The sequence below is a fragment of the Nonomuraea basaltis genome (assembly GCF_005893125.1).
Lineage (GTDB): Bacteria > Actinomycetota > Actinomycetes > Streptosporangiales > Streptosporangiaceae > Nonomuraea > Nonomuraea basaltis.
Genome location: NZ_VCJS01000061.1, coordinates 1 through 54,820, shown reverse-complemented (window position 1 = coordinate 54,820; position 54,820 = coordinate 1). Strand labels below are relative to the sequence as shown.

At 69.1% G+C, this 54,820-nt stretch carries 58 protein-coding genes and 1 pseudogene (1 of these 59 cut by a window edge); 31 read left to right on the top strand and 28 right to left on the bottom strand.

The features are described 5' to 3' along the window. The 6 genes from EJK15_RS27365 to EJK15_RS27340 form a co-directional block, all read right to left on the bottom strand. Positions 1-696, bottom strand: partial view of an iron-sulfur cluster assembly protein gene (locus EJK15_RS27365; RefSeq protein WP_138713336.1) — the 5' portion only. 30 nt of this gene lie to the left of the window's left edge; the window shows 696 of its 726 coding nt (coding positions 1-696); the start codon lies at positions 694-696; its stop codon lies beyond the left edge, outside the window. Further along, the gene (locus EJK15_RS27360; RefSeq protein ID WP_138713335.1) at positions 693-1,721 is read right to left on the bottom strand and encodes an amidohydrolase family protein; all 1,029 of its coding nucleotides are present in this window, start codon (positions 1,719-1,721) and stop codon (positions 693-695) included. The genes EJK15_RS27365 and EJK15_RS27360 overlap by 4 nt, the downstream gene beginning before the upstream one ends. Before the next feature lie 15 nt (positions 1,722-1,736). After that, positions 1,737-2,087, bottom strand: coding sequence for a propane 2-monooxygenase effector subunit MimD (gene mimD, locus EJK15_RS27355; protein WP_206061129.1), 351 nt, complete (start codon positions 2,085-2,087; stop codon positions 1,737-1,739). A 1-nt stretch (position 2,088) separates the two neighbouring features. Next, complete coding sequence (locus tag EJK15_RS27350) at positions 2,089-3,204, bottom strand: aromatic/alkene monooxygenase hydroxylase subunit beta (protein ID WP_138713334.1); 1,116 nt, start codon at positions 3,202-3,204, stop codon at positions 2,089-2,091. A gap of 34 nt (positions 3,205-3,238) precedes the next feature. After that, a complete protein-coding gene (locus EJK15_RS27345) occupies positions 3,239-4,279 on the bottom strand; it encodes an FAD-binding oxidoreductase (protein WP_138713333.1) in 1,041 nt (346 codons plus the stop codon). Between the two features lie 91 nt (positions 4,280-4,370). After that, positions 4,371-6,014, bottom strand: coding sequence for a ferritin family protein (locus EJK15_RS27340; protein ID WP_138713332.1), 1,644 nt, complete (start codon positions 6,012-6,014; stop codon positions 4,371-4,373). A gap of 202 nt (positions 6,015-6,216) precedes the next feature. On the opposite strand from EJK15_RS27340, the gene EJK15_RS27335 reads away from it, so the two are divergent. The 5 genes from EJK15_RS27335 to EJK15_RS27310 all read left to right on the top strand — a co-directional run bounded on the left by EJK15_RS27335 (position 6,217) and on the right by EJK15_RS27310 (position 11,343). After that, entirely contained in the window at positions 6,217-8,016 is a 1,800-nt protein-coding gene (locus tag EJK15_RS27335) for a sigma-54-dependent Fis family transcriptional regulator (protein ID WP_171074561.1), read from the top strand. Continuing rightward, positions 8,013-8,279, top strand: coding sequence for a hypothetical protein (locus tag EJK15_RS78455; protein ID WP_476739197.1), 267 nt, complete (start codon positions 8,013-8,015; stop codon positions 8,277-8,279). The genes EJK15_RS27335 and EJK15_RS78455 overlap by 4 nt, the downstream gene beginning before the upstream one ends. Positions 8,280-8,601: 322 nt before the next feature. Then, positions 8,602-10,221: a peptidoglycan-binding protein gene (locus tag EJK15_RS27325; protein ID WP_138713330.1), complete on the top strand. Its 1,620-nt coding sequence runs from the start codon at positions 8,602-8,604 to the stop codon at positions 10,219-10,221. Between the two features lie 418 nt (positions 10,222-10,639). Further along, positions 10,640-10,951: a hypothetical protein gene (locus EJK15_RS27315; protein ID WP_206061128.1), complete on the top strand. Its 312-nt coding sequence runs from the start codon at positions 10,640-10,642 to the stop codon at positions 10,949-10,951. Next, positions 10,927-11,343: a type II toxin-antitoxin system VapC family toxin gene (locus EJK15_RS27310; protein WP_138713329.1), complete on the top strand. Its 417-nt coding sequence runs from the start codon at positions 10,927-10,929 to the stop codon at positions 11,341-11,343. Before EJK15_RS27315 ends, EJK15_RS27310 begins: the two co-directional genes overlap by 25 nt. A gap of 89 nt (positions 11,344-11,432) precedes the next feature. On the opposite strand, the gene EJK15_RS72980 is transcribed toward EJK15_RS27310, so the two are convergent. Beyond that, positions 11,433-11,624 (bottom strand): hypothetical protein, encoded by a 192-nt coding sequence (locus EJK15_RS72980; protein ID WP_206061127.1) that lies wholly within the window; start codon positions 11,622-11,624, stop codon positions 11,433-11,435. A 107-nt stretch (positions 11,625-11,731) separates the two neighbouring features. Between EJK15_RS72980 and EJK15_RS27300 the strand changes: the two genes are divergently transcribed. Continuing rightward, positions 11,732-12,316 (top strand): TetR/AcrR family transcriptional regulator, encoded by a 585-nt coding sequence (locus tag EJK15_RS27300; protein ID WP_138713328.1) that lies wholly within the window; start codon positions 11,732-11,734, stop codon positions 12,314-12,316. A 252-nt stretch (positions 12,317-12,568) separates the two neighbouring features. On the opposite strand, the pseudogene EJK15_RS77705 reads toward EJK15_RS27300, so the two are convergent. Further along, a pseudogene (locus tag EJK15_RS77705) lies at positions 12,569-12,832 on the bottom strand (VOC family protein); the annotation flags it as partial. Between the two features lie 59 nt (positions 12,833-12,891). Next, entirely contained in the window at positions 12,892-13,359 is a 468-nt protein-coding gene (locus EJK15_RS74845; RefSeq protein ID WP_138713327.1) for a tautomerase family protein, read from the bottom strand. 164 nt (positions 13,360-13,523) lie between these two features. Between EJK15_RS74845 and EJK15_RS27285 the strand changes: the two genes are divergently transcribed. Together EJK15_RS27285 and EJK15_RS27280 are read left to right on the top strand one after the other, a co-directional pair. Then, positions 13,524-14,783, top strand: a complete 1,260-nt coding sequence (locus EJK15_RS27285; protein ID WP_240777247.1) for a cytochrome P450 — start codon at positions 13,524-13,526, stop codon at positions 14,781-14,783. 93 nt (positions 14,784-14,876) lie between these two features. Then, positions 14,877-15,491, top strand: coding sequence for a TetR/AcrR family transcriptional regulator (locus EJK15_RS27280; protein ID WP_138713326.1), 615 nt, complete (start codon positions 14,877-14,879; stop codon positions 15,489-15,491). Here EJK15_RS27280 and EJK15_RS27275 read toward each other — a convergent pair. Further along, on the bottom strand, positions 15,436-15,630 hold the full coding sequence (locus EJK15_RS27275; RefSeq protein WP_138713325.1) for a hypothetical protein: 195 nt from the start codon (positions 15,628-15,630) through the stop codon (positions 15,436-15,438). The genes EJK15_RS27280 and EJK15_RS27275 overlap by 56 nt on opposite strands. Positions 15,631-15,654: 24 nt before the next feature. Here EJK15_RS27275 and EJK15_RS70880 point away from each other — a divergent pair, with 24 nt between their 5' ends. After that, complete coding sequence (locus EJK15_RS70880; RefSeq protein ID WP_171074560.1) at positions 15,655-15,978, top strand: hypothetical protein; 324 nt, start codon at positions 15,655-15,657, stop codon at positions 15,976-15,978. Positions 15,979-16,388: 410 nt separating this feature from the next. On the opposite strand, the gene EJK15_RS27265 is transcribed toward EJK15_RS70880, so the two are convergent. After that, positions 16,389-16,832 carry a hypothetical protein gene (locus tag EJK15_RS27265; protein ID WP_138713324.1) on the bottom strand — a complete coding sequence of 148 codons (444 nt, stop codon included), beginning with the start codon at positions 16,830-16,832 and terminating at the stop codon, positions 16,389-16,391. A gap of 202 nt (positions 16,833-17,034) precedes the next feature. Between EJK15_RS27265 and EJK15_RS27260 the strand changes: the two genes are divergently transcribed. From EJK15_RS27260 to EJK15_RS27230, 7 genes are all read left to right on the top strand, one after another. Next, positions 17,035-17,910, top strand: a complete 876-nt coding sequence (locus tag EJK15_RS27260) for an nSTAND1 domain-containing NTPase (RefSeq protein ID WP_206061126.1) — start codon at positions 17,035-17,037, stop codon at positions 17,908-17,910. A gap of 284 nt (positions 17,911-18,194) precedes the next feature. Continuing rightward, positions 18,195-18,746 (top strand): nucleotidyltransferase domain-containing protein, encoded by a 552-nt coding sequence (locus EJK15_RS27255; RefSeq protein WP_138713322.1) that lies wholly within the window; start codon positions 18,195-18,197, stop codon positions 18,744-18,746. A gap of 601 nt (positions 18,747-19,347) precedes the next feature. Next, positions 19,348-19,842 carry an amidohydrolase family protein gene (locus EJK15_RS77700; RefSeq protein WP_206061125.1) on the top strand — a complete coding sequence of 165 codons (495 nt, stop codon included), beginning with the start codon at positions 19,348-19,350 and terminating at the stop codon, positions 19,840-19,842. Continuing rightward, a complete protein-coding gene (locus EJK15_RS27245; RefSeq protein WP_171074559.1) occupies positions 19,730-20,155 on the top strand; it encodes a twin-arginine translocation signal domain-containing protein in 426 nt (141 codons plus the stop codon). The genes EJK15_RS77700 and EJK15_RS27245 overlap by 113 nt, the downstream gene beginning before the upstream one ends. Before the next feature lie 116 nt (positions 20,156-20,271). After that, positions 20,272-20,502 (top strand): hypothetical protein, encoded by a 231-nt coding sequence (locus tag EJK15_RS27240; RefSeq protein WP_138713320.1) that lies wholly within the window; start codon positions 20,272-20,274, stop codon positions 20,500-20,502. 521 nt (positions 20,503-21,023) lie between these two features. Beyond that, a complete protein-coding gene (locus EJK15_RS27235; protein WP_138713319.1) occupies positions 21,024-21,335 on the top strand; it encodes a hypothetical protein in 312 nt (103 codons plus the stop codon). Positions 21,336-21,803: 468 nt separating this feature from the next. After that, on the top strand, positions 21,804-21,986 hold the full coding sequence (locus EJK15_RS27230; protein ID WP_206061123.1) for a hypothetical protein: 183 nt from the start codon (positions 21,804-21,806) through the stop codon (positions 21,984-21,986). A gap of 132 nt (positions 21,987-22,118) precedes the next feature. Here the strand turns inward: EJK15_RS27230 and EJK15_RS27225 are convergent, their stop codons facing one another. The 3 genes from EJK15_RS27225 to EJK15_RS27215 form a co-directional block, all read right to left on the bottom strand. Then, entirely contained in the window at positions 22,119-23,252 is a 1,134-nt protein-coding gene (locus EJK15_RS27225) for an NAD(P)/FAD-dependent oxidoreductase (RefSeq protein ID WP_138713318.1), read from the bottom strand. Between the two features lie 66 nt (positions 23,253-23,318). Beyond that, on the bottom strand, positions 23,319-24,197 hold the full coding sequence (gene sigJ / locus EJK15_RS27220; RefSeq protein WP_138713317.1) for an RNA polymerase sigma factor SigJ: 879 nt from the start codon (positions 24,195-24,197) through the stop codon (positions 23,319-23,321). A 269-nt stretch (positions 24,198-24,466) separates the two neighbouring features. Beyond that, entirely contained in the window at positions 24,467-25,072 is a 606-nt protein-coding gene (locus EJK15_RS27215) for a TetR/AcrR family transcriptional regulator (RefSeq protein ID WP_138713316.1), read from the bottom strand. 74 nt (positions 25,073-25,146) lie between these two features. Between EJK15_RS27215 and EJK15_RS27210 the strand changes: the two genes are divergently transcribed. Beyond that, positions 25,147-25,554: a RidA family protein gene (locus tag EJK15_RS27210; RefSeq protein ID WP_138713315.1), complete on the top strand. Its 408-nt coding sequence runs from the start codon at positions 25,147-25,149 to the stop codon at positions 25,552-25,554. 280 nt (positions 25,555-25,834) lie between these two features. Continuing rightward, positions 25,835-26,554, top strand: coding sequence for a dienelactone hydrolase family protein (locus EJK15_RS27205; RefSeq protein WP_138713314.1), 720 nt, complete (start codon positions 25,835-25,837; stop codon positions 26,552-26,554). Between the two features lie 33 nt (positions 26,555-26,587). Here EJK15_RS27205 and EJK15_RS27200 read toward each other — a convergent pair whose 3' ends face one another. From EJK15_RS27200 to EJK15_RS27190, 3 genes are read right to left on the bottom strand one after another with little or no spacing between them, the layout of a single operon-like run. Then, positions 26,588-27,328 carry an ABC transporter ATP-binding protein gene (locus EJK15_RS27200; protein ID WP_138713313.1) on the bottom strand — a complete coding sequence of 247 codons (741 nt, stop codon included), beginning with the start codon at positions 27,326-27,328 and terminating at the stop codon, positions 26,588-26,590. A 2-nt stretch (positions 27,329-27,330) separates the two neighbouring features. Then, on the bottom strand, positions 27,331-29,925 hold the full coding sequence (locus EJK15_RS27195; protein ID WP_138713312.1) for an ABC transporter permease subunit: 2,595 nt from the start codon (positions 29,923-29,925) through the stop codon (positions 27,331-27,333). Further along, positions 29,922-31,172 (bottom strand): ABC transporter substrate-binding protein, encoded by a 1,251-nt coding sequence (locus EJK15_RS27190; RefSeq protein WP_138713311.1) that lies wholly within the window; start codon positions 31,170-31,172, stop codon positions 29,922-29,924. The genes EJK15_RS27195 and EJK15_RS27190 overlap by 4 nt, the downstream gene beginning before the upstream one ends. Before the next feature lie 128 nt (positions 31,173-31,300). Between EJK15_RS27190 and EJK15_RS27185 the strand changes: the two genes are divergently transcribed. Genes EJK15_RS27185 through EJK15_RS27175 form a run of 3 tightly spaced genes read left to right on the top strand, consistent with a single transcriptional unit; the run spans position 31,301 to position 33,581 of the window. Continuing rightward, positions 31,301-32,389, top strand: a complete 1,089-nt coding sequence (locus tag EJK15_RS27185; RefSeq protein WP_138713310.1) for an alcohol dehydrogenase catalytic domain-containing protein — start codon at positions 31,301-31,303, stop codon at positions 32,387-32,389. A 47-nt stretch (positions 32,390-32,436) separates the two neighbouring features. After that, complete coding sequence (locus EJK15_RS27180; protein ID WP_138713309.1) at positions 32,437-32,928, top strand: cupin domain-containing protein; 492 nt, start codon at positions 32,437-32,439, stop codon at positions 32,926-32,928. Next, on the top strand, positions 32,928-33,581 hold the full coding sequence (locus tag EJK15_RS27175; RefSeq protein WP_138713308.1) for an ArsR/SmtB family transcription factor: 654 nt from the start codon (positions 32,928-32,930) through the stop codon (positions 33,579-33,581). The genes EJK15_RS27180 and EJK15_RS27175 overlap by 1 nt, the downstream gene beginning before the upstream one ends. On the opposite strand, the gene EJK15_RS27170 is transcribed toward EJK15_RS27175, so the two are convergent. Beyond that, positions 33,578-35,794 carry an MMPL family transporter gene (locus tag EJK15_RS27170; RefSeq protein ID WP_138713307.1) on the bottom strand — a complete coding sequence of 739 codons (2,217 nt, stop codon included), beginning with the start codon at positions 35,792-35,794 and terminating at the stop codon, positions 33,578-33,580. The two genes, EJK15_RS27175 and EJK15_RS27170, sit on opposite strands and share 4 nt — an antisense overlap. 98 nt (positions 35,795-35,892) lie before the next feature. Between EJK15_RS27170 and EJK15_RS27165 the strand changes: the two genes are divergently transcribed. Then, entirely contained in the window at positions 35,893-36,420 is a 528-nt protein-coding gene (locus tag EJK15_RS27165; RefSeq protein ID WP_138713306.1) for a TetR/AcrR family transcriptional regulator, read from the top strand. A 27-nt stretch (positions 36,421-36,447) separates the two neighbouring features. Here EJK15_RS27165 and EJK15_RS27160 read toward each other — a convergent pair whose 3' ends face one another. The 3 genes from EJK15_RS27160 to EJK15_RS27150 all read right to left on the bottom strand — a co-directional run bounded on the left by EJK15_RS27160 (position 36,448) and on the right by EJK15_RS27150 (position 40,844). After that, positions 36,448-38,475, bottom strand: a complete 2,028-nt coding sequence (locus EJK15_RS27160; RefSeq protein WP_171074558.1) for a serine/threonine-protein kinase — start codon at positions 38,473-38,475, stop codon at positions 36,448-36,450. Between the two features lie 108 nt (positions 38,476-38,583). Beyond that, positions 38,584-40,011, bottom strand: a complete 1,428-nt coding sequence (locus EJK15_RS27155) for a serine/threonine-protein kinase (RefSeq protein ID WP_138713304.1) — start codon at positions 40,009-40,011, stop codon at positions 38,584-38,586. Positions 40,012-40,037: 26 nt separating this feature from the next. Beyond that, a complete protein-coding gene (locus tag EJK15_RS27150) occupies positions 40,038-40,844 on the bottom strand; it encodes a TIGR03619 family F420-dependent LLM class oxidoreductase (RefSeq protein ID WP_138713303.1) in 807 nt (268 codons plus the stop codon). 89 nt (positions 40,845-40,933) lie between these two features. Between EJK15_RS27150 and EJK15_RS27145 the strand changes: the two genes are divergently transcribed. Further along, entirely contained in the window at positions 40,934-42,181 is a 1,248-nt protein-coding gene (locus tag EJK15_RS27145; RefSeq protein WP_138713302.1) for an LLM class flavin-dependent oxidoreductase, read from the top strand. Further along, positions 42,178-43,050, top strand: a complete 873-nt coding sequence (locus EJK15_RS27140; RefSeq protein ID WP_138713301.1) for a TIGR03619 family F420-dependent LLM class oxidoreductase — start codon at positions 42,178-42,180, stop codon at positions 43,048-43,050. Before EJK15_RS27145 ends, EJK15_RS27140 begins: the two co-directional genes overlap by 4 nt. Before the next feature lie 83 nt (positions 43,051-43,133). Here the strand turns inward: EJK15_RS27140 and EJK15_RS76420 are convergent, their stop codons facing one another. Then, positions 43,134-43,265 carry a hypothetical protein gene (locus tag EJK15_RS76420; RefSeq protein WP_276615432.1) on the bottom strand — a complete coding sequence of 44 codons (132 nt, stop codon included), beginning with the start codon at positions 43,263-43,265 and terminating at the stop codon, positions 43,134-43,136. A 66-nt stretch (positions 43,266-43,331) separates the two neighbouring features. On the opposite strand from EJK15_RS76420, the gene EJK15_RS27135 reads away from it, so the two are divergent. The 5 genes from EJK15_RS27135 to EJK15_RS27115 all read left to right on the top strand — a co-directional run bounded on the left by EJK15_RS27135 (position 43,332) and on the right by EJK15_RS27115 (position 47,118). After that, entirely contained in the window at positions 43,332-44,141 is an 810-nt protein-coding gene (locus EJK15_RS27135) for a HipA family kinase (protein ID WP_138713300.1), read from the top strand. Further along, positions 44,138-44,515, top strand: a complete 378-nt coding sequence (locus tag EJK15_RS27130; RefSeq protein WP_171074557.1) for a DUF3037 domain-containing protein — start codon at positions 44,138-44,140, stop codon at positions 44,513-44,515. Before EJK15_RS27135 ends, EJK15_RS27130 begins: the two co-directional genes overlap by 4 nt. Before the next feature lie 248 nt (positions 44,516-44,763). Continuing rightward, positions 44,764-45,054: a UBP-type zinc finger domain-containing protein gene (locus tag EJK15_RS27125; protein ID WP_138713299.1), complete on the top strand. Its 291-nt coding sequence runs from the start codon at positions 44,764-44,766 to the stop codon at positions 45,052-45,054. 9 nt (positions 45,055-45,063) lie between these two features. After that, complete coding sequence (locus EJK15_RS27120; protein WP_138713298.1) at positions 45,064-46,068, top strand: acyl-CoA desaturase; 1,005 nt, start codon at positions 45,064-45,066, stop codon at positions 46,066-46,068. 111 nt (positions 46,069-46,179) lie between these two features. Further along, a complete protein-coding gene (locus EJK15_RS27115) occupies positions 46,180-47,118 on the top strand; it encodes a LysR family transcriptional regulator (protein WP_138713297.1) in 939 nt (312 codons plus the stop codon). Positions 47,119-47,178: 60 nt separating this feature from the next. Here EJK15_RS27115 and EJK15_RS27110 read toward each other — a convergent pair whose 3' ends face one another. Then, positions 47,179-47,529, bottom strand: coding sequence for a hypothetical protein (locus tag EJK15_RS27110; protein ID WP_138713296.1), 351 nt, complete (start codon positions 47,527-47,529; stop codon positions 47,179-47,181). Between the two features lie 700 nt (positions 47,530-48,229). On the opposite strand from EJK15_RS27110, the gene EJK15_RS27105 reads away from it, so the two are divergent. Together EJK15_RS27105 and EJK15_RS27100 are read left to right on the top strand one after the other, a co-directional pair. Then, complete coding sequence (locus EJK15_RS27105) at positions 48,230-48,718, top strand: DUF5994 family protein (RefSeq protein WP_138713295.1); 489 nt, start codon at positions 48,230-48,232, stop codon at positions 48,716-48,718. Between the two features lie 121 nt (positions 48,719-48,839). Next, positions 48,840-49,154 carry an STAS domain-containing protein gene (locus EJK15_RS27100; protein WP_240777245.1) on the top strand — a complete coding sequence of 105 codons (315 nt, stop codon included), beginning with the start codon at positions 48,840-48,842 and terminating at the stop codon, positions 49,152-49,154. 39 nt (positions 49,155-49,193) lie between these two features. On the opposite strand, the gene EJK15_RS27095 is transcribed toward EJK15_RS27100, so the two are convergent. The 5 genes from EJK15_RS27095 to EJK15_RS27075 form a co-directional block, all read right to left on the bottom strand. Further along, on the bottom strand, positions 49,194-50,012 hold the full coding sequence (locus EJK15_RS27095) for an NmrA family NAD(P)-binding protein (protein WP_138713293.1): 819 nt from the start codon (positions 50,010-50,012) through the stop codon (positions 49,194-49,196). A 10-nt stretch (positions 50,013-50,022) separates the two neighbouring features. Continuing rightward, a complete protein-coding gene (locus EJK15_RS27090; RefSeq protein WP_138713345.1) occupies positions 50,023-50,865 on the bottom strand; it encodes a GNAT family N-acetyltransferase in 843 nt (280 codons plus the stop codon). 72 nt (positions 50,866-50,937) lie between these two features. After that, a complete protein-coding gene (locus EJK15_RS27085) occupies positions 50,938-52,545 on the bottom strand; it encodes an alpha/beta hydrolase (RefSeq protein WP_240777244.1) in 1,608 nt (535 codons plus the stop codon). 642 nt (positions 52,546-53,187) lie between these two features. After that, the gene (locus EJK15_RS27080; protein WP_138713292.1) at positions 53,188-53,946 is read right to left on the bottom strand and encodes a DUF6081 family protein; all 759 of its coding nucleotides are present in this window, start codon (positions 53,944-53,946) and stop codon (positions 53,188-53,190) included. Between the two features lie 104 nt (positions 53,947-54,050). After that, positions 54,051-54,626, bottom strand: a complete 576-nt coding sequence (locus tag EJK15_RS27075) for a hypothetical protein (RefSeq protein WP_138713291.1) — start codon at positions 54,624-54,626, stop codon at positions 54,051-54,053. Positions 54,627-54,820: the final 194 nt, after the last annotated feature.

Here is a 54,820-nt window from a genome sequence, read left to right as displayed (position 1 = left end):
GGGTCGCTGGTCGGCGGCCGCGTGCGGGTAGCGGGTGGTGAGCAGGCCGCGGCAGAAGTGCGCGTTGCCTTCGATGCTCACGCGGACGGTGCGGGCGAACCGGAGCCGGAGCGGGATCTGCTCCGCCGGCACCGGTTCGCCGCCTTCGTCGACGAACACCGGCGAGTCGGCTGCCACCGGCAGGCCGATGTCGGCGCGTCGACGCAGCAGGCTGGCGCGTTCGGGGCTGTCCGGCAGATCTCCCAGGTGCGCCTGGGACAACCCCTCGACCGTCCAGCCGTCCTTGATGAGCCGCCGGCAGGCGCGTTCCAGGCACGCGGTGTGCGCCTTGCGCTGGAAGTTGCGCCGCAGGTCGTGCAGTTCGGCCACGGCCTCCCCGGGGAACGACCCGACGAAGCCCGACCCGGCAGCGACGCCTGCGTTGATCTCGGCGGCGGCGAAGTGCTCCTCCAGCACGACGGACACGTGATCGACGCCCTCGACGGCCATCGCGGCGTCGTATGCGTCGGCCACCATGAGGTAGGCGAAGTTCGGCGCGCAGAAGTACGTCGGCAGCCGGAGCCGCACTTCCGCGCGGCCGCCCACGACGGTGGTCTCCGTGACGAATCCGAGGTCGACGATCGACTCGTCCAGCTCCGGATCCCGAACGGTGCTCAACGCGGTGACCACCGCACCGCGCGGGTCCTGGGCGATCATGCCGACGCACCCACCGCGACCTCGGCCGCGGGCTCCACCGGGATCTTCGACGCGAGCCCTTCCGGTACAGCCAGATCGTAGAGCCGGGCGGCGGTGAGGCCGAGGATCTTCCGCTTCACATCGGTCGTGAGCGGCGAGTATTCGTCCAGGTCCGCCGGGATCTGGAAGTCCACGAACTTCTCGATCAGCCACTTCGGCGTCCAGAGCGCGTAGTCGCTGGAGAACATGATCCGGTCCTCCCCGATCCAGTAGAGGAGCTCGCCGATGATCTGGGCGAAGTACCGCGGTCTGGTGTGGATGAACGGCATCGCGACGGCCAGTCCGCCGTAGACGTTGGGCTCCTGAGTGGCGATCCAGCAGAAGTCCTCCAGGCGCGGCAGTCCGACGTGCTCCACGATGAAGTTGAGGCCGGTGAAGTCCGTCGCCACGGCGTCGATGTCGGCGACGTCGAAGGAGTCCCGGTCGAGCGGGCGGATCGTCGGTCCCTTGTGCACGTGGATGTTGGTGATGCCCAGCTCCTGGCAGGCTTCCAGGTACCGGTACGACCACGGGTCGGTGAGCTTGTAGCCGCGGGAGTCGCCGTGCCACTCGGCGGTGTAGAGCTTGACTCCCTTGAGCCCGAACCGTTCGGCGTCCGAGCGCAGCCGGTCGAGCCCGGCCTGCTCGTTGCGCGGGTCGAAGTTGTGGTTGTACGTGAGCTTGCCGGGATGCTGCTGGGTCAGCGCCCACGCCTCTTCGGTCTGCCCGAACCCGTTGCGGTAGAAGTCGCCGAGGTAGGCCGGCTGGAAGATCGCGTGGTCGACGTAGCCGTCGGTGAAGAGGTCCTTCATCAGGCGTTCACCGCCGTAGTAGGTGTACTCGTCGTACGGCCACACGGCGTCTTCGGGGCTCAGGTTCTTGTGGTAGTCGTAGAAGCAGTCGATGAACTGCTTGCCGTGGATGTTGCGGCAGTTCTGCTCGCGGCCGTCCCACAGGGCGATGTGCGAATCGACGATGAAGTAGTCCTCGCCGTCCTTGGTGTACATCTGTTCGGATCTCCTCTACTCCACGGGCGTGAGATCGAAGCCGATGTACTCGGCGGCGTCCTCGGGATTGGCGAACATGATCGTCTTGTCGTCGAGGTGGACCATGCGGCCGTAGTGGGTCGACATGATCTCCTCGAAGTCCGACCCGTCGAACTCCGTGCCCAGGGCCTCGGAGATCTCCTGGTAGTCGAAGACGATCTTGTTCTGACCGTCCACGCGGATCATCGACGGGTACTCGGAGATCACGATGCCGTCCTTGGCGCCCATGACCTCCGCGACGACGTAGCCGTTCTGGTTGTTCATGAGCGTGACGCCGCACATGTTGGACGACGTCCGGTTGACGTCGAAACTCGCAGAAGAGGTCACTTCACTGCTCCTTCGCCGCGACGAGGCCGAGGTCGGTGATCAGGGTCTGGAAATCGGCGGTCGCGGCGGAGTACGAGTCCGCGAAGGTGACCACCCGGTCCGCCGGCTGCGACCAGATGGGCTGCAGCTCGTACGCGGCGCGCCGGCTGACCGGCACCCACTTGTCGAGCCAGCCCTGCATGACGGACCTGTTCTGCTCGCCGTGCTCGGCGTCGCCGGCCAGCAACGAGAACAGCGCGCGGGTGTAGCGCAGGTCGCGGGTGTAGTCGTTCTCGCCCGCGCCGATCAGCGTCGGGGTGATGTAGTCGCCGTTGCGCGCCGCGATCTGCATGACGAGGTCGCTGCGGAACAGCACACCCACGAGCGGCTCGAACACGACGTTGGTCGCGAACACCGCCTCGGCCCAGTCCTCGACCGCGGTCAGCAGTTCCACGTTCTCCCGAACCCCTTGCCACGACGGGTTGTCCTTCCATGTGGCGCGGTGCGCGCCGCCGTCGAAGGCCTCGAGGGACTGGCTCAGATCCAGGTTGTACAGCGCGATGTCCTGCGCGAAGCGCAGCCGGTGGACGCTGTTCACGGCGATCGCATTGTTGATCATGTTGGTCGGCGCGGACCGCTGAGCGGACACGAAGACGTGCATGCCCAGGCCCTGCTCGGCGTGCATCCAGGCGCCGACGTTCTCGGCGACGAACCGGGTCCAGGTCGGCGACCAGTGCGCGTAGGCGCCGGCCTCCTTGGCGTTCTGGAGGTTGAGTTCGATCTGCCGCACCACGTTGGCGTTGTTGCGGTAGATCGTCTGCTCCCACTCCTCGTTGGGGTCGAGGAAGGCGTGCCAGTTGCCGCTCTTGAGCGCGGTCCAGTCGAGCGGGTAGCCGCCTTCGCCGTCCGCGAACCCGTAGATCCAGCCCTGGGTGAGGTGCCGCTCCGGGTCCGGCTGGACGTCGGTGGTGACGTCCTCGTAAACGGTGGCGCGCATCTTCTTCGGTTTGAAGTAGTTGTAGGACCTGCTGTTGGAGCTCGGGAATTCCAGCATCCCCGCCTCTGCGCCGGTGAACTCGGGCTTCGGGAAGCTGACGGGAGCCTGGTGCTGCCGCTTCTCCTTGGCTGGCGTGCTCATGAACAGCCTTCTTTCCTGATGGTGTGGCGGGCGGTCAGTCGTTGCCGGATTGGGCGGTGATGGTGAACTTGTCGAAGTGGATCTGCTCCTGCGGGACGCCCACCTCGCTCAGCAGTCCCAGTGCGGCGTCGATCATCGGGGGCGGCCCGCACAGGTAGACGTCGCACGACGACAGCGAATCCTCGTGCCGGCCGACGACGTCGTGGACGAAGCCGGTGGTGGCCTCGTTCCAGTCCTCGGGCCAGGACTCCGACAGGCACGGCACGAACGTCAGTTGTGGCAACCGTTCCCGCAGTTCCGCGATGTCCTCGAGCGAGATCAGGTCCGCTTCGGTGCGCGCCCCGTAGTAGAAGACGACCTCGCGCTCGTTTCGGCTCTCGGCCATCTGCCGCAGCAGGGCCAGCATCGGCGCCATCCCGGCGCCACCGGCCGCGAACACGAGCCTGCGTTCCGAGGAGGCCTTGAGGGTGAACGTCCCGTACGGGCCGGTCACGTCGAGCTTGTCGCCGACGTCCAGATGCCCTTCCAGGAGGCCGGAGAAGTGACCGCCGGGGTAGCGCTTGATGATGAACTCGAGCGTCCCGTCCGGGGACGCCGGCGCCGCCATCGAGAACGACCGGTGCTCGTCGTGGTCCGGGATCCGGATGTCGACGTACTGGCCGGGGTAGAAGCGCAGCTCCCCCTCCACGATCCGCAGCACCAGCCGGGTGATGTCGCGGCTCAGGTCGGTCATCGACACGATCTCGGTGCTCACCGTCACCACCGGCAGCCCGGAGTGGATCATCTCCTCGTCGAAGTTGATCAGCTCGACCTGCAGGTCGGAGTAGGCGTGCGACCGGCAGAGCAGGACATATCCCTCGTCGCTCTCGTAGTCGGCGAGCGCGAACGTCGAGTAGCGGTCCATCTGGACGTCGCCGTCGAGCAGGAACGACTTGCACGCCGAACACTGGCCTTCTTTACACCCGTGCATGAGCATCACGCCCTGCCGGAACGCCGCGTCGAGAACGGTCTCGTCCTCGGACACCTCGATCTCGATGCCCACGGGCTCGAAACGCACCTTGTGCTGATCGTCCATCGCCTTGCCGCCCTTTCGACGCGGGTTCGGGACCGTGCAGCGCGAGGTGGGTGGTGTGCACTGCCCACCCCGCCCTGGTCCACGGCGTCGGTCACACGCCCGACGGCGTCCGGTTCGGGTTGGCCCGGTAGGAGGCGGCCCACGCCTCGCGCTCGGCGTCGGTCATCTCGTTGAGGGTCACATTCGGGCTGCCGAACGGGATGCCGCGCACGTCGTCGAGCGTCCACAGCTTCTTGGGGTCGCTGAGGTCGAGGTGCGGTTGCGGGATGAGGGTCTTGCCGTCGTCTCGGACGTAACCGAGGTCGGAGATGATGTCGGCGAGGTCCTGGCCGTGGTACAGCGTTTCCCACTCCCGCTTGCCGGTGAGCCGCCCCATGTTCGGGGTGTCCCTGCCCTCGTACTCGGGCCGGAACGCCACCGCGTCGGTCCAGTGGCAGGTCTCCGAGCAGTAGGTGCGCCACTGGCCGTCGACCTTCTCGACGACCAGGTCCTCGCGGATCAGCGCGGGCACCATGCACGCCCAGCAGCGGTGCGGGTACTCGTAGCCGACGTTCTCGAAGGCGATCGGCTTGTTCCTGCCGGGGTAGGCGAGCCGGTTGTAGGCCTCCCACCAGTTGCCGAACTGGTCGTACCAGCCGGGATACTTGTGCTCGAACCACTCGAAGTCGGCGTCGGTCATGGCGTCGATCCGCCAGTAGTTGACCGGCCAGCCGGTCGCGAAGAACTGCGCGACGCGGTGCACGTAGTGCTGGTTGTAGATCCGGTCCCACGCCTTCTCGACCAGGTCGTGCGGGATGACCAGGCCGTACTTCTCCAGCGGGATCAGGTAGCTGCGGTAGTAGTCGTCGTAGATCCACCGCCGCCACATCTCGGCGTAGGAGTCCCGGTCCTTGCGGCGGTCCTTGGTGCCGTACTCGATGAACGTGCCGATCGCCGCGTCCACGACGCAGTGGTTGTTCCACCAGGCGTAGCGCAGGTCCCGTTCCAGCAGCTGGCGGTTGTCCTCGTCCGCCAGCGCCATCAGCAGGATCGAGTAGCCGTTGCTGATGTGCCGCGACTCGTCGGACTGCACCGAGTGGAACACCGTCGGAAGCAGGTAGTCGCCGTTGGCGGCCGCCTCGGACGGCATCGCCACGAACAGCGTGTTCGTGAACGCGGTCTCCGCGACCAGCGTCAGGTACACGTTCGCCGCGGTGATGGCGTCGCCGGTGATGAAGCCCTCGCCGAACTGGCGGCCGATGGTGCCGCAGTAGCTGTTGGCGAACGCCTTCTCGGTGATGTCGAACCCGGCCGGGTCGATGTAGTGGTTCATGTACAGGCGCTTGAGGTTCATCTGGATCGTCGAGTGCCGGACCTCGTCGATCATCTGCACCGCGAGGCCGTTGTGGATCTGCGGGTTGGGCACGGCGTCGATCGCCAGCGGCATCGCCCGCGCCGCCGAGATCTCCGGGAACGGGATGATGGACAGGAACAGCTTCTGCCACTCCATCCAGCGCTCCTGGACCTGCCGGAACATGTTTCCGCGAATCGCGCCGTCCATTGCGCCGAATACCCGGTTGTCCTTCTCCTCCTCCATCGGGAAGTAGGAGCGCAGGATCTGCTTCAGCGGGTCCTTCTTCGGCGACTTGTCGAACTTGTAGTCGGTGCCGAACTTCTTCGCCGGGGTGGCGAACGTCGGTTCCCACGACAATTCCGTGATCTTCTCGTGCGCCTTGCTCAGACTCTGTCTGCTCACTGCGTGGTCCTCTCTCGACACGGGATTCGGCGCCGCCGGCCGATGACCGTGGCGAAAACGCCGTCATCCACGAGCGGGGATGTTGACGCGGGGTTGCTGACTCATGACACCCCGGCTACGGGAGTGTTACCGTCTCAATCTGAGATCCCGGTCACACGCCCGGCGCCTACTCTTGGGAAGACGGCAATCCAGGGAGGCTCCCGTGGCGAAGGCGCTGAGCAGCGGATCCGCCGAGCCCGCACCCGCGGCGACCATCGACGCCGAGATCAGCCACGCCCGCGACAGCTTCCTCAGCGGCACGGGTGAGCGCGGTCCCAACGTCAGGCGGACGATCCTGGCGTCCTGGGAGCGGTCGCGGGACAACAACGTCGAGGCGGATCGGATCCTCGCCCCGTTCATCCGCGATCCCGATCTCGAAACGCCGTTGGCGCGCGGCGCGGCCCCCATCCTCGACATGCTGCACGAACAGTTGCGCGGTGAAGCGGTCAGCACGATCCTCACCGATCAAACCGGGCTGGTGCTCGATCGGCGGGTTTCCAGTTTCCAGATCAGCGAAGCCCTCGACGCGGTCCAGTTGGCGCCCGGTTTCAGCTACGCCGAGAAATTCGTCGGCACGAACGGAATCGGCACCGCCATCTCCAGCGGATCGTCCGCGTTCGTCGACGGGAGCGAGCACTACGCGGGTCAACTGGGACAGTTCGCCTGCGCGGGTATGCCCATCCGGCACCCGGTCCGCGGCAAGGTGATCGGCATCCTGGACATCACGACGTGGCGGCATACGCCCGGACCGCTGCTGATCGCGCTGGCGGCGTCCACCGCCCGGCAGATCGAGGCGGAACTGCACGCCCAGACCGGCATGCGCGAACTCGCGCTGGTGCACGAATACATGAAGATCTGCCAACGGTCGCCGGGGCCGGTGCTCGCGCTGAACAACGACGTGGTGATGATGAACGACGCACTCCGGCACCTGGTCGACCCCGCCGAGCAGCAGACGTTGATCGGCTACGCGGTCGACACGATGCGCGCGGACAATCGGCACGCGTTGCGGACGGTCGAGCTGCCCAGCGGACGCACGGCCCACCTGCGCTACTCCCCCGCGTCGACGGGTTCCGGGCTCGCGGGTGGCGTGTTCCGCATCCGGGTCGAACGACTTCCGGCACCACTGGCGGGCGGCGTCTCGCTGCACCGCACCCACCGGATGAACCCACCCGGTTTGGCGGGCACCGGCCCGGCGTGGACGCGGTCGGTCCAGCAGGCCGCCGCGTGCTTCGCTACAGGTGACTGGTTCGCGATCGAGGGTGAAGTGGGTGCCGGCAAGCTCGCCCTGCTACGCGCGGTGCACCAGCAGCGCGAGCCGGGCAGGCACTTCCGCGTCACCCAGCCGCCCGCCGCGGGCGAGTTCGACAGCTGGCTCGAAACCCTGACCGAGGACCTGACCACACCCGGCGCCACGGTCGTGCTCCGGCACGCCGAGCGGCTGTCCGATCAGCAGGCGTCGGCGACGGCAGACCTGCTCACCGACCGCACGTGGGACGCGGCGCGGGTCGTCATCGCGCTGCGGACGCCCGACGCCGTGGCGCCCTTGCGGTCCATCTTCCCCCGCACCGTCGAAGTCCCCGCGTTGCGCCACCACATCGACGACCTGCCCGACCTCGTGCAGCACCTGCTCCGGCAGCTGACCAAGGACGACCAGCTGATGTGCTCGCCCCAGGCGCTGGCACAGCTGGCCCGGCTCGACTGGCCGGGCAACGTGAGCCAACTGCGCGGGGTGCTCGCCACCACGATCAAGCATCGTCCCAAAGGCGTCGTCGACGTCGCCGACCTGCCGCCGGAATGCCGGTCCGCGAGCCATCGGCTGCTCACGCCGATCGAGGCGCTCGAACGCGACGCCATCGTCAACGCGTTGCGGGACAACCAGGAAAACCCAACCAAAGCCGCGAAGGCGATCGGCATGTCACGAGCCACGATCTACCGGAAGATCCGCCAGTACGGCATCTCGTGACCACGCAGGAGGACCAGGACACGATCTTCCTCGTCGCCGAAGTCCCCGTACGCGGGCCCGCTCCGCCGTCGTGCACGACACCATCCGCGATGGCGAGCACGGCGCCCGTTGACGCGGCCATCGCCATGGTTCCCGATTTCGAGGACACCTCGTTCGAGCAGTGGAAGCACCAGCAATATCTTTTTAAAGTGCCGAACGGCTACTGCGGCATCGGCGGGACGGGTGTCGCCTGCCCGGTCGGTCTGACCTCAGGCGAGGCGTAGACCTGCGGAGATAAGAGAGAGTTTGATGAGGGCGACTCGGCCGTTGCGTAGGAAGGCCGCAATGATGCCGTGCAGACCGAGCAAGAAAGGGGCGCTGGCGCAAGTTTGCGACGGCGTCGATCATGTTGGTGATCGACCGGACCCGGACCCAGGCTCGCGATCGGCGAGGTGCACAGCTTCGGGATGACCCCGGCGATATAGGGGAAACATACCGGCCTCCTCTACCCTCCGTATGTCTTTCCCTGGCTCAACGGACAAGCTCAGACCCTGCCTCGGTGGTCGGAGAGTTGGGTCCGGGGCCCCTTCGGAGGAGAAACATACGATGCCCGGATCTCTATCGCGCCGCAGCCTGCTCAGGATCGGTGGCGGGGCCGTGGTCGCGGGGGCGGCCGCGTCCCTGACCCGTGACGTGCTTGCCCCCGACGCGGCGCAGGCGGCTACATGGCATTCCCAGCTCGTCTACCCGGGCGCCGACGGCCGGCTGGTCTACAAGCCGGATTCACGGGGGAAGGTGATCCCGGACTTCAGCTGGGCCGGGTACCGCAATGGCCAGACGCCGATCCCGTCCGTCCCAGTCGTCAAGGAGATCGGCCCTGTCGCGGGTGACAACACCGCGCACATTCAGGCCGCGCTCGACGAGGTGGGCGGGATGCCGCTCGGCGCCAACGGGTTCAGAGGGGCGCTGCTCCTCAAGGCCGGTCACTACATCGTCGACGGCACGCTCCGGATGAAGCACGACGGTGTCGTGTTGCGCGGGGTTGGCAAGGAAGCCGACACGTCGGTCAACACGGTCATCACCGGTAAGGGCGACGGAAGCAGGAGCGCGGTTCTCTTCGTCGGTGGTACGTCCGGCGACTGGGAATCGCAGGTGCCCGGCACCAAGACCGGCATCACCTCCAGCCTGGTCACGACCGGACAGCGCCGGATCACCCTGGCATCGACGGCCAACCTCAAGGTCGGCGACAACATCATCATCTACCACCCGCACACCCAGGAGTGGATCGAGGCGATCAACGGCGGGGGGGTGGTGAACGACGCTCCCTGGACCCCCGGCAAACCACCGGAGCTGCCCATCATGTACAACAGGTACATCCGGGAGATCGTCGGCAACGACATCATCATCTGTGCCCCCGTCTTCAACGATCTGCGACGGTCCCTGTCCCAGTCCTACGTATACGTCTGGGACCGGGTCGGGCTCGTCCGCAATGTCGGTGTGGAGGACCTCCGCATCGACATGGACGATCCGTCGAGCACTAGCGAAGACCACCCGCAGAGCTGCATCTTCGTCAGCAGGGTCGAGGACGCGTGGGTCATGAACGCCGCGCTCCTGCACTTCTCGGTCTCCGGCGTCTGGGTGCAGCGCAGCACGCGGGTTACCGTGCAGCGGGTTCGGGCCGTCCAACCTCGTTCCGAGATCATCGGAGGGAGGCGGTACAGCTTCTGCGCCGGTGGCATGTCCCAGCAGGTCCTCTTCAACGACCTGATAGCGTTCTACGCGCGGCACGCCTTCATCGGCACGGGGATGAGCACCTGCTCTGGCAATGTGTGGCTGAACGGGTACAGCAAGTTTGGCTACAACGAGACCGGCGGCCATCACCGGTGGAGTCAGGGGCTCCTGTACGACAACATCCAGGAACTGTCCAGCCAGAGCGAGAACGATTGGGTCCTGGCCCTGCACAATCGCGGAGACAGGGGAAATGGGCATGGCTGGTCCTCGGTGAACAGCGTGGCGTGGAACTGCACCGTCGACAACGGAAAGAAGTTGTGCGTGCAGACCCCACCCACCGCCCAGAACTTCGCCATCGGCACTACCGGCATCGTCACCGGGCAGAACTGGTACACCAACCACCAGACCGGCTATGTGGAGGGGACCAACCGGTCGGGGCTGGCACCTGGCTCCCTCTACCTGGCGCAGCTCGCCGATCGGCTCCGTGACTCGTAAGCGATGAGCGTTGGCCGCGCCTCGCTGGGCACGGCCGACGCGCTCCGGCCTGCCTTCGTCCAGGCCGTCCGTCCCTGCCTTCGGCCGCCGCACGAACCCACTGCGGATGCGGTCGCACAGCATGCTCTGAGGCCGCGCGCCAGCAGATTCCGAACGGTGGCAGGAGAGGACAGTGCCGTTGATGTAGTGGGTCTTGGTGGTCTGGGCCATCGTCACGGCCATGTCGGCCTTGAGCTGGGCAAGCGATCACGCACCAGCAATGCCTGTTACAAAGTTCCCAACGGCTACTGCGGCATCGGTGGTACCGGGGTCTCCTGCCCCCGTCGGGTTGACGTCCGGCCAGGCGTAGGCATGTAGCGGTCGCTCCTCGCGCAGAACGGGACCGGCGCTTTGCTACTTCAAGTAGTAAACTGAGTCTATGAGCATGCCTGAACGAGACTTCGCCCCGGGGGACGGGCCGGCCGCCAAGGTCAGTGTGTCCCTGAGAACGGGCAACATTCGCGCCGTCCGAGAACGAGTCGGGGCTCGCGGGTTTTCCGCGTACGTCGATGCCGCTGTGGAGCGCCAGATCGAGCGGGATCTCTTGGAAGAAGCTCTGCAGGCGAACGAGGCCGCTGCTGGACCGATCCCACAGTCTTTGCGTGATGAGGCGGCGGAGTTGTTCCGCCGCGCCAAGTCGGCGCCTGAACTCCAAGGGGAGGACGAATGGCGCGCGCACGAAGCAGGTTGAGCGCGGGCACCGTCGTTCTCGATTGCGAAGGGCTCGTGAAGTGGTGCGAGGCCGACCAGCGGATGACAGCGTTCGTACGGGAGGCGCAGGACAACGACTTTCGGGTTGTGGTCAGCGCGATGACACCGATCGAGGCGCAAGACGTTCGGGTCAAGAGCGATCGTCTCAGGTGGTACCTGTCTCGGTTGAAGATCGAGCCGGTGACCGAGGAAATCTCGTCACGAGCGATCGAGCTTCTTCGAGATGCCCGCCTGCACGGTCACAAGTACGCCATAGACGCTGTGGTCGCGGCCACCGCACTGCGCTCGGTGCGCCCTGCCATCGTTCTGACGTCTGACAAGGATGACATGGGCAAACTGTGCGGGAAAGCAGTGCAGGTGGTCCCTGTCTGAGACTGCTTGAGGGTCGAGCGGGAGTCTCCGGAACTATTGCGGGAGGCGAACCGCTACCACCAGCAGTACCTATTTAAAGTGCCGAACGGTTACTGCGGTATCGGCGGCACCGGCGCCGGCGAGGAACGGGCGGACGATGGCGTCGCCCGGTTCGGCCAGGCGGGGTGCGGCGCGTTTGCGCCCTCCCAGCGCAGCAGCACCCGCGCGAGCTCCCGCTGGACGTCGGATCGGCCCTGGCCGGTCAGGGCCCCGGCGGGGGCGGTGAGCTGGATCATCGGCATGAGGTGCCTCCTGGCGAGAGGGGTGCGGCATCCGAATTATGACGTTCGTTATAACCGCGACTCACAGTAGGCTATGACGAGCGTCATATTCAATCGGGGGTTGTCAGATGTCACGGCGGGAGCCGCAGTCACGAGAGCGGATCATCATCGGCGCGGCTGACCTGATCCGGCGGCGCGGCCTGGCCGGGAGCACGGTACGGGACCTGGCCGCGCACTCCGGCGCGCCGCTCGGCTCCACCTACCACTACTTCCCGCGCGGCAAGCAGCAACTGGCCGCCGAGGCCGTCCGGTTCGCCGGTGACCTGGTCACGCGGGTCCTGGAGCGGGAACTTCAGGCCGGTCCGGTGGCCGGGCTGCGCGCGTTCCTGGCGCTGTGGCGTCAGACGGTCATCGACAGCGACTTCGCGGCGGGCTGTCCCGTCCTGGCCGTCGCGGTCGAGGAGCCGCCGCGCGAGGGCGATCCAGAAGCGATCACTGCCGCCGCCGAGGTCTTCACCGCATGGGAGGGCCTTCTGGCCGCGTCGCTGCGAGAGCGCGGCACTGCCCCCGAGGATGCGGCGCGGCTGGCCATCCTGATCGTCGCGGCCGTGGAGGGGACCGTCGCGATGTGCCGCGCCAAACGCGACATCCAGCCCCTGGACGACGTCGCCGCCCAGTTGGAGATCCTCCTGGACGCGGCAGCCGCGAAGTGACCGGGAGGGGGACTGTGGCCTCAGCCACGGTCTACGGGAGTCTGCAGGCCCGCCCGTCGACGGTGGACGGCTCGTACCGGGCCAGCAATGCAGGTGCGTGCGGCTCGTGAGCCCACAGCGTCTCTTACCGATCATCCTGAGGGCCACCCACCCCGGCCGGTGCCCGCTCCTCGGCCCCGTCAGGAGGCGGCCGAAGTAGGCGGCCAGCTCTGGGGGCAGATCCGTGGGGTCGGGCTGGAAGATCTCCAGGAGGAGACGGTCGGGGCCTTCGGCCATGGCGTAGCGAGCGGTGGGCTCGTGTCGGATGTCGGTGACCGAGACGCACATGGCACGCAGGCGTTCGACGACGGTCTCGAGCTCGTCCGTCTGGATGCCCAGGTGGTGGACGGTGGAGCGCTCGGTGGACCTGGGTGGCTGGTCGTAGAGGTGGATACGGCCGGTGCCCACGGTGAGGAAGACCGCCCCCGCTCTCCGGCGTCCACGGGGGCGAGGGCCGCCGGCTTCGCGCTCAGAAATGCGCTGAACGGCTGAGCCGCCAATACCTTCCGGGGGTGTTCCACATCCGGAGGCGGACTTCAGGACAAGGCAGCGTGGATCGCAGCGGCCCGTTCCGGAGTGAACACGCCCGTGTCGAGTAGGTCGAGGATCGACGTCACCCCGCCTCCGGAACCCCAGCTGCCCTCGTCGATCGTCCGGAAGTTCACCCACCAGGTCGGGGCCGGAACGTCCACTCCACAAGCCTCGGCCATCGCCGCGAGGATCCGCTCGATCACCTCGGCACGGACGTTCGGGTTCCAGTCGGCATCCATCACCGCGACATCGATGTGCGTGACGTCCTGGCCAGAGTCGGCGGCCAGGACCCCGCCGATGGCGACCATGTCAGCGGCACGCTCGACGAAGTGCACCTGGAAACCGACCCGCGCGGCCTCCATGAACTGCCCGATCTCCGGCACCAAGACGGCATCCGTCAACGTCCGCGCCAGCGTCCGGCGCTGCTCTACAGTCAGCCGCCCCGCCGTCGTATTCACCGTGATCACAGTCACTACAAACCCTCTCTATGACGCTCGTTATAATGCCGAGCGTAACCATAGCAGGCAAACCGCTGACGCAACCGAGGCCAACGGGGCGGCGCCGTTGCCGTTGACATATTGACCCGAGGTCACTATTAATGACCCAAGGTCAATAGTGTGCGTCCCAAGGAATGCAGATGCCCATGGCAACCGACAGCCAGACACCCGGTTCCCGCCTGGTCGGCAGACTTCTCGACCCCGCGTCGAGGGCCGACCCGTACCCGATCTACGCCGAGTTCCGCGCCCTGGGCCCGGTATGGATCGAGGAGATGTCCTCGTTGGTGGTGGCGAGCTACCGCGACTGCGAGACCCTGCTGCGCGACCCGCGACTCAGCGCCGAGCGCGACCGGTTCTTTCAGGCCGATCAGGCAGCCGACCCGTATCCCGCGCACGCGCCGTCCTCCGTCCGGCAGCCCTGGTTCCTCTCCCTGGATCCTCCGGATCACACCCGGCTGCGGCGCCTGGTCATCAGCGCGTTCACCGCCCGTGCCGTCGCCCGGATGGAGGACTCCATCGCCCAACTGGTCGACGAGTACCTCGATGGCGCAGCCGAGCAGGAGACTTTCGACGTGCTGTCCGGCCTCGCCTACACGCTGCCGGTGACGGTCATCTGCCGCATGCTCGGCGTCCCGCCGGCCGACGAGCGGTTGTTCCACCGATGGTCCGCCCAGCTCACCCGGATGCTCGACGGCTTCTCCAACCGCTATGACGGGAACGGCGATACCCCGGAGTGGATGCAGGGCGAGGTCGAGCTGCACCGATACGTCAACGAGCTCGTCGCCGACCGGCGCAAGAGCCCGCGCCGGGACGACCTGATCTCCGAGCTGCTCGCCGCGGAGGACGGCGGTGACGTGCTCAGCCATGACGAACTGGTCTCCACGATCGTGCTGCTGCTGGTGGCGGGGCACGAGACGACGGTCAACCTGATCGCCAACGGCGTGCTCGCCCTGCTATGGCACCCCGGCCACCTCGCCGCCTTGCGTGCCGGCCCCGGCACGGCCCCCGCGGTCGTCGAGGAGATCCTGCGCTACGACCCGCCCGTCCAGCTCACCGTCCGCGTCGCCGACCACGACCTGCGCGTCGGGGACGCGAAGGTGCCCGCGGGCGGCCTGGTCTTGCTCCTGCTGGCCGCGGCTCACCGGGACCCGGAGGCCACCCCGGACCCGGACCGGTTCGACCCGAACCGCGAACAGGTGCGGCACCTGGGCTTCGGCTTCGGCCCACACTTCTGCCTCGGCGCGCCACTGGCCAGGCTCGAAGGGCGGCTGGCGCTGGCCGCGTTCGCCCGGCGCGTCCGGGAGCCGGAGCTCGTCGCCGACCCGCCACCGTACCGGGAGCACGTCAACCTCCGCGGCGTTAGCGAGCTGCTCATCTCCCATGCGGGGGTGACGAGGTGAAGAGCGTGCCGGATGGGAGCGGGAGGCACGCCGGCCCTGGCGAGGGCTTCAGATGATCAAGCTGAAGCGCTGACCTTCAGCTAACCTGGTGCGGTGGTCACCTCCAGGAGCCGGCGCCGCCTCTCCCCCGAGGCCAGGCGCAGTGAACTCATCGATGCCGCCATCCGGCTCCTGGACTCCGGGCAGAAGGTGACCAACTGGGTTCAAGCCGTCACCGCCGAAGCCGACGCCGCCAAGGGCACTTTCTACGTCTACTTCTCCTCCTGGGAGGAGATGCTCGCTGCGGTACGGGACCGCGTGCTGCGGGACTACGTGGACCGGTTCCACCAGCTCGCCGAATCCACCGGGCCGATCGACTGGTGGGCCACCCTCGACGCCGAATGCGCGGCGGCCATCGAGGCCATCGCCCGCCCCGGCGGGCTCCATGCCGCCGTTTTCCACTCCGACTCCGCGCTCGCACCCGCGGGCGAAGGGCGGCTGGACACCATCGCCGCCATCGCCAAGGCGCTGCACCGCGGCATGGACGAGGGCGCGTTCCGCCCGGTCGACCCGCATATCGCCGCCACGATCCTGTTCACCGTCCTCCACGGCGCCGCAGACGCGATCGCCGCCGGAGAGCAACCGCAACGCTGGCTGGCGGGCGTCCGCGACCTCACCCGCCACTGGCTCGCACCATCACCAAGCGAGGAGTCACAGCGGATTGGGTGACCACCGCCAGCAAGATCGAATAGCGGCGCTGCTCCTCGCGGCGTTCCAGCGCCTGGTTGGTCGAGCGGCGGCCCGCCGAGGCCAGAAAGCGGCGCCGCTCGGCCGCCAGGACCGACATGTCCAGGGTGTGGGCGTCCATGTTGCGCAGGTACGTGAGTTTTCGATGGCGGTCTTGACCGAGGCCGCGCTGGCGTCGGTGGCCGCTTCGATCAGCCACGCCAGCCGGGTCATCTTCAGCCCGGCGTCATACATCAGCAACCGGTCCAGATCCCCGCGCCGTTCGTCGGTCAGCAGGTGCGCCACCTTCTGCCAGGTCAGCGCGGTGGCGCCGATCCGGAGCGACTTCGAGGGCATCGTCGAAGCCATCGGCAGTTCGGACAAGCGGGTCGCCGGCCTCACCGCCGACCACTACGGCAACCCCATCGGCGGTGGCGCGCGGGACGGCGCCGTTGCGCTTCTGGACCCATGGCTCCGCGAGCTGGACTGAAAGCACAAGCCGAGGGTGTAGCGCGTCAAAACTTGCGCGTACGTTCTGATCTGGGGTTTCTCTGGCCGAGTTATGCGGCTCGGCGGTACTCTTTGATCGCTCCACCGAGCGCAGGATGCGCCGCACGGTCGCCTCACTGACCAGGTAGCCAAGCACCAGTTCCCCATGCACACGTCGATATCCCCACCCCGGACGGGGTTCGGTGTGCTTCGCCTGTTCTTCGCGCAGCGCGCGCTTCCGCGCCGCCGGCACAGAAGCGCGGAAGGGCCCCGCCAGATGGCGGGGCCCTTGCTTTCTCGGCGTGGGGCCGCAGCCCCGAAAGGTCACAGCAAGCCGCACATCCGTGGCTCTCCTAACGGGACTTTTCGTTCCGAGCGACTGGGCCGCCTTCGAGGGGCCGTGACGATGCGTCAGATGGTACGGCTGCGGCGATAGCAACTGCCGTCAATAGTCCCCTTGCGCTTGTCGAAGGTGAACGTGAAGGTGACGTAGATCCGGTCCCTCCGATTGACGGCGACGTTGATGCTGCGTCCTCCGGAGCCCTTACGGGTCTTGAACTTCCAGGTCTTGACGGTCCTATCCGGTTTCCAGGCCAGATCCTTGAAGATCTTGATTTCGACCTTGTTGTTGGGGCCCTGGGCGAGGCCGGAGCTGTACCAGTTGAGCCGGTTGAAGATGTCGTGCGTGGAGGTGCTGTTGTAGTACACCCGCAGGCTCCCGCGGTACCCGCCGGAGTAACACTGCATCTCCAAGTGAGCGGCAGCCGCCTGCGCCGGCGCGGGCATGGCCAGCGACCCCAACGGGACGACCGTAGCGGCGGCAAGCGCCACACCGACCTTCTGAATGCGTTTCATGCGAGACCCCGTCCTATCTTCCCGATCCCCGGCAACAAGCGGTCCCCTTGATCGCTCCCCGAGGCCTGTGCCACCAGGATCGTGGCGACGAGATTGTTCGGCACCCCTGATCAGGCAGGCAAACAATGCTTTTCTTGGCGAATGGCTCCTCTCCTCTAGTGAAGGGAATCTCGTAACGGTGGCAGGCCGTCGTGAAAGTCCAGTGGATCCGGCAGCGGGACCGGTTCAACGTTTTGCCTCTGAGTTACGCAAGCTGCGTCAGGAAGCGGGCGGCCTGACCTATCGGGCCATGGCCAAGCGCGCCGGTTATTCGGTCACCACGCTGTCGCAGGCGGCGGCGGGTGAGCGGCTGGCTTCGCTGCCCGTCGTCTTGGCTTTTGTGGAAACATGCGGCGCAGACGTCTCCGCATGGGAGCGCCGCTGGCAGCAGGTCGCTCAGGAACTGGCGCGCGAGAGGGCCGACGAGGACGGTGCCGCCGGGCCGTACCTGGGCCTGGCCCCCTACGACACGCACGATTCCGGACGTTTCTTCGGACGGGAGCGGCTCGTCGAGGAATTGCACGAGCTGCTTGGCCGGCATCGCTTCGCCGCGGTGTTCGGCCCTTCGGGCAGCGGCAAGACGTCCCTGTTGCGCGCCGGGCTCGTGCCTGCCGCACGCGGGGAGACGACGCCCACGGGCGAATCCCTCGGGCAGAGCCGGATCCTCACACCAGGCGAGCACCCGATGCGGCACGCCGACCGGCTCCTTGCGGGCGAGGCCGACTCCGACGCGCTGATCGTGGTCGACCAGTTCGAGGAGGTGTTCACGCTCTGCCAGGACCAGCGCGAGACCGGACGGCTCTCCTCATTTCATCCGCCGACGGGGCCCTGCGCGAGATCGTCTCGATCCCGGCACCGCTTCTGCGATGATCTGCCGCCGAGACGGCGGCCTATCCCCTGCCGAATGGCGAGAACACATCCCAGAACTGGCCTATCAAAAGACCTGCCACTGACGATACCCCGGCGAGAAACCGCGGCCGTTTCTCCCGGGGCTAACGCGATTCTGAGCTTCTCCCGGTTCTCCGGACACTTGACCTGAGGTCACCCTTGATCATCAGGAAGGATGTCCTCCCGCACCCCACCCGCCCGAGTTCCGGCCCCTGAGCAGGGCATACGCGGTTGAAGGTAAAGGCTCGTCGGCGCGATCCCCGGTCTGGCCGCTTGGCAGGACGACTACGCCCCGACTCGTGTCCATTCACAGGGTCCCGTGATCTGGTGTCAGGCGAGTGCGGGGATGCCGTGGGCGACGGCGGAGTCCAGGTAGCCCGGAGTCTGGCACCAGCGGGCGTGTGGGCAGTCCACCCTGCATGGCAGGATCAAACCATGGACGAGAAGACCGAAGGGCAACTGCGTGTTATCCGCAAGGTCATCCCGGTCATGCAGGCAGTCGGTATCTCAGCATGGCTGTTCGGGGGCTGGGGACTCGATGCGAGGATCGGCCGGATCACGCGCGAGCACGGCGACGTGGAGTTCTGGGTTGAACGTATTCACGCCGAGCAGTCGAAGGCAGTGCTCGTAGGAGCCGGCGCCACGGCTCTGACGACTCAGCCGCCAGTGGAGGCCTGCGAGTTCACGCTGGACGATGTGCCGTTCAGCACCGCTTACTTTGACCGGTGGCCAGACGGATCGTTCAGTCAGCCCTTGGGGCGATGGTCCGACTGGCTGTTCCCGCCAGGATCCTTCGGCGACGAGCCCGTGACACTCGATGGCACGCCGATGCTGGCCATGAGCGTCTCCGGCATGCTCGCCATGAAGGAGCAGTTCCCGCACCTGCGCAACGGCCGGCCATGGCGGCAGAAGGACATCGCCGATATCGAGATACTCCGGGGGCTGGCCTGCGGGGAGAGGACCGACGGTCACATCGGAGCGGCCTGAGCAGCGCAGGCCGTGTCGTCCCTGTCACTCGCTTGAAGGCCCTTGTCGTATCGCTCAGGCTGCCCCCGGGAACTCGGAATTCACGAGGCGGCTCTCGGAACTGGGCGAACACCCATCGGAGAGCTCACTCAGTGGAAGACGAACCGCTCACGATCGGCGAGCGCGCCCGGCTGCGTGAACTCGAAAGAGAGGCTCAAGTTCCCGGGAAAAGCGGCGGCCTACTTTGCCTCGGAGTATCGGTGAGCGAGAAGTACGAGCTCATCGACGCGGAGAAGTCCAACCATCCGATCTCCAGAATGTGCGAACGGCTGGAAGTATCGAAGTCGGGTTTTTACGAATGGCTCGACCGGCCGGCTCGGCGACCGCCCAGCGACGCGAACTCCTCGAGGCGAAGATCATAAACATCTTCGCCGACAGCGACGAGATCCGCACCCTCCACGCTGCTCTCGAAGCCATCCCCGCCCGAGTCCGTCAACACGAAGAGCAACTCCGCCGTCTCAACGCCCGCACGAGCTAAAAGCGTTAACCGCCGAAAGCCCGCCGCCGCGACGGAGGTGGCTCCTACGCGAGCAGCCTGACTCAATATCCCGCGCTCGCGCTCTTGCGCGAGGGACGCTCGGGGACCGTCTCGGGCCCGGATGAGCGGATCGGGCTGCATAAGGCGCTGCGCACTTACACCACGACTGCCGCCTGGCAGGATCATGCCGATCGTTGGAAGGGGTCCCTGCGCCGCGGGATGGCGGGCGACCTGTGCGTCCTGGACGGCCGTCTGGTCGACGAGCACGGCCGGCCCGCCGGGGACGCGCACGAGATCTCGAGCGTCCCGGTGAAGTTGACGATAGTGAACGGCACGATCGCGTACGACGCCTCCGACCCCTCGACCCGTGCGGTGGCCGCCGAAACGCACGGTACCGGCTGGGCTGGCCAGGCGAACCCGGTTGCTGACCTCCTTCCTGCCTCGGACTCCCCAAAGGGTGATGGACATGCACAACCGATTCGACCGCCGGCAATTCTTGCAAGGAGGAGCCGCCCTCGCCGCTGCGGGGCTGCTGCCCGCCCAGGCGGCGCATGCGGATGCCGCCCAAGGGGGCGCTGACCTGGTGATCCACAACGCGCGAGTCCTCGTCCTGGACAAGGGCTTCCGCATCGCCCAGGCGGTCGCCGTGTGGAACGGCGTCATGCAGGCGCTCGGGCGGGACAGGGAGGTGCTCCGGCTCGCCGGCAGGCGTACCGAGGTGATCGACGCGGGCGGAGGGACGGTGCTGCCCGGCATCAACGACTCCCACCTGCACCTCGGCGCCTTCGGCCTGGACTTCCCGCCCTACTCCTACGAGGTCGACACCGCGACCGTCGAGGAACTCGTCGAGGGCGGCAATCGTGACGATCTACGCGGAACGCCAGAAGGGTAAGCGCGAGGCAGCGCAAAGCGATCGACAGCACGAGCGCGAGCGCGTCTTTGTGGGTGCGTGAGGGAATTCACGACTCGGCGAGGAACTTCGTGGGGGGTGGGGCCGTCATGTCTAATATGAGCGATGAGGCGCAGAACGATCGGTTCCGGTACCTGCCGGAGCGGCCGGACCCGGCGACGTGGCGGTCCAGTCTGGATCAGGGGTCATTGCCGCAGGTAATCGTCGAGCCGGCGGAGGTGGGGGACACCGGCCTGCGCTGGGTGGCGCCCGAGCTCGAAGTGGCACGGCAGATCAGCGACGCGATGGTACGGCGCCGCAGCAAATCGACCCGAAAGGGTGCAGTGTGAAGCCAGCTGTTTCGCCCGTGGCGAGCGCGGCGGGGTCTTGAGGACCCGCGTATCCGCCCCGCCGAGCACCTCGCCAAACCCTCCGCCGAAGCTGCCATCCCTGTCCCGGATCAGGAGCCGGATTCCCTCGGCTCGCTCGCCCAATGAGAGCGGAGCGACGAACCCCGCTTACTGCCACATCTGCTGACAGTGGGGTCTGAGCAGGCGATTCTCGCTCGGTGGCGGAGTCAGAGGACGTGGCGTTCATCCGTGCGGATGTCGAGCGGGTCTGCGGAGAGCTGGTAGGGCTGGTTCCCGCGATCAGGCGGAACCCTGCACGGCCTACACGCCCTGCCACCCGCACGAAGTGCGGCACAGAAGATCGCTTGGGCGCAACCGTTGGCGGCACTGCCAACGTCCGAGGTCGGCCCCAAGGGGCGGAGCAGACGATCGCGCTGCCTCTTTGTGGCGATCTTGTGGCGGAGGTTTGGTACGTTCGCCAGCGACGCAAACGATCTCCCCATCCGAGAGGTTCAACGAATATGAGAGCTGGATTCAGGGCGTTGACCGTGGCCTCCGGCGCCGCGATTCTGCTGATCGCTGGATCAGGTGCCGCGAGCGCGGACCCTGTGGAGGCGGAGGCCGCGGCGACCTGCGTGAAGAAGATCGACAGCGGCAGGTATGACCTCATCTATCCCTGGGTCCAGGTCAAGAGCGGGTGCGCCTGGACCTACGACGTCAAGGTCATCTGGAACAACGGGCCCGACAGTCCCTGCACGGAGCTGTCGCCGGGCGAGAAGATGAAGAGCCTCTCCTCCCCCGGTGCTTCGTACCAGAGGGTTGACTTCTGCTGACGTCGTCATGCTGAAGGCCCCCTGTGCGGTCGCTCAGGGGGCCTTTTCATGGTCAATCCGAACGTTGCGCGTTCGGTGGCATCACCACACGTCGACGTCCACGCCGATCGCGATGGTTCGCAGGGCGCTGAGCGCGACCCAGGTGCGTGTGTTGCTGCCCAGCCCGTAAGCCCGTCCCGGGCAGCAGGTCGAGCACGGCGCTGATGTGGCCGCACTCCGCCGCATTCCTGGACACGTGCGCGGACTCGCGCCGCTTCGTCGCCTTGGGTAGTTTCGCGAGCCCGGCGTGCTAGGCGGCGAGATCGGTCACCTGGTCGGCGGTCAGGCCTGTGGGTCTCGGCTGCGATCCGCGGGGCCGCACGGTGTGGGCCGCGTACACGCTGTTGAGCAGCCGTCTCGGACAAGTTCGAGGGACCGTACTCGAAGCGGTGGACCGCGGGTGTCGGCGCCGGCCACAACAACTTCTTCGTGGATCGCAGTGGCCAGCTGTGGGCGACGTTCTTCCGCAACCCCAGATTCGGCTACTGGTCCGACCCGTCGCGCATCGGCGACACGGCGGTGCCCGGGATCGTGCGGGTGGAATGGACGGGGCCGGAGGGCAACCGCCTGTACGTCCAGCGCCGGAACCACGGGCACACGATCAACGACTGACCCGCGGGGCCGCTGTCCGGGGCTTCTTTGAGAAGGTGACTGGAGTGCCAGCCCTCCCGCCGGACTTCTCATCTGCGGGAAATCACGATTGGGGAAGCGTCGTCGACCATGACGACGGATCCGGGCGGAGCGTCACGCGTGCCTGGCGCCGGCCACGACCAGGGCGGGGTAGCGCAGGTTGTACCACCCGGTGGCGCGGAGGACCGCCTTCTTGATCATCGCGACCGGGCGGCCGGTGCGCACCTTCCCGCGCGGGCTGCCGTCGAGCTCGGTGGGCTGGAGGAGGCCGTCCCGCTGGCCGAGGCTGATGCACAGGGCGTCGCCTTTGACGCGCAGCGGCTTGGGGGTACGCCCGGCCAGGCGGTCGTTGATCGCATGGAAGGCGCACGCGGCGGCGAGCCCCCCGGGCCCGCAGCCCATGCGCAGCTCCTGCCCCTCCTGGGTGCGGGCGGCCGCGGCGTCCCCGATGCCGTAGATCTCCGGGTGCGACTCCGAGCGCAAGGTGGCGTCCACGACCATGCGCCCGCGGTCGTCCACAGCCAGCCCCGCCTCGCGCGCCAGCTCCGGGACCATGAAGCCGGTGGTCCAGGCCACGGTGTCGGCGTCGACGTGCTTGCCGTCCTCCAGCAGCAGGCCGTCCGCGTCGATCTTGGCAACCTTGGCGTGCTCCCAGACCTGGATGCCGAGGCGGTCGAAGGCCCGGTGCAGGTACTCCCGGCCGTGCTCGGACAGCGCGCCGCCCAGCGCGCCGCTGGTGGCCAGCCGCACCGTGCGGTCCGGGTAGCTCTCGGCCAGCTCGGTGGCGGCCTCGATGCCGGTCGGCCCGGCGCCGACCACGGCGACCGTGTCGGCGGTACGCATCCGCTCGCGCAGCCGCCGGGCCTGCTCGAATGTGGCGACGGCGCTGGCGTGCTCGGCCGCGCCGGGAATGCCGTCCAGGTCGGCGTGGCTGCCCAGCGCGTAGACCAGCAGGTCGTAGCCGACCGGCTCGGCGCCGCGCGCCAGCTCCACCTGACGCCCCTCCGTGTCGAGGCGGGTCACGCGGTCCACGATCAGCCGGATGCCGGTGCCCTTGAGCAGGTCGTGCAGCAGCATGTCGCGCAGCCGCCGGCCGGAGGCGAGCTGGTGGTTGCGCATCCGCTCCACGAACCGGTCACGTTCGTTGACCAGCGTGACTGTCGCGCCGGTGCGCTTGGCGAGCAGCTTGGCGGCGGTCAGGCCGGTGTACCCGGCGCCCAGGATCACAATGTGCGGTGTCGTTGTCATCGACGTTCCCCTTCGTCACCAGATAGACGGGCGACGGAGGCGATCCGTGACAACGCACCACAGGAATCACGTTGTTTGTTTCGTGAAGAAGGCGAGCTTGTCTGGGTTGGCGACGGCGTAGAGGGCGGTGATGCGGTCGCCGTAGAACTCGGGGACGATGACCGCGAACAGCCGGCCGTCCACGTCCAGCACGATGGCGGGTTCCCCGTTCGCCGTGCCGACCGTGATGCTCGTCACGCGCGGGTGCCCGGCCAGGTCGAGCAGGTAGCGCAGGAGCTTCTCCCGGTCGACCAGCAGGTGCCGCAGCGCCGGAGCCTTGCCGCCGCCGTCGGACCAGGCGACCACGTCCTCGGCCAGCATCCGCTCCAGCCCCGCTACATCCCCGTCCAAGGTGGCCTCCAGGAACCGCTCCAGGAGCTTCCGGCGCTGCTCGGGCGCGGCCGTGAACCGCCGCCGCGCCGCGCCGACGTGCTGGCGCGCGCGCCGGTAGAGCTGCCGGACGTGCGCCTCGTCCATCTCCAGGACCTCCGCGACCTCGCGGTGGCTGTGACCGAACGCCTCCCGCAGCACGAACGCCGCCCGCTCCGGCGGCGTGAGCCGCTCCAGCAGCACCAGCATCCCCAGCGACAGCGACTCTCGCTGCTCCACGGTCTCCAGCGGGCCAAGCACCCCACTGTCGGCGAAGACGGGCTCGGGCAACCACGGCCCGACATACTGCTCCCGCTGCGCCCGCGCCGAGGTGAGCCTGTCCAGGCACAGGTTGGTGACCACCTTGGTCAGCCACGCCTCCGGCGAGACCGCCGAGTCACTACGCTCCCAGCGCAGGTAGGCGTCCTGCACCACGTCCTCGGCCTCGGACGCCTCCCCCAGCAGCCGGTAGGCCAGCCCGAACAGGCGCCGGCGGTTGGCCTCGAACCGCTCCAGCCGCTCCTGGGCCGCGTCCATGATCAGCTCCCGGCCGCACCTGACGAGGCTGGGGTCGGTGTGACCGGGGGCGCACCCCGGCCGTCGGCGGTAAGAGTGAACGACATCACGGGCACACCTACTCCGATCATGGAAAGGTCGGACATCGACCAGCGTAACCGCCTTGCCCAAAAGCCAGCTTGCCGGCGAACCATCGCAGGCGATCCGCTGATCTGATCCAGCGGCGACCGCGGCCTTCGGGGACGGGGTCGCCGCCCTGAACTGCGGTGCCAGGAAGCAGCGATCAGAGGTCAGGGGCGCCAGCCGCGTTCGACTGACCGGCGGCATTGTTCGCGGTTGTCGCCTGCGCTGGTGAACAGGGCGGTCAGCAGCGGCACGCCATGGGCTAGCGATTGATGGGGCAGGGGGCCGGTAGCGACCAGTGATGCCAGTCCATGTCCGATGGTCCAGCTCTGCGTGGCCAGCTCCAGCGGGTCGATGTCGTCGCGAAAGCGGCCGGTGGCCGTGGCCCGTTCGACGGTCCGGACCAGACAGTGCAGCGTGTCATCCGCGGCCGCGGCGTTCTCGAGTTCGAACCCGGCGTCGAACATGACCCGGTAGAGATCGGGACTGGCCATGGCGTTGGACAGGTATGCGGCGCCGAGAGCGGCCAGATCCCGTACCGGATCCTTCGATGGCGCTACCGCGGCGAGGCGGGCGGCCAGGCGGGTGAAGCCTTCCTGCCGCATCGCTGTCCACAGGCCGTCCATGCTGCCGAAGTAGGTGTAGACGGCCATGGTCGACACGCCGGTTCCGGCCACCAGCGAGCGGAGAGTGACCGGCTGCCGAGCGGCGAGCATCTGCGCGGCTCGGTCGATCAGCAGGGAGCGGACCGCCGGGTCCTTGATCCTCACCATGGCACCACAATACATATCTTTGCTATGTTCTCGGCGAGTACCGAACATGCTGTGCCGATGTGCAAGGAGCGGACATGACCGTGACGCTGGTCAACCCCGACGGGCTGCCGAAACCCGACGTCTACCGCCAGCTGTCGATCGCCACCGGATCGAAGCTGGTGTTCCTGGCGGGCCAGGTGGCCCGCGATGCCCAGGGCCGACGGGTCGGTGAGGGGGATCTGGCCGCTCAGGTTGAGCAGGCTTACCTCAATATCGGCACCGCCCTGGCCGGGGTCGGCGGATCTTTCGATGATGTGGCCAAGCTGACCGTCTACGTCGTCGACTGGACACCGGACAAGATGCCGCTGCTGGGCGAGGGGGTCGCGCGGGCGGCGGCCAAGCTGGGGGTCGACCCGGTCAAGCCGATCACACTGCTGGGCGTTGCGGCGCTGGGAGAACCCGACCTGCTGGTCGAGGTCGAGGCCACTGCCGTTATCGACTGAGTCGAGGCGCCTCAGACACGCCTGTCGGCCTCCCGAGTCGGCGGGCGTGATTACTTCAGAATGCGGCATGGCTGAGCGAGTTCGCGGACGCGAGATCGATGATGATGACCCCATGTCCGCTGAGGCAGATTTGTGTCCATGCGGGCGTGTGCGTTCCCACCCAGACAACCTCTCCATGTTCGGAGACGTCGGAGAACCATCTCATCGCGGGTCGCGAACGAGATCAGCCTGACCCTCCGAGTACCTGGATGGGCCGAACCGTACCGGGCATGCTGAGCCCATGTGCCATTCCACCGACAGCAGGCCGCCCGCCCCGCCGATCCAGGGCGAGGTGGCCTCTCATGAGCAAATAGAGCTGACCGCCGCCGACAGCAACCGTTTCCTCGCCTACCGGGCGGAGCCCGCCGAGCCGAACGGGCGGTCCGTGGTGATCCTGCCCGACGTGCGCGGGCTGCACCCGTTCTACAAGGACCTGGCGGTGCGGTTCGCCGAGGCGGGGTTCCGTACGATCGCGATCGACTACTTCGGCCGTACGGCGGGCCTCGGTGAGCGCGGCGACGACTTCGACTACATGACCCACGTCAGGCAGCTCACCAGCGACCACGTCAGGGCCGACGCGAGGGCGGCCACCGAGGCGCTGGACGGTCCCGTCTTCACGGTGGGCTTCTGCATGGGCGGCGCCCACTCGTGGCGGCAGGCCGCCGAGGGCAACGGCCTGGCCGGCGGCATCGGCTTCTACGGCGCGCTCCGGGCCATCGACGAGCCCAAGACCGGGCCCGGCGCGCCGGTCCTCCTGCTGAGGGGCGGGGCGGACACGGTGTCGACGCCGGAGGACTTCGACGCGTACACGGCCGCGCTCGACCGGGTCGGCACCGAGCACGAGACCCACATCTACGAGGGGGCGCCGCACTCGTTCTTCGACCGCTCATACGCCGAGTGGGAGGAGTCGTGTCAGGACGCCTGGCGCCGCATCCTGTCCTTCACCGAGCGCCACGCCTAACGGAGATACGCGGCCCCTGACGACCGGGTCCTCCTAACCTAGATACGCGGCCCTGACGACCGGGTCCTCCCTGATCTCGGCCGGCGTGCCGGCGGCGATCACCTTGCCGAGGTCGAGCACGATGATCCGGTCGCAGGTGTCCATGACGAACCCCATGTCGTGCTCCACCAGCAGCACGGTGGTGTCCAGCGCCTTCACGACCTCGCTCAGGCGGGCGGTCTGGCCGGCGTCCAGGCCCGAGGTGGGCTCGTCGAGCAGCAGCAGCGCGGGCCGGTCGGCCAGCGCCCTGGCCAGCTCGACGAGCCGGCGCTGGCCGACGGGGAGCGCGGCCGCGTACGCGTCGCGCAGCGGGGTGAGCCCGCACAGCTCCAGCACCTCGTTCACCCGCTCGCCGCGCTCGCGTTCGCGGCGCCGCCGGCCCCGCCAGCCGACCAGGTCGGCGGCGAGCCCGCCACCGCCGCCGTGCCAGTCGAGCGCGGCCAGCACGTTGCCGGCCACGGTGAGCCGGCCGAAGACCTGGGTCCGCTGGAACGTGCGGCGCAGCCCGGCCCTGGCCCGCTTGACCGGCGGCACCCCGGTCAGGTCGCGGCCCGCCACGCTGACCCGCCCGGCGCTCGGCCTGCGCAGCCCGGAGACCACGTCGAACAGCGTGGTCTTGCCCGCCCCGTTCGGCCCGATCACGCCGCAGACCTGGCCCTCGGCGACCTCGAACGACACCTGGTCCAGCGCCCTGACCCCGCCGAACGCCACCGACACGCCCTCGACGGCCAGCATGGTCACCTCACCCCCAGGTAGGCGGCGGTCAGCCGCTCGCTGTCGACCTCGGACCGCGGCCCGGCCCAGGTGACCCGGCCGAGCCGCATGAACGCCACCCGGTCGGCGATCGCCAGCGCCTCCGTGGCCTTCTCCTCGACCAGCAGCAGCGCCACCCCGCGCTCGCGCAGCTCGGCGAACACCTCGAAGATCTGCCGCACCACCATCGGTGCCAGCCCGAGCGACGGCTCGTCCGCGATCAGCACGCGGGGCGGCCGCACGAGCGCCGGGGCCAGGGTGAGCAGCTGCTGCTCGCCGCCGGACAGGGCGCCGGCGAACACGGTACGGCGCTCCGCGAGCTGCGGCAGCCGCTCGTAGACGGGCTCGGGGTCGGGCAGCCAGGTCCGCAGGTTCTCCTCCACGGTCAGGCCGGGGAACACGCCCCGCCCCTCGGGCGCCAGCAGGATGCCGGCCCGCGCCCTGCGGTGGGCGGGCCAGGCGGTGACGTCCTCGCCGTCGAGCAGGATCCGGCCGCGGGTGACGGGCAGGTCTCCGGCGGCCGCCGCGCAGGTGGTGGACTTGCCCGCGCCGTTCGCGCCGAGCAGGGCGACCACCTCGCCGGGGTTGACGGCCAGGTCGACGCCGCGCAGGACGGTGCAGTCGGCGTACCCGGCGACGACGCCCTCCATCCTGAACAGCGCGCCCTCCACCGGCTCCGCGGGCTGCACCGTTTCCGGCGGGGCGGGCCGGCGGTGGCGCAGCTCGGCCATCTGGGTGAGCACCCCGTCCGGGTGCTTGGCCAGGATCATGCCGCCGAGCCCGAACAGGATGGCCCCGACGTGTGCGGACACGTCCCAGGTGGCCAGCAGCTCGGGCACGACGACGGCGATGAGCCCGCCGAGCACCGCGCCGCCGATCCGGCGCACTCCCTGCAGCACCACTATGGCCAGCCACACGAATCCGGCGAAGGCCGGCAGGTCGGTGGCGGTGATCGAGCCCTTGGCGACGGCGAACAGCACCCCGCCGAGCCCGGCGATCGCCGACGCCAGCGCGAACAGCATGATCTTGGTACGCGGCGCCGACAGCCCTGATGTCGTGGCCGCGGCCGGAGCCGACCGCACGGCCAGGATCGCCCGCCCGGACGCGGACCTCTCCAGGTTCCGTACCAGCAGCGCCACGACCCCGATCAGCACGAGCAGCACCACCACCAGCACCCGGGGATCGGAGGTGTCGGCGAAGCCGAACCCGAGCGCGGGCAGCGACCACCCGATGGTCCCGTTGCTGAAGGCGTCCACCTGGAACAGCACCTGGTCGGCCAGCAGCGCCAGGGCCAGCGTGGCGAGTGTCAGCACCCGCCCGCCCAGCCGCAGCGCGGGCAGCGCCACCAGCATCCCCACGGCCGCGGCCGCCAGCACGCCCAGCAGGATCGCCACGAAGAACGGCAGCCCGGAGGAGAACGCCCACCCGCAGGTCAGCGCCGCCATCGAGGCGAAGGCGGCCTGCGCCAGGTTGACCATGCCGCCGATCCCGGTCACCACCACGAAGGAGCAGAAGATCAGCGCGAGCACGAGCCCCTGCCCGGCGATGCCCACGTAGTACTCGGGCGCCGTGAACGTGAAGGCGACCAGCAGCGCCAGCCCCAGCGCCCACGGCAGCCGGCGCCGCCACGGCGGGAGCCCGGCCAGGTGGTCGGGCGGCGGCGCGTCCTCGGCCGCGCTCCCCGCGACCCGCTGGCGCGACCTGTTCAGCAGCACGAGCCCGGCGAACAGCAGGATCACCGGCACGGCCGTGCGCAGCCCGGTCACCTCCTCCAGGAAGTCGGTGTAGCCGGCGACGAGGTTCTGGACCACGCCGAGCGCCAGTCCGGCGGCGAACGTCCAGGGGATCGACCGCAACCGCCCGAACACCGCGGCCGTGGCCGAGGCGAACAGCAGCACCGTGTACGCCGTCGCGTCCAGCCCCAGAACCGAGACCGCCAGCACTCCCGCCAGTCCGGCGAGCCCCGACCCGAGCATCCAGGCCAGCGCCGAGGTGGCGTCGGCGTCGATGCCGCGCAGCGTGGCCAGGCGGCGGCGGTCGACGGAGGCCCGCATGCGCAGCCCGTACGGGGTGTGCCGCATGAACGCCCACAGCCCGGCCGCCGCCACCACGGAGAAACCGAACGTGATGAGCTGGTCGGTGTCCAGGTGGACACCGAACACGTCGAACGCCTCGGCCGGGTGCGGGCCGACGCCGCGCGGCAGCGAGGTCGCGTCCGCGGCCGGCAGCCCGGCCAGGTCCACGACCAGCAGGCCGAGCGCGGGCAGCGCGATCGTCAGCCCGATCGTGGCGACGATCTGCGCGGTCTCCCCCGCCTGGGCGAGCCCGCGGAACATGGCCTTGTGCAGCACGTAGCCGAGGGCCGGCGCGAACACCCCGGCCGACACCAGCGCCGACAGCCACGCGGGCAGCCCGGCGGCCACGTTGAGCTCGTAGAACAGCAGGGCGGACAGGAACCCGAGCGCGCCGTGGGCGAAGTTGAACACCCCGGTCGCGGCGTACGAGAGCGTCAGGCCCGATCCCATGATCGCGAAGATGGCGCCGGTGACCATGCCGCTGAGCACGTAGCCAAGGATCATTTGAGCGGCACGTTGTCGAAGCACTTCATGCTCTTGGCCACCTGGAAGGCGCCGTTCTCCAGCTTGACCAGGGCGCCGCAGCCGTTCGGCTCGCTGTGGTCCTTGGGGTACTGGATCCTGCCGAAGCCGGCGTTCTCGTAGGTGTACGAGCCGTTGCCCGTGGCCAGGAACTTCTCCCTGGTGAGGTCCTTGCCGGTCTTGTCGAGCATGTCGAGGAAGATGTCGGCGGCCCAGTAGCCGATCGCCAGGTGCTGGGTCAGCTGCGTGCCGGGGGAGACCTTCTCGACGTCCTGCTTGAGCTGCGCGATCTCGGGGGCGCTGGATTCGAAGGGCTCGAACATCGGCGCGGCGATCACGCCCTCCAGGGCCTGCGCGCTGGCCGGGTCCTTGAGGATGGCGGCGTCGTAGCTGGTCGCGTCCGTGAGCACGCCCTTGTAGCCGGCCCGCTTGAGCGCCGAGTACAGGCCGACGTTGAACTTGGTGCCCGCGATCACCGAGACCACGACGTCGGGCGCTTTGCCGCCGTTCGAAGTCATGATCTTGTTGACGTACGGGAGCCAGTCAGGTGGCGGGGCGGCGGCCGGCAGGCCGGAGTTGACGCCGACGAGCTTGAAGCCGGCTGCGGTGAACGACTGGGAGATGGTGGTGCCGCCGTACTTGCTGCCGCTGGAGTCGCTGGTCTGGACGTAGACGCTCTTGCCCTCGGCGCCGCCGATCAGGTCGGCCATCTGCCGGCCCCACCACGTCTGGGATCCCGCGCCCTGCTTGGGCGCAAGGCAGCCGTTGTAGCCGAACCCTGTCTTGGTGCCGCACCACTGCGGCCCTGTCGCCCAGCCGAACCACGGCACGCCCTGCTGCTCCAGGAAGGCGGCGCCGCCGAAGTTGGGCGCGTGCACCGGGACCAGGGCGAACACCTGGTCCTTCTGCACGAGCTTCTTGGCCGCCGCGTCGCCCTTGGCGGCGTCCTGCCCGTCGTCCTCGGCCCCGAGGAACTCGATCTTGCGCCCGTGCACGCCGCCCTCGGCGTTGGCCCGTTCGAACCTGGCCTTGGCGCCGATCTCGGCGTCCTTGGTCGAGTATCCGCTGGCGCTGGTCTTGGTCAGCACGCCGCCGACCTTGACCGTCGTGCCGGTCACGCCTGGCACGGCCGCACCCTCCTGCTGGGACGCGCCCCTTTGCTGAGCCGCACACCCGGCCACGAGCAGCGCCATCGTGAGCGCCACCGCCACACCCCGCCGTACAATCATGGTTTCCTCGCGATTTGGCCTAGCGCTCGCTTGGTTTTGTGCCGAGCGTAAATTCGCCCAGGAAGGGTGTCAACGGGCTACCGAGCAACCGCTTGCTCACAATTCGGCACCGGGTTACCGTGTGGCGCATGCTGATGCGCGCCGCCGTGCTGACCGGATTCCACGCCCCCATGGAGATCCGCGAGGTCGAGATCGCCGATCCGGGTCCCGGCGAGGTCCGCGTCCGGATCAAGGCGTCGGGCGTGTGCGGCTCCGACCTCAAGGCCATCGACGGCAAGAGCCCCGTGGTGAGCAAGCCCCCGTTCATCCTCGGGCACGAAAGCGCGGGCGTGGTGGAGAGCGCCGGCGCGGGCGTCACCTCCGTCACGCCCGGCGACCACGTCATCATCGCCATGAACGGCCCCTGCGGCCGGTGCCGGCAGTGCGGCGCGGGCCGCTTCCACCTGTGCTCGGGCCCCGCCCGGCTGCCGACCATCATGGGCGGCCTGCCCAGGATCACCCTCGACGGCCAGGAGACCCGCCGCTTCATCGGCATCGGCTCGTTCGCCGAGTACGCGGTCGTCGCAGAGGCCATGTGCGTGAAGATCCCGAAGACCGCCCCGTTCGACGCGATGTGCCTGCTGGCCTGCGGCGTCGTCACCGGCGTCGGCGCGGTCATGAACGTGGCCAGGGTGCCGCCCGGCGCCGCCGTCCTCGTCGCCGGCTGCGGCGGGGTCGGGCTCAACGTCATCCAGGGCGCGGTGCTCGCGGGCGCGACCACGATCGTCGCCGCCGACGTGGCCGAGCAGAAGCTCAAGCTCGCCGAGCGCTTCGGCGCCACCCACACCCTCCTCGTGGACGACCTCCCGCGGCAGGTGGGCGAGCTGGTGAAGGGCGGCGTCGACTACGCCTTCGACGCGACGGGCGCCCCCGGCGTCCTGGCGCAGGCGTTCGCGGCGACCCAGCCCGGCGGCACCACGGTCATGGTCGGCAGCCCGCCGGCGGGCCACCCGGTCGAGCTGGACCCGGGCCTGCTGTTCGCCTCCCGCCGCCTCATGGGCACCCAGGGCGGCGACGCCGCGCCGCACCGCGACCTGCCCATGCTGGCCGGCCAGTACTTGCGGGGCCGGCTGGACCTCAACGGCCTGATCTCGGAGCGCCTCCCGCTCGACCAGATCAACGAGGCCGTGGCCCACGTACGCGAGGGCGTGGTCGCCCGCACGGTCATCACGTTCTGACGCCGGGTGCTATTCTAAGCTTCCTTAGAACATTAGAAGGAGGCGACATGTCGTACCCCCCGACCCGCTACCAGGGTGAGTCCGGCGAGCACAGCGGCGTCCTGCGCACCGCCGACACGCCGCCGGACCTGTCGATCGGCGACAGGACGCAGGTGCACTACCTCAGCACGGGCGCCTCGACGAACGGCGCGTTCGGCCTGTACCGATGGGAGATGGGCCCGACCCCGTCAGGCGCCGGCGCGCACTTCCACCGGACGATGACCGAGTCGTTCTACGTGCTGTCCGGCACCGTCCGGCTCTTCAACGGCGAAAAGTGGGCCGACGGCGGGCCCGGCGACTTCCTGTTCGTGCCGGAGGGCGGCGTGCACGGCTTCCGCAACGAGTCCGGGGTGCCCGCCTCGATGCTGATCCTGTTCACCCCGGGCGCACCCCGCGAGGCCTACTTCGAGGAGCTCGCCGACATCGTCGCCAACGGCCGGCAGCTCACCCCGGAGGAGTGGACCGAGCTGTACCTGCGCCACGACCAGTACATGGTCTGATGTCCGAGTTCCCGGAGGAGCCGATCTACCAGCAGCTGGCCCGCGTCGGCAAGGCCCTGGCCAGCCCGGTGCGGCTGCGCCTGCTGGACGTGCTCGACCAGCGCGAGCGCACGGTCGAGGAGCTGGCGGAGGCGGCGGGGGTCGCGCTCAAGAACACCTCGGCCCAGCTCCAGCAGCTGCGCGCGGCTCATCTGGTGACCAGCAGGCGGGCGGGCACCCACGTCTACTACCGGCTGGCGGACGAGCGGGTGTCGCGCTTCCTCGGCGAGCTGCAGGGGTTCGCCCACGACCGGCTCGCCGACCTGCGCGACGCCGTGCGGGCGCGGCTCGGCTCCCTGGAGGGCGTGACAGCCGACGAGCTGGCGTCCCGGCTGGCCGACCCCGGCACGGTGATCATCGACGTGCGGCCGGCCGCCGACTACGCCGCCGGCCACGTCCCGGGGGCGATCTCGGTGCCCCTGGCGGAGCTGCGCGGGCGCCTGGACGACCTGCCGAGGGGGGCGGAGATCGTGGCGTACTGCGGCGGGCCGTACTGCGTGGTCTCCCCCGAGGCCGTCCGCCTCCTGCGCGCGCACGGCCGCGACGCCCGCCCCCTCGACGGCGGCTATCTCGCCTGGCGGCGCCACCAGAAGACCACGGGGACAGACGCCTAGACACCCAGCTTGACGGGCTCGCGAGGCTGGGGAGCCGGCTCGTGCTCCTCCTCGTTGCCCTCCACGGACAGGTTCGGCAGCAGGCGGTCCAGCCAGCGCGGGCACCACCAGTTCAGCCGCCGGAGCAGGACCATGGTCGCGGGCACGAGGAACCCCCGGATGATCGTGGCGTCCACCGCGATCGCCACCGCCAGCCCCACCCCGAACGTCTTCACCATCGGGTCGGGGTACGCGATGAACGCCACGAAGACGGCCACCATGATGAGCGCGGCGGACGTGATCACCCGGCCCGTCGCGCCGAGCCCCTCCGCCACCGCCCGCGCGTTGTCCCCGTGCCGCGTGTACGCCTGCCGTACCGCCGTCAGCAGAAACACCTCGTAGTCCATCGACAACCCGAACAGCACCGCGAACAGCATCAGCGGCACGTAGCTCTCGATCGGCACCGAGAAGAAGAGGCTCTGCACGTACGACGAGCTCGCCGGCGCGTCCATGCCCACCAGCCCGCTGCCCAGCCCGACCGAGAACACCAGCGCCAGCGAGCCGAACGCGGCACCGAGCGAGACCAGGTTCATCACCGCGGCCTTGACCGCGACGACCGGCGCGCGGAAGGCGAGCAGCAGGAGCAGGGCGCTGAGCAGCACCACCACGCCGATGACGAGCGGGGTGCGCTCGGCCATGCGGTCCCCGGCGTCGGTCATCCCCGCGACCTCGCCGCCGACGTGCAGGTCGACGCCGGGCAGCGAGATGGCCCTGATGTCCCTGACGACGCCGGCGGCCCGGCTGTCGCTGGGGGCGTAGTCGGTGACGGTCTGCAGCAGGACCGACCGGCCGGAGACGTTGACCTTGGGGTCGGCCACGTGAACGACGCCGTCGATCGCCTTCACCTCGCGGACGACCTGGTCGACGATCGGATCCTTCGGTCCGCCGGCCTTCGAGGGCAGCTCGGCGATCACGATCAGAGGGCCGTTGGCGCCGGGGCCGAAGCCGGTGGCCATCAGCTCATAGGCACGCCGGGGCTCCGAGCCCTGGGTGCCGTACCCCTCGTCGAGCGGCCCGAGCTTCAGCGCGAGCGCGGGCGCGGCCAGCGCGCCCAGCACCACCACGCTGGCGAGCAGCACCCGCCACGGGCGGCGCGCCACCCACGACCCGAGGCCCGCCCAGCCGGAGCCCGACGAGCCGGCGCCGCGCAGGAAAGGCACCTGGAGCGCGTTGACGCGGTGACCGAGCAGCCCGAGCAGGGCCGGGACGAGGGTGACCGAGGTCAGCACGGCGGCGACGACGGAGATGCCGGTGACCCAGCCGAGCGTGGCCAGCAGCGGGAAGCCGGCCAGCATCAGCGCGCTCAACGCGATGATCACCGTGCCCCCGGCGAAGACGACGGCGCCGCCCGAGCTGGCCACGGTGCGCCGTACGGACTCCACGACCGGCACGCCCTCGGCCAGCAGCCTGCGGTGCCGGGACAGCAGGAACAACGCGTAGTCGATGCCGACGCCGAGCCCGATCATCGTGGCCATGATGCCGGCCTGCTTGGGCATGTCCACGACCCAGCCGAGCAGGCCGATCACGCCGAGTCCTGACGCGACGCTGATCAGCGCGGCGAAGATCGGGATCATCGCGGCCACCAGCGTCCCGAACGCGAACACCAGCACCAGCAGCGCGCAGACCACGCCGATGATCTCGCTGGGGCCGGTCTTGATCTCCTTGTCGGCGGGGGTGGAGCTGTCGGCGGGCACCACCTCCAGCCCGGCGGCCCGCGCCGGGTCCGCGGCCTTCGACAGGGCCTGCGTGGTCTCGGCCAGTTTGGCGGTGTCGTGGCCCTGCATGCGTATGGTGATGAGGCCGATCTGCAGGTTGGAGGCGATGCCGCCCCTGCGGAACGGGGTGTCGACCTGCGTGACGTGCGGCATCGTACGCAGCCGGTCGACGGACTCCTCCACGGCCCGCTTGCGCTTGTCCTCGGTGAGGGGCCCGTCGGCGGAGTACAGCAGGAGCTGCATCGTGCCGCCCTGGCCGTAGCCCGGCCCGAAGCCCTCTTTCATGAGGTCGTGCGCGCGCTGCGCGTCAGTGCCGGGGATGCTCGCGTCGTTGCTGGTCGGGCTGCTGAAGGCGAGACTCGAGCCCATCAGCCCGGCGGCCGCGACCACCCATAACAGCAGCACGATCTTCCCATGGCGGGCACACCAGCCACCCAGCCGTCCCAGCAACCGCGTCATCGCTCAGCCCCCACTCGACGGACGTCCTGTACGGTCGTACAGGACGTACGATAAGACGCCAAATAGCGCAGGCTGTTTCCAACAGGAAAAATGAGACGATGACCACAGCCGACGACACCCGCACCCGGATCCTGGCCGCCGCCAGAGAGCTGTTCGCCGAGCGCGGCTACGCGGCCACGTCCCTGGCCGATATCGCCGCCGCCGTCGGCCTGACCAAGACGGCCGTCGCCTACCACTTCCATCCGAAGGACCGCCTGGCCTCGGAGCTGCTCTCCCCGGCGGCCGGCGACATGCTCGTGCTCCTCGGCACCCGCTACGCGAGCCGGCAGGAGTTCATGGAGGCACTGGTCGAGTTCGCGGTGGGCTACCGCTCGGTGATCCGCCTGTTCATGGAGGACCTGGCCGGCGACGACGCCGTCTCCCCCGTGTCACCGGACTCGGAGGCCGCGGCGATCAGGACGTTCCGGGACGGGATCTTCGCCAAGCTCGCGGGCGAGGACCCCGACGCGGAGACCAGGGTCCGGTGCTGGGCCCTGCTCGGGGCCCTGCAGTGGGGCGTGGTGAAGACGATGGAGCTGCCGGAGGAGCAGGTCAGGGCCGTGCTGCTGGAATTGCTGGTCACCTGAAGCGGACGATCAGGCACGGCGGCGTGGCTACGGGCCGGACGGGGTTTCTGAGGGCTCGGTCGGGTCGGGGCCCGACTGGCCCTCCAGGCCGATGACGATCACGACCAGAGCTCCCGGCTGCGCGCAGGTGCCCGGCTGGACGCTCTGGCTGAGGATCATGCCCACCCGCGACTCGTCCTCCACGACCTGCCCCTGGGTCCGTACCCTGAACCCGGCCGCCACCAGCGCCGCACGCCCGTCCTCCCCCGGCCGGCCGGCGACGGACGGGACCGCGACGCCCTTGCGTGCCACTGTGAGGGCCACCGGGGTGCCGCCCGCGACCCGGCGGCCCGCCTGGGGCTGCGTGGCGAGGACCCGGCCGTCCGGCTGGTCCGAGCAGGAGCGGGTGACCGTGCCGACCGCGAGGCCCGCACCGGTCAGGGCGGTCTCGGCCGCCTTGCGCTGAAGGCCGACGACGGAAGGCACGGCCAGCCCCGCCGACACCTGCAGCGACACCGTGCTGCCCTTGGCCACGACCGTGCCTGAGGCGGGCCGGCTGCTCAGCACCTGGCCGACCTTCCGCGGTGAGTCGAGCTTGGTGACGGGCCCAGGCACCAGCCCGGCCCGCTTGATGGCCTTGAGCGCCGCGGCCCGATCCAGTCCGGTCAGGACCGGGATCGGGACCGTCACCGGCCGCACCACCGGTGGATCGGCGGCCGGCTTGCTCGTTTGCTGCGTTTCCTTGGGCTTGGCCGGGGACGACTTCTGGGTGAAGGGCTTGGACGGCACCGGCTCCGACTGCGCGGATGCCGGCGGCTCGGCTGCCTGCGACGCCTGACCGTCCTTGTCCAGCATGGGCACGATCACGGCGAGCAGCGCGACGGCGGTCGCCAGCAGGGCGACCGATACGGCGACGGCCGCCCTGGGCCAGCCTTTCCTGCCCTGACCATCGCCGCTCACCCCAGGCCCGGAGGCCGAACCGGGACCGGACGCCAAGCCGGGACCGGACGCCGGCCCGCTGGTTCTCACGTCAGCCGCCATGCCACCGCCTGCAGAACCCGGCACACCGGTGCCGTCCCAAGCGTCGGAGCCGCTCTGATCCCCATCCCCGGACCCGGATGCCTGGTCATCGCCCGCGCCTTGCCCCGGCAGCACGTACCCCCCGGGCGCCCCCGTGGCCTCCGGCTCCGCCATGGGCGGCCGGGGCCCGGGGATCAGCGACGGCGTGACCCGCAGGATGTGCGGCGGAGGCGTGCTCAGCACCTCGGCCGGCACCTCATCCGACTCCCCCAGCAGCTCGAACAGCAGCTCCCTGCTGGTCGGCCGGTTCCGCGCGTCCTTGTCCAGACATGCCTCGACCAGCGTCCGCAGCCGGCCGGCCAACATGCCGAGCTCGGGCGGCGCGGTCAGGATGCGGTGCAGCACCGGCGCCACCGAGTCCTGCCCGAACGGCGCCGACGCGTTGGCCGCGAAGCACATCGTCGCACCCCACGAGAACACGTCCGCCTTCCCCGTGACGGCCGACGCCGTGATCTGCTCGGGCGCCATGTACGCGGGCGTCCCCACGCCCCTGCCGCTCACCGTGGCCGCCGCGTCCAGCGCCCTGGCCAGGCCGAAGTCGATCACGCGCGGCCCGTCCGACCCGAGCAGCACGTTCTGCGGCTTGAAGTCCCGGTGGACGATGCCCGCGCGGTGGATCGCCACGATCGCGGTGGCGGTGCTGACGGCGAGCCGTTCCAGCGCGCCGCCGCGCCGCGGCCCGGTGAGCGCGACCTCCCGCTGCAGCGACGGCCCGTCGACGTACTCGCTCACGATGTACGGCCGGCCCTCGTCGAACCCGGCGTCGATCACCTGGGCCGTGCAGAACCTCGCCACGTGCTTGGCCAGCTCGACCTCCCGCAGGAACGCCGCCCGCTCGTCCCCCACCGGCCCATGCAGCAGCTTGACCGCGTATGTCTCCCCGCTCCTCGAACCGAGGAACACCGCGCCTTGACCGCCCTCACCCAGGCGTCCCGAAAGCTCGTAAGCTCCGAGTCGCTGCGGGTCCCCCGTTCTGAGCGGCTGTGCCGTTGGCACGGGGCTGCCTCCCCTCGCCGCCACCCGTTGTGCTTCCTACTGAAAGCAACGGGCCGCCAACAGTCAACGGTGCGCAGGACAATCGCTGCCTGACCGTGACACAGCCGGTCAAGAGGTACGGGTTACCGTGCCCGAATACGCCACCTCGTCCTTACCTTCGCGCGTCACTTTGATGACGATCTGGTTCGGGTCGGGCGACGGGAGGATCCGGAGTGTTCCCGGATAGCATGCATCTCCCTTGACCTGATCGAGCGCGAACACCAGCCCGCTCTTGGTCGGCCCGAGCCGCCCTGAACAGTGCAGGTCGGCGCCCCATCGCAGGGTGGACGAACCGCCGGAGCTCAGGCGCATCTCGACGGGGAAGATCCGCTTCGCCGAGGGGTGCTCGGCCGATCCCGTCCAGGTGCCCTCCAGGCCCGGCTGCTGGGCGCCGCGCTGCCACAACGCGAATCCAGCGACTCCCATGGTCAGCCCGACGACCGCCACGATCGCTTGCCAGGCACGTAACCGCCGTCCGGCGCGCGGCTTCCCCTTAGGCGCGGTCTCGGGCGCCGTCTCATCGGCGGTGCGTGCGGCACTGATCGCGCGCAGCTCCTTGGCCGGCGGCAGCCCGGACATCGGGTGCGGGTCTGTGGTGGCCGGCGAATCCGAATCCCGGCGCAGGTCTGTGACCGGGCCGGGCCCGGTCGTGCCGCTGGCGGCCTTCGCCCCGGTCGTGAGCACATCTTCCCCGCCCGCGTCCTGGCCGAGCAGCCACCGCAGCACCTCCCCGGCATCCGGCCGCTCACCCGGCTCAGGGGCCAGGCAGGCTTCCACGATCTCCCGCAGCTGCCCGGACAAACAACTCAGATCCGGCCGGCCGTACAAGATCCTCGCCAGAATCTCCTGGTACGTGTCCGCCACGTACGCGTGCCTGCCGGTGGCGGTGTAGGCGACGGTCAGCCCCCAGGCCCAGAGGTCGGCGGGCGGCCCCGCGGACTCGCCCTGGATGCGTTCGGGCGAGAGGTAGGCCGGGGTGCCGACGGGGATCTGGTTGGTGGTGACCGTGGCGTCCATCAGCCTCGACACCCCGAAATCGATGACCCGCGGCCCATCGAGGCTGAGCAGGACGTTCCCCGGCTTGAGGTCGCGGTGCACGACGCCCGCCCGGTGGATCGCGCCCAGGGCGGTGGCGATGCCGATGGCCAGCCGATCGAGCGACCCGCCGAGGCGCGGCCCCTTGGCGATCACGTGCTCTCCCAGGGAGGGCCCTTCGACGTACTCGCTGACCAGGTACGGCCGGTCACCGTCGAGGTCGGCGTCGAGCAACTGGGCGGTGCAGAAGGCGGCCACCCGCCGCACGGCATCGGCCTCGCCGAGGAACCGGCGCCGCACGTCGGGATCGCCGGAGAGGCTCGCGTGCAGCAGCTTGATCGCGACCTGTGCCCCGCCGGGCGAGTGGCCGAGGAAGACGACGCCCTGGCCGCCCTGACCGAGCCTGCGCGAGAGCCGGTACGTCCCCAGGCGCTGGGGGTCATCGGCACGGAGCTCGGACATGAACCGTCATTATTACAGCCTGCGTGTCACAGAGCCGCGTACGCGTCGAGGAGGGGCAGCACCACGTCGGCCGAGCCGCTGGGCAGGGTGGCCACCACCTCCTCGATGCCGAGTCCGGCGAAGTAGTCGAGCTTCTCCCTGCTCGGCCGGGTGCCGAACGGGATGATCCGGGCCATGGGCCGCCCGGCCTTCTCGCACGCCTCGCGCAACGCCGGCAGCGCCGCCTTGATGCCGGCGCCGCCGATCGGCATCCAGCCCTCGGCGTACTCGGCGACGTGGGCGAACAGCTTCGGCCCCGCGGCGCCACCCACGTAGACGGGCGGGCCGTGCAGCGGCTTCGGCCAGGACCAGGACGGCTCGAAGCCGTCGAAGGAGGCCACCTCGTCGCGCCAGAGCGCCTGCATCGCCAGCACGTTGCGCCTGGCCACCTCGCGGCGGCGGGTGTACGGGACGCCATGGTTCTCGATCTCCTCGACGTTCCAGCCGAAGCCGACGCCGACCACGACGCGCCCGCCAGACAGGTGGTCGAGCGTGGCAATGGCCTTGGCGGTGACGATGGGCTCGCGCTGGGCGGCGAGCAGGATGCCGGTGCCCACGCGCAGCCGCCGGGTCGCGGCGGCGGCGAAGGAGAGGGCGACGAGGGGGTCGAGCGTGCGCTTGTACTCGTCGGGCAGTTCCTCCTGGCCGGCGGCGGGAGGCGTGCGGCGCGAGACCGGGATGTGGGTGTGTTCGGGCACGTAGAGGGAGTCGAAGCCGCGTTCCTCCGCCGCCCTGGCCAGCTCCTCGACGGGCATGGCCAGATCCGTGGCGAACATCGTGACGCCCAGTCTCATGTGCCCCTCCTCATAGTTAACCAAGCGATTGCTCGGCTAAGATTGCCAGAGTACCTTGCAGAGGAACCGTCCGCGGAAAGAGGTCCCCGGTGAAGTTTTCTATTTTCCTGAATCCGCAGATTCCAGGCTCTGGATACGCGGCCGAGGAGAACGCCAAGGCCAAGCGTCCCATCGGGCGGGACACGGAGTCGTACCAGCGGCTGCTGGCCGAGGTGCGGGAGATAGCCGTACACGCCGACCAGCTCGGGTTCGACGCGCTGATGATGACCGAGCACCACTTCCACTCCGAGGGCATGGAGTTCTCGGTCAACCCGCTGATGTTCCTCACCGACCTCGCCGCCCGCACCGAGCGGATCCTGCTCGCGCCGCTCGGCCTGGTGCTGCCCGCCTGGGACCCGATCAGGGCGGCGGAGGACGTCGCGCTGCTCGACCAGTTCTGCAAGGGCCGCCTGCGGCTCGGCGTCGCGCGCGGCTACCAGAACCGCTGGATGAACGTGCTCGGCCAGCGCTGGCACGCGGCCGCCGCCCGCTCGGACGGCTCGGCGTCCGACACGCGCAACTTCGACGTCTTCGGCGAGGTGCTGAAGATCATGAAGATGGCGTGGACGCAGGAGACCCTGCGCTACAAGTCCGACGTGCTGGACTACCAGGTGCCCTATCCGTACGACGGGATCGAGGGCTGGCCCGCCCAGGAGTGGACGCGGACCTTCGGCGCGCCCGCGGAGCTGGACGAGGAGGGCAAGGTCGTGGCCGTGTCGGTCTGCCCGCGGCCGTACCAGAACCCGCACCCCGAGCTGTGGCAGCCCTTCACGATCTCCGACCGGTCGGTCATCAGGGCCGCGCAGGAGGACATCCTGCCGTGGATGTTCACCCCGAATCCCGATGACCACGCCGCCAAGGCCAAGCTCTACCAGGAGGAGTCGGCCAAGCAGGGCCGCCAGTACAAACTGGGCGAGCACACCGGCATCCTCAAGATCGTCGGCATCGCGGACACCACCGAGCAGGCGATCAACACCTTCGGCCGCAGCATCCCCAAGGACTTCGCGGCCTTCTTCGGCCCCTTCGGGTATCTGGAGGTGCTGCGGAAGAAGGAGGACGAGAAGCACAAGCCCATCTCGCCGGAGAAGGGCGACGCCAAGCGGATGAACGACGTCGAGATGGCGCTGTTCGGCACGCCCGACGACGTCAAGCGCGGCATCCAGCGGATGCTCGACCGGATGCCGGACCTGGAGTGGTTCGGGCTCTACATGCAGGGGCAGCAGGGCGTGCTGCCGCTCGACACGGTCAAGCGCAACCTGGAGCTGTTCGCCACCAAGGTCGCGCCGGAGTTCCGATGAAGATGTGGCTGGGGGCCTCGTTCGTCGACGCCGACCAGTTCACGGAGCTGGCGCGGGCGGCCGAGCGGTGCGGGTTCGACACGCTGACGCTGTCCGACCACCTGTTCTACGCCGACTTCGCCAGCCCGTACCCGTACTCGAAGTCGGGACGGCCGCGCTGGGACGCCAAGACGCACTGGCCCGACGTGTGGGTGACGATCGGGGCGATGGCCGCGGTCACCACGACGCTGCGCTTCTCCCCCAACGTCTACATCGCGCCCGCCCGCGACCTGCTCACCGTCGCCAAGCAGGTGTCCACGGCGGCGGTGCTGTCACGGGACCGGGTGACGTTCGGTGTGGGCGTGGGCTGGTGCAAGGAGGAGTTCGTCGCCACAGGGCAGGACTTCCACACGCGCGGGCGGCGGCTGGACGCCATGCTCCCGGTGCTGCGCTCGCTCTGGGCGGGCGAGACGGTCACCCTGGACGACGTCCCGCCGCTGTCGATCTCGCCGACCCCGGCCGGGCGCATTCCGGTGTACGTGGGCGGCGACAGCGAGGCGGCCCTGCGGCGGGCGGCCCGGCTGGGCGACGGCTGGCTCGGCAACCGCATCTACACCGAAGAGCAGCTCGACCCCGTGCTCGACACGCTGCGGCGGCACCTCGACGAGAGCGGCAGGACCGGGCAGCCCTTCGACATCATCGCGCCGCTGGCCGCGCTGCCGGACGCCGGCACGTACCGCCACTTCGCCGCCAAGGGCGTGACCGGCACGCTGGCCGCCCCGTGGTGGCTGGCCACTCCCGAGGAGAAGGCCCGGTACGGCGAGGGCACGCTGGAGCTCAAGATCGCCACCATGGAGCGCTTCGCCGAGGAGGTCATCACCAAGCTCTGACCCGGCCAGCCCCCCATGGCCGGGTCAGTCGACCGGGGGCCCGGCCGGGCCCGTCCCCAGGCAACCACCCCGGCCGGGCCACCTCACGCAGCGCCCATCACGCGCGGCACCGCCGCCGCTCGCTCACCCGCCGCGCCACCGCGTGCGGGCCACGCGGTCTCGGCGTGTTGACCGCGCACCGCGTGCAGCAGCAGCGCCGTCGTTCGCCCGTTCAAGCAGCCCCTGGCCGGCTGAGCAGCCCTCGTGATCAGGGTGCGGCGGGTGGGCGATAGCCTCGTGTCGTGCTGGATAGGATCGCAGCCACCCGTTACGTGACCCCGCTGCGGGAGGGCGGGTCGCTGCCCGGCGTCGTCGAGGCCGACGACCTGGGCACCTACGTGGTGAAGTTCCGCGAGGCGGGCCAGGGCCGCCGCGTGCTGGTCGCCGAGATCGTCGCCGGCGAGCTGGGCCGCAGGCTCGGGCTCAGGACGCCCGAGCTCAAGCTCATCGACCTGGACCCGCAGCTCGGCGCGCGCGAGCCGGACGAGGAGGTGCAGGACCTGCTCAAGGCCAGCACCGGGCTCAACCTGGCGGTGGACTTCCTGCCGGGCGCGCTGGGGTTCGAGCCGCTGGCCTGGATCGCCGACCCGGTGTTCGCGTCCAGGGTGGTGTGGTTCGACGGTCTCATCCACAACATCGACCGGAGCTGGCGCAACCCCAACCTGCTGATCTGGCACCGCGACACCTGGCTGATCGACCACGGCGCGGCGCTCTGGTTCCACCACAACTGGCCCACCGCCGATCCGCAGCGGCCGTTCGACGCGGGCGACCACGTGCTCGCGCAGTACGCCGGTGACGTGGCGGCCGCGGGCGCCCACCTGGCCGGGAAGATCACCCGCGAGCTGCTGGAGGACGTGACGGCGCAGGTGCCCGACGAGTGGCTGGACGGCGAGCCGGGGTTCGGCTCGGCGCAGGCCGTGCGGGAGGCGTACGTCGATCACCTGTTGCGGCGGGCGCACGGGCCGCGCGAGTGGCTGGTGCGCGGCGAGCAGCGGGCCCAGCGGTCCGGGCCGGGGTCGGTCGGCGAGTTCTGGCGGGGAGGCGGCCGGTGACCAAGGACGTTTACGAATACGCGGTCATCCGGGTGATCCCCAAGGTGGAGCGGGGCGAGCAGATCAACGCGGGCGTGCTGCTCTACTGCCAGCCGCGCGGCTACCTGTGCGCGCGGGTCGAGCTCGACCCGGCCCGGCTGCGCGCGCTCGACCCGGGGGCGGACGTGGACGCGGTACGCCGGGCGCTCAGCGCGTACGAGCTGGCCTGCGGCGACGCCCCCGGACCGCTGGGGGCGGAGCCGCTCGGCGGGAGGTTCCGCTGGCTGACGGCGCCCCGCAGCACGATCGTCCAGACCGGCCCCGTGCACGCTGGTCTCACCGCGGACCCCGGCACGGAGCTGGCCAGGCTGTTCGACAAGCTCGTACGCCTCTAGGGCACCTTTGGTGCCGTGATTCGCAGCATGGTGTCCGGGCGCGGTAGCGGCCGCACCGTGGATGGAGAGGATCGCCGGCAGCGGGCCCGCGACCTCGGCCGGGCGGGCGATCGCTGTTGGTGATGAGGCTTGCTTGGATTGGGCGTTTCCGCCGGCTCGCGGATCACATTGACTGAGAACCGACCAGCTGGCGCATCTCGCGTCACTGTCGCCGTGAGGGGGTCGCGATGACCCTGGATGCAGAAGGAATGAACACGACCGCTCGCGCCGGCCTCAATGGTCAGGCGCCACGCTGCGATCACCTCGACCTGCTGCCGGCCGTGGAACGCCGGTTACCCCAATGCAGGAAATGTCTAGCCCTCGGCTGGACCTGGAAACGCCTGCTGGCCTGCCTGACTTGCGGCTGGGTGGCCTGCTCCGACGATTCGCCGGGCGGCCACGCCAAGTCCCACTACCAGGAAACCGACCACCCGGTCGTCACCTCGCTGGAACCAGGATCGACCTGGCGATGGTGCTACGTACACGAGCGGTCGGTGTGAGAGAGACAAATGAGCATTTCAGAACAGCCGGTGAAAGATCGGCAGGACTACGACGGCGCATCACCGTTCCCCGAGGCAAAGGAGCACGCAGCGGCCGGCAGAGCTCAGGTGGGGCTGACGGCGACCATTGTCGTGCTGCCGTTCATCGCGCTCGGCGTCGCGATCTTCCTGGCGTGGGGGCAGGGAGTCGCGCTCACTGATCTGCTGCTGGCCGCGGCCTTCTATGTGGTGACCGGGCTGGGAGTGACGGTCGGCTTCCATCGGCTGTTCACCCATGCCTCTTTCACCGCCCGGCCATGGCTGCGGGTGGTCCTGGCGGTCGCCGGGTCGATGGGCTTCCAGGGCAACCTCATCGACTGGGTCGCCGTCCACCGCCGCCATCACGCCTTCACCGACCGGCCCGGCGATCCCCATTCCCCCTACCGGTACGGCACCAGCCTGCGCGGGCAGCTTCGGGGGCTTGCCCACGCCCACCTGGGCTGGATGTTCGCCGACGACCAGACTCCCGCCGAACGCTACGCCCCCGACCTGCTGGCCGATCCGGCAATGGTCAGGGTGGCGCGCGCCTTCCCCGCGCTGTGCGCGGTGTCGCTGACGCTGCCGTTCCTGGCCGGCTGGGCGATCACCGGCACCCTGTACGGCGGGCTGACCGCCTTCCTGTGGGCAGGGTTGATCCGGATCGCGCTGCTGCAGCACGTCACCTGGAGCGTCAACTCCCTGTGCCACGTCATCGGCAGCAGACCTTTCAAGACCCGCCGCCACGACCGCTCGTCCAACGTGTGGCCGCTGGCCCTGCTGTCATTCGGCGAGAGCTGGCACAACGGCCACCACAGCGAACCCAGCTGCGCCCGCCACGGCCTCGAGCGTGGCCAGATCGACCCGTCCGCCGGTGTGATCCGCCTGTTCGAGCTGCTGGGCTGGGCGAGCGACGTGCACTGGCCCGACCGTGACCGCCTCCGGCGCCGCCGCGTCGGCAACCCCCGGCAACAAGCCCGCGCCCCGGCCGGTGGCTGACCTCTTCGGCGAAGGCCGGCTCAGAGTGGCCTCGGCCGTACCGGGCCGGCAGCCCCACGAGGATCTAGAGTAGGAGAGAGACGCCGCCCAGCGTGGGAAGGGGTGGCAGGCATGGAGTTACGCCAGCTGCGCTATTTCGTGACCCTGGCCGAGGAGCTGCATTTCGGCCGGGCCGCAGCCCGCGAGCACATCGTGCAATCCGCGCTGAGCCAGCAGATCCAGCGACTCGAACGCGAGCTGGGAGTGCAGCTGCTCGATCGCAGCACTCACCATGTCGATCTGACCCCGGCGGGTGTCGCCTTCCTCACCGAGGCCCGCCAGATCCTCGACCACGTGGGGCGGGCCACGCAAGCCGCCCGCAACGCCGCCACACCGTCGCCCCCGCTTCGGGCCGGCATCATCGACGCCGGCTACGACTCCATGCCGCAGATTCTCCGCGACGTCCAGCAGCGCCATCCCGATCTCACGATCCACCAGGTCGAAGCGGGCGCCCCGGAGCAGCTCCGGCAACTGGCCGACGGGCGGCTGGACATCGGGATCGGCGGGGCTTCCCAGCCCCCTCCCGGCGTGAGCTCGGAGCTGATCCGGCTCGATCCTCTCGGCGTGCTGCTCCCCGACCACCATCGCCTCGCCGGCCTGGAAAGCGTCCCTGTGTCCAGGCTCGCCGAAGAACCGCTGCTGTTCGGGGAGGAAGCCCAGACACCGGAGCTCAACGAGTTCGTCGTCGAGTTGTGCCGCTCGGCCGGATTCACGCCCATCCCCTATGAAGGGACCGTGGAGAGCACACGCGCCGCCGCCGATCTCGTGCTCCAGCGCCGTTGTGTCTTCTGCGTCCCCTCCTCCTCCCGATCCTCCAACCGGCCGGGCACCACCTGGCGTCCGCTGACCGAACCCGCCGCCCACTTCCCGTGGTCGCTCCTATGGCACGAGATCGGCCCCTCCGCTCACGTCGCCACCGTCATCGACAGCGCCCGGCGACTCTCCCGGCGGCTCGGCTGGCTGGAACCCACGCAACCAGCGGAGGGAGATCCGGCGGTCGGCCGACCTTGACGACCAACCCCGGCACTGACTTCGACGCGCCTCCCTCCCCTGCCAAGCGGCGTTCTGGTGTCACGTCTCGTCACCGAGGTCGCCGCGCGCAGCGGCGTCGAGGAGGTGCGCTCCGGCATCGTGCAGGGTGATGCCGTAGCTGCCCGACGCATCACCGGGAGGCATCCACTCGTTCGCCGCGGCGATCGCCTTGAAGCGGGTCTCACGGGTCGGACCGTCGCCGACGAGGTGGCCGCACAGGTGGCCGGCGCTGTCGTACACAGCCCAGCGCCCCGCACTCACCTGCGGCATCGCGTCCGGGTTGTCCTTGAGCCACTGCGCGTTGGCCGCGTGCTCGGCCCGCTCGTCGGTCTCACTCCGCTGGGCGGGCGCCTTGGCTGCATGGTCATCGGTTTTGCGAGCACTACTCATTTTGCGTCTCGCTCTCAGATAGTGGCCGGCACGCCGAAGAAGGCGCGGAGCCTCAGTGACATCCTATCGAGACGGGCCCGCCACCCGAGCCTTTGCCCGCAAAATGCGGGGTACCCGCCACGGTGGATTGCTTGCTTCAGAGCCATGACGCAATTTTCGGCACGCGCGCCTCGGAGAAAGAAAAACGCAGAGCCTGAGCCCCGAGATTCCTGGTCATTCCGGTTCCTCCTCCGCCGGCACGATCATCGGCTCCCCGCACCATCACCCCTTCACGATCGGCCCGCGTCTGCGCGGCCAATACGCCACGGTGGGACACCTCATCCCCCCGGCGTCGGCCCACCACGTGCTACCCGCCACACCGCCCACACGGAGCACCTACGCAACGCACCCCCTTAAACTCCCTATTGGGCCGCCGGGGCGGGCTGTCGAAAAGCCCCGCTCGGGCCTTATTTTTTTCCGGCAATCGCCCCCTCATCCGGCCTCTGGAATTCGCAATTTCCAGAGCCTGCGGATAGACTAAAAACACCGAGGACTTTTCGTGCGTTGGCACCCACGTCGACGTCGCCCCCGGCGTAGGTTTCGCGGCCTTCAGGCCGGGCAAGCCAGGTGCGCGATGGCGCGGACACGTTTTTCTCATTTCAATCCGCTGAGCGCCGTCGCGTCCGCGGTTCCCGCCGTCGATTCGGCCCTTCGGCTCTCCATGAGTCCCGTGCTGGACGAGCGCGCCACCGTGGACGGGGCCTGGTGGCCCTACTCCAACGATGCCACCGCGGAACTGCCCGGCCTGATCGCCGCCGTCGATCAGCGGCTCAGCCGGACCACGCTGCGGGTCGGCGTGTATCGGGACACGTGGAACCACATCCCGCACCGCATCCCGGCACGCGGGCGCCAGGTGCAGGTGGGCTGTTTCCGCCACGCCGATCGCCATGTGATCGTCTTGATCCTTGCGGGCGCCGAGCCGATCGTCTTGCTGGTGATCCCGCCGAGCACGGCGAGGGCCCGCGCCGAGGCCGCGCTCACACTCACCGACCAGGTCACAACCGGCTTCGCTCCAAGCGGCATCATCGCGCGCCTTCCCGTCATACCGGGTGCCGGCGCGGCAGAGGAGGACGGCTCACTCGTCTGGGAGAACGAGGGCGGGCACTCCGCCGCCGCTCACCCCATCGACCAACCAACCGTGCCGGCGTGACCACGCGCTGCCTGCCAGTGATTCCGATCAGTGCCGACACCGCCATCCGGCGGCTGACCAAGCGCGACCGGCAGGCACCTCGTTCCCGCTCTTCTCCGATCGGAGACATGCTATGACAGTCATGTACACATCGCCTCTAGGCGTGGCGGGGCCGTCGGCTCCCACCATCGTCCGCCTTTCGGGCGAGATCGACGTCTTCACCACCCAGGCGTTGCGCCAGCAACTGCTGAACACGCTGCGCTACAGCACCAGTCTGCTCATCCTGGACCTGTCCGAGGTGTCGTTCTGCGACGCCTCGGGACTGACCGTCCTGGTCGGCATCCAGGACCGCGCTCGAGCCCAGGGCATCACCCTCGCCTTGACCGCGCCGCGCCCTTGCATGTCCCGGTTGCTGCACATCACCGGCCTGGACCGCTGCCTGCCGATGGTGACGTGAGCCGATACGCAGCCGGGCTCCGACAGAGGCCTGCGTTGCCTAGGCGAACGCCTCCACGTTGGCCGCCGCCCACTCCTCGAAGGTGCGCGGAGGCCGCCCGGTGACCTGTTCGACGGTGGGCAGCACCGTCGACTCGTCCAACTCGCCACGCGCGAAGAAGCCGAAGAACGCGTTCGCGTACACCTCCGGCATCCCCGCCAGCATCTCGGCCATGGACTCCTCGTCGGTCAGCCCCTCGAACCGCAGCTCCCTGCCCAGCGCCGCGCCCAGGATCCGCACCCGATCAGCGGGCCGCAGCGCCTCCGGTCCCGTCAGCCCGTAGACCTGCCCGGCGTGCCCCTTCTCCGTGAGGGACGCGGCCGCCACGGCGGCGATGTCGAGGGGATCGACGGTCGCGACGGCGACGTCAGGGAAGGAATCCCTCACGACATTTCCGGATTTCAGCTGGCCGGCCCAGCGGAACGTGTTCGACATGAACGTACGCGGCCGCAGCATCGTCCACGGCACCCCCGACTCCCGTACCAGCGCCTCGGACTCCACGTGGTACTTCGAGATGGGATTGCCGAGATCGGTGGCCTCCGCGGCGCTGGCCGACAGCAGCGTCATGTGCTCAACCCCGGCCCGCGCGATCGCGGCCAGCGTCTCGGCCATCCGGTCGTAGCCGCTCAGCAGGAACACCCCGCGCACGCCGGTCAACGCACCTGCCACCGATTCGGGATCGTTCAGGTCGCCGAAGGCCAGCTCGGCGGGGAGATCGACCTGGCGCCGCACCAGGGCCCGGACCTCCGCCCCCGCTCCTGCCAGCGTGCGCACCAGCGCCCTGCCCGCGTTGCCCGTGGCACCCGTAACAAGGATCATGCAGCGAATGCTAGAACAGAACGGACATAAAGGTATCGACCTCGGCGAAGCCGACCTTGCGGTACACGGCCCGCGCCGAGCGGTTGTAGTCGTTGACGTACAGCGTCACCAAGGGTGCGAAGCAGTCCATCGCGGCCTCCACGACGGCGGCCATCCCGGCCGCGGCGTGCCCTCTGCCGCGCAACTCCGGGTCCACCCAGACGCCCTGGATCTGGCAGGCCTGCGGCGTGACCGCCCCCACCTCGGCCTTGAACACGACCTTGCCGTTCTCGATGCGCGCGTAGGAGCGGCCGATCCTGATCAGCTCGGCGACCCTGGTGCGGTAGAGCGCGCCGCCGTCGCCGAGGTTGGGCGAGACGCCGACTTCCTCGGTGAACATGGCCACGCACGCCGGCAGCAGGATGTCGAACTCGTCCGGCCGCACCCGGCGTACGAGAGGATCGGCGGGCACCAGCGGCTTGCGCGAGGTGACCATGACCGGCTGCGCCCACCGGATCGCCCGGGCCCGGCCCCAGTACGGCTCCAGCCGCTCCCACAGCAGGGAGACCGCGTCGACGGGGCCCACGATGGACGAGCAGCGCCGCCCCTGTTTCCGGGCGCGGTCGGCGAACGCATGCACCGCCTCCGGGCCGGCGCTGACCGGCACCATGTTGGCTCCGGCGTAGCAGAGTGACACGAGGCCACCGCGCGGCCCGAATCCCCACATCTGCCCGCCGAGTCGCGCCGGATTGAGTCCGACGGCACGCACTCTGGAGGAGACGAAGACGTTGGCGACCGGATCGGTGTCCAGCAGGGCGAGAACCTCGTCCCGGTCGCTGTCGTCAAGCACGCGCGACGCCGATGTACGCAGCATCACATGGTCAGACTACGCGAAGGGTTACCAGTTAGCTCATCCCGCAATGCCCACGGTAATCCTTTCTTGACGTCATCGTGCTCCGATGTGCTCCAGCACCCCGGGCGGCCCCGGGAGATCGTGCTGCCGCTGCGCGGTGCCCGCCGTCATGTGAGCGGCCGGACGGGGCTGAGGCAGCGCGGCACAGGCCACGTCCCGCGGCGGCAGGGACCCGTCCCTCAAGTACGCCGACAGTTGCCGGTCCACGCACTGGTTGCCCGCCAGCGACACCCCGTGGTTGCCGCCCCTGTCGAGCACTATGCGGGCGTGGGGGAAGCGCCTGCGCATCTCCAGAGCCCCCTCGTACGGCGTCGCGGCGTCGTAGCGGGACTGGATCATGAGGATCGGCGGCAGCTTCGGCGACTCCTGCACCTGGACCGGCTCGCCGCCCGGGACCGGCCAGAAGGCGCAGGGGGCGTTGTACCAGGCGTTCGGCCAGGTCAGGAACGGCGCCTGGCGATGCGTCTTGGTCATGTCGGCACGCCACCTCTCCCACTGGCGCGGCCACCTGGCGTCGCTGCACTGGACGCCGAGGTAGACGGCGTAGCCGTTCTCGTCGGCGGCGTCGTTCTTGCCGTGCTTGTCATAGATGTCGATCAGCCCTTGAACATCGCCCCGCCGTACATATGACGACCAAGCCTGGGCGAACTTGGGCCACACCCGGTCGCTGTAGCCGGCGATGGTGAAGGTGTCGTCGAGCTCGCTCGGCCCCACGACGCCACCGGCCGGGCGGGTCCGCAGCCGGTCGCGCATCGCGTAGTAGGCGAACGACGCCTGCCTGAGGGTGGCGCCCAGCTTGTACACGGAGTGGTGGCCGGCCGTCCAGGTGAGGAACTGCTGGTGCCGGCGCTCGAAGGCGAGGTCCTGCGCCAGATTCGACTTGTACCAGACGCCGGACGGGTCCACGGTGCTGTCCATGACCAGCCGCTTGACGCGGTGCGGGAAGAGCGTGGCGTAGACGGCTCCCAGGTAGGTGCCGTACGAGTAGCCCAGGTAGCTGATCTTCTCCTCGCCGAGAGCGGCGCGGATCCGGTCCATGTCCCTGGCCGAGTTCTCGGTCGTGAGGTGCGGCAGCAGCCAGGCCCAGAAGTTGCCGCAGCGGGCGGCGTACTCGGAGGCGCGGCCGAGCAGCGCCCGCTCATCGGTCAGCCCGCGCGGCACCGCGTCCGGCCGCGGCGGCTTGTAGTACACCTCAGGGTCCACGCAGTGCAGCGCCGGCTCGCTGCCGCCGACGCCACGAGGATCGAACCCCACGATGTCGTACCGCTCGCTCACGTTGGCGGGCAGGGCTGAGGACACGTACTCGGTCAGCTTCCGCCCGGACGCCCCCGGCCCGCCCGGGTTGATCAGCAGCGTGCCGAGGTGGTTGGCGTCACGGGACACTTTGGCCTTGATCCTGTTGAGCGCCAGCTTGATCGACTGACCCCAGGGCTCGCGGTAGTCGAGCGGCACGCGTACGGTGGCGCACTCGACGCTCGCATTCACCGCCTTCCCCGGCACCTGGGGACAGGCTCCCCAAACCACCCTCTCCACCGCAGCCGGCGCTCCCCTGGCGCCCATGGCCACCGCCGCCCCATCCGCACTCGCGACCCCGGCAACGAGCACCGCAATCCCGGCGACAACCCCCACTACCCGCTTCACCCGGCCCCCTTCACATGTTCAAAGGCCTTGAGATGCTCCCGTGAGTGACCGGGGCATGACGCTGGGTATGAGGAAATGCTTGCCATTCTGTAATCGGATCATGGCACCACGTAGCCACCACGGCGATCGCACAAGGCCGTGCACCTTGATCCGGTACGTAGCATTCCGCCTCGGCCGTTCAGCGCGCGTCCCGAAGGCTGGATCCCCCGGGACGCGCGCGAAGGGGACTACCGCCAGAACAACGGACGCGCAGGCTACCGCAGCGGCGGACGCCCCCTGGATCGGACCGGCCTTCCCCGCGAACGGGGCGCAGGTCGACACGGTGACCCCACAACTGCGCGCAGATGCCTACAAACACAGGTCTATCGCCGGGATGGGCGGTGGAACGCGAATACAAGATCTGTGAGCTGACCAGCACAGGCGGTGTGGGATTCCTACCAGCCCCCGCCCGGGATGCACTTCACCCTGACGAAGGCGGTCGATGGCGGCTGGAAACTCATCGACAAGTCGTCCACGGTCTACGTGTTCGACGGTCAGGGTCGGCTGCTCAAACTGACCGACAGCCGCGGGCGCGGCCAGGAAACGACTAGCCCGAGCCCGAGCGCGGCTCCGGTGATCATCGCAGTGCGGCCGCGTAGCGGCTCACGCGTCGACCCCGCGTACACGGAACCGGCGCCACCGCGCGTTCATCCCCTGCCCATCGAGCGAGCGACTGCGACCGTCCCGGATCGGCAGCATCGTCCAGATCCCGAACCCGATGCGAACGCGTTCGGGGATGAGGGTGCCGTGGGTCTCGTACACCGTGCGGCCGTCGACGCGCCAGGCCGCGGTCGATCGGCTCCGGTCGAGCGTGATCTCGCACGCGCGAAGCCGGGTGAAGTCGTCGTCGAAGTCCACGTACGGCGACTCGACTACGTGGTAGAAGGGCTCGGCTGCTCCCCACGCGCCCAGTTGCTCGTGCAATGCGAGCACGCGGGTGGAGGTGCCGCAGACGGCGAACACGCGCTTGCTCACCTCGAAGTCGAAAGCGTGGAAGGCGGCCATTCCCCGACGGAAGTCCCCTGGTTCCCCGCCGATGTTCTTAACCGCGAGGTCGACGGCGAACGTCGCGGGCCGATCCGGCGGCAGCTCGAACTGGCGCGTCGAGAAGATGAGGTACTTGGCGCTGTCGGCGGGCTGGAACGTGTTGTGCGACAGCGAGAAGCGCGGGATCGTCACTCGCACCTCGCCCTCGCCGACGGACAGCTCCGCGTTGGGGTCCAGCGGGATGTGGTCGCCGCCCGTCGGGAGCGGCAGGCCCGCCGGGCTCCAGCGCGCAGCGTTGAGGTCTGGCTCCCTGAGCTCGTCGTAGGTGATGAAGCCGTCGTGGGGGGCGGCTGCCGCCTGCGTCTCAGGCGTCACGGCTTCCGCCCCCTGAGCAGAATCGGGCGCCATACGTCGCCATAATGCGTCTCCTTTCGTTTTAGGCTCTCAAGGGAAAACGCCGGCGGCACGCAGATGTGACGTCACATCGCACGGTGATGTGCCCGGGCGCACCCCAACGTTTCACCGGCGGCGGCATGTGCCTTCGACAGCGCCGAGTGGCTCATTGCTCGCAACAACTTGCTCGGAGACCGGGATGTCCAGCTCTGCGCAGCGTACGCATGGTCCAGAGCCGTGGCCGCTTTCTGTTGATAGACGGCCATAGCGCCCAGCCAACAGTGCTGGTAGCTGATCAAGGTGGGGTCGCCCAACTCGAGTGCCGTACGTTGTCCGTTCACCACCGGCAGCGGCGTCGCGGGCCCATACTTGTCGTCGGCTCGGCGTGCGTGCAGCGTGAGCTTTTCGAAGGTGCGCGCCGTCGCCTCGTCCACCCGCCAGGTGCTGCGCAGCACCCCTGCCAGGCGTTCCTCCTCGTCCGGGCTGAGGACCCGCAGAAAGTCCAACGCCGGGGCCCCGCCCAGCACCAGAGCCAGTTCGAAGAGCAGTTCCCGTCGCTTCACGTCGGTCTCCTCGGCACGGATGGCACGCAGCAGGTGCACACACGCCGAGGCGTCCGGGAGCGTCTTGTCAGTGGGCGTGACTGCTGCGCTCTCATCCATGGTGACACGGCCTGCGGTCTTCGGGGGTGAAGGCCGGTTAGCGCCCAGATCACGGAAGTCCGCACCGCTGACCCGAAAATTCGACCTTCACGTGGGCAGGCGGCAGCGAACCCCGAGCGGCAATGAGCGATGATGCTTCGCGGTGAGTTGTGTCAGGTCGGCTCGGGCTCGATGAGGACGGCCTTGCCGTTGCG

Excerpts from the sequence above, each read along its gene's own strand:
- EJK15_RS27360 (WP_138713335.1), bottom strand. The coding sequence starts at position 1,721 with ATGTACACCAAGGACGGCGAGGACTACTTCATCGTCGATTCGCACATC.
- EJK15_RS27350 (WP_138713334.1), bottom strand. The coding sequence starts at position 3,204 with ATGAGCACGCCAGCCAAGGAGAAGCGGCAGCACCAGGCTCCCGTCAGC.
- EJK15_RS27345 (WP_138713333.1), bottom strand. The coding sequence starts at position 4,279 with ATGGACGATCAGCACAAGGTGCGTTTCGAGCCCGTGGGCATCGAGATC.
- EJK15_RS27325 (WP_138713330.1), top strand. The coding sequence starts at position 8,602 with ATGCCCGGATCTCTATCGCGCCGCAGCCTGCTCAGGATCGGTGGCGGG.
- EJK15_RS27315 (WP_206061128.1), top strand. The coding sequence starts at position 10,640 with ATGAGCATGCCTGAACGAGACTTCGCCCCGGGGGACGGGCCGGCCGCC.
- EJK15_RS27310 (WP_138713329.1), top strand. The coding sequence starts at position 10,927 with ATGGCGCGCGCACGAAGCAGGTTGAGCGCGGGCACCGTCGTTCTCGAT.
- EJK15_RS72980 (WP_206061127.1), bottom strand. The coding sequence starts at position 11,624 with ATGCCGATGATCCAGCTCACCGCCCCCGCCGGGGCCCTGACCGGCCAG.
- EJK15_RS27300 (WP_138713328.1), top strand. The coding sequence starts at position 11,732 with ATGTCACGGCGGGAGCCGCAGTCACGAGAGCGGATCATCATCGGCGCG.
- EJK15_RS27285 (WP_240777247.1), top strand. The coding sequence starts at position 13,524 with ATGCCCATGGCAACCGACAGCCAGACACCCGGTTCCCGCCTGGTCGGC.
- EJK15_RS27275 (WP_138713325.1), bottom strand. The coding sequence starts at position 15,630 with ATGGACGCCCACACCCTGGACATGTCGGTCCTGGCGGCCGAGCGGCGC.
- EJK15_RS70880 (WP_171074560.1), top strand. The coding sequence starts at position 15,655 with ATGGCGGTCTTGACCGAGGCCGCGCTGGCGTCGGTGGCCGCTTCGATC.
- EJK15_RS27265 (WP_138713324.1), bottom strand. The coding sequence starts at position 16,832 with ATGAAACGCATTCAGAAGGTCGGTGTGGCGCTTGCCGCCGCTACGGTC.
- EJK15_RS27255 (WP_138713322.1), top strand. The coding sequence starts at position 18,195 with ATGGACGAGAAGACCGAAGGGCAACTGCGTGTTATCCGCAAGGTCATC.
- EJK15_RS27245 (WP_171074559.1), top strand. The coding sequence starts at position 19,730 with ATGCACAACCGATTCGACCGCCGGCAATTCTTGCAAGGAGGAGCCGCC.
- EJK15_RS27240 (WP_138713320.1), top strand. The coding sequence starts at position 20,272 with ATGAGCGATGAGGCGCAGAACGATCGGTTCCGGTACCTGCCGGAGCGG.
- EJK15_RS27235 (WP_138713319.1), top strand. The coding sequence starts at position 21,024 with ATGAGAGCTGGATTCAGGGCGTTGACCGTGGCCTCCGGCGCCGCGATT.
- EJK15_RS27225 (WP_138713318.1), bottom strand. The coding sequence starts at position 23,252 with ATGACAACGACACCGCACATTGTGATCCTGGGCGCCGGGTACACCGGC.
- sigJ (WP_138713317.1), bottom strand. The coding sequence starts at position 24,197 with ATGGACGCGGCCCAGGAGCGGCTGGAGCGGTTCGAGGCCAACCGCCGG.
- EJK15_RS27215 (WP_138713316.1), bottom strand. The coding sequence starts at position 25,072 with ATGGTGAGGATCAAGGACCCGGCGGTCCGCTCCCTGCTGATCGACCGA.
- EJK15_RS27210 (WP_138713315.1), top strand. The coding sequence starts at position 25,147 with ATGACCGTGACGCTGGTCAACCCCGACGGGCTGCCGAAACCCGACGTC.
- EJK15_RS27205 (WP_138713314.1), top strand. The coding sequence starts at position 25,835 with ATGTGCCATTCCACCGACAGCAGGCCGCCCGCCCCGCCGATCCAGGGC.
- EJK15_RS27200 (WP_138713313.1), bottom strand. The coding sequence starts at position 27,328 with ATGCTGGCCGTCGAGGGCGTGTCGGTGGCGTTCGGCGGGGTCAGGGCG.
- EJK15_RS27195 (WP_138713312.1), bottom strand. The coding sequence starts at position 29,925 with ATGATCCTTGGCTACGTGCTCAGCGGCATGGTCACCGGCGCCATCTTC.
- EJK15_RS27190 (WP_138713311.1), bottom strand. The coding sequence starts at position 31,172 with ATGATTGTACGGCGGGGTGTGGCGGTGGCGCTCACGATGGCGCTGCTC.
- EJK15_RS27185 (WP_138713310.1), top strand. The coding sequence starts at position 31,301 with ATGCTGATGCGCGCCGCCGTGCTGACCGGATTCCACGCCCCCATGGAG.
- EJK15_RS27180 (WP_138713309.1), top strand. The coding sequence starts at position 32,437 with ATGTCGTACCCCCCGACCCGCTACCAGGGTGAGTCCGGCGAGCACAGC.
- EJK15_RS27175 (WP_138713308.1), top strand. The coding sequence starts at position 32,928 with ATGTCCGAGTTCCCGGAGGAGCCGATCTACCAGCAGCTGGCCCGCGTC.
- EJK15_RS27170 (WP_138713307.1), bottom strand. The coding sequence starts at position 35,794 with ATGACGCGGTTGCTGGGACGGCTGGGTGGCTGGTGTGCCCGCCATGGG.
- EJK15_RS27165 (WP_138713306.1), top strand. The coding sequence starts at position 35,893 with ATGACCACAGCCGACGACACCCGCACCCGGATCCTGGCCGCCGCCAGA.
- EJK15_RS27155 (WP_138713304.1), bottom strand. The coding sequence starts at position 40,011 with ATGTCCGAGCTCCGTGCCGATGACCCCCAGCGCCTGGGGACGTACCGG.
- EJK15_RS27150 (WP_138713303.1), bottom strand. The coding sequence starts at position 40,844 with ATGAGACTGGGCGTCACGATGTTCGCCACGGATCTGGCCATGCCCGTC.
- EJK15_RS27140 (WP_138713301.1), top strand. The coding sequence starts at position 42,178 with ATGAAGATGTGGCTGGGGGCCTCGTTCGTCGACGCCGACCAGTTCACG.
- EJK15_RS27125 (WP_138713299.1), top strand. The coding sequence starts at position 44,764 with ATGAACACGACCGCTCGCGCCGGCCTCAATGGTCAGGCGCCACGCTGC.
- EJK15_RS27120 (WP_138713298.1), top strand. The coding sequence starts at position 45,064 with ATGAGCATTTCAGAACAGCCGGTGAAAGATCGGCAGGACTACGACGGC.
- EJK15_RS27115 (WP_138713297.1), top strand. The coding sequence starts at position 46,180 with ATGGAGTTACGCCAGCTGCGCTATTTCGTGACCCTGGCCGAGGAGCTG.
- EJK15_RS27110 (WP_138713296.1), bottom strand. The coding sequence starts at position 47,529 with ATGAGTAGTGCTCGCAAAACCGATGACCATGCAGCCAAGGCGCCCGCC.
- EJK15_RS27105 (WP_138713295.1), top strand. The coding sequence starts at position 48,230 with ATGAGTCCCGTGCTGGACGAGCGCGCCACCGTGGACGGGGCCTGGTGG.
- EJK15_RS27100 (WP_240777245.1), top strand. The coding sequence starts at position 48,840 with ATGTACACATCGCCTCTAGGCGTGGCGGGGCCGTCGGCTCCCACCATC.
- EJK15_RS27095 (WP_138713293.1), bottom strand. The coding sequence starts at position 50,012 with ATGATCCTTGTTACGGGTGCCACGGGCAACGCGGGCAGGGCGCTGGTG.
- EJK15_RS27090 (WP_138713345.1), bottom strand. The coding sequence starts at position 50,865 with ATGCTGCGTACATCGGCGTCGCGCGTGCTTGACGACAGCGACCGGGAC.
- EJK15_RS27075 (WP_138713291.1), bottom strand. The coding sequence starts at position 54,626 with ATGGATGAGAGCGCAGCAGTCACGCCCACTGACAAGACGCTCCCGGAC.